Genomic DNA, 57,671 nt, shown 5'->3' on the forward strand with positions numbered 1-57,671 from the left:
TCAACGGATAAAAGGTACTCCGGGGATAACAGGCTGATACCGCCCAAGAGTTCATATCGACGGCGGTGTTTGGCACCTCGATGTCGGCTCATCACATCCTGGGGCTGAAGCCGGTCCCAAGGGTATGGCTGTTCGCCATTTAAAGTGGTACGCGAGCTGGGTTTAGAACGTCGTGAGACAGTTCGGTCCCTATCTGCCGTGGACGTTTGAGATTTGAGAGGGGCTGCTCCTAGTACGAGAGGACCGGAGTGGACGAACCTCTGGTGTTCCGGTTGTCACGCCAGTGGCATTGCCGGGTAGCTATGTTCGGAATAGATAACCGCTGAAAGCATCTAAGCGGGAAACTAGCCTCAAGATGAGATCTCACTGGAACCTTGAGTTCCCTGAAGGGCCGTCGAAGACTACGACGTTGATAGGTTGGGTGTGTAAGCGCTGTGAGGCGTTGAGCTAACCAATACTAATTGCCCGTGAGGCTTGACCATATAACACCCAAGCAATTTGCTTGCTTCGAGCTGAAAGGCAAAAGAGCACCAGATTGCGGTGTGTGAAGACGAAATGAACCGAAAGTTCGACGTTCACAAAACACCGAAAGCTATCACATACCCAATTTGCTGAAGCGAGGCCACATGGTCACGACTCAGTACCCGAATTTCTTGACGACCATAGAGCATTGGAACCACCTGATCCCATCCCGAACTCAGCAGTGAAACGATGCATCGCCGATGGTAGTGTGGGGTTTCCCCATGTGAGAGTAGGTCATCGTCAAGATTAAATTCCAGAACCCCTGTTTGCTAACGCAGACAGGGGTTTTGTTTATGTAGAAGTCCATGAATTTCATCGGCACGTTGCTTCATGACGGGCTGATATACAGAATTTCTTGACGACCATAGAGCATTGGAACCACCTGATCCCATCCCGAACTCAGCAGTGAAACGATGCATCGCCGATGGTAGTGTGGGGTTTCCCCATGTGAGAGTAGGTCATCGTCAAGATTGAATTCCGAAACCCCTGTCTGCTAGCGCAGACAGGGGTTTTGTCGTTTATGGGAAGATGGAAATCTCTGTGGTTCGAACGCCTGGGCATCCGAGAGACGCAATCCAAAGGGCAACCCATATTGCAGACACAAAAAAGCCAGTGCCTGCTATCAGGCACTGGCTGGGGTTGAACGCTATCGGATTAGAACTGGTAACTCAGTGTTGCGCTGACGTTGCGTTCTTCCCCCAGATAGCAGAAGTTCAGGCTGGCACAGGAGGCTACATACGTCTCGTTGGTCAGGTTATTGGCATTCAGCCGCACATCCACACCCCTCAAGCCGACCTTGCCTAGGTCGTAACCCAGCGAAGCATCAAACAAGGTGTAGGACGGTACCTTCATGGTGTTCTCCGCATCTGCCCAGCTGTACCCGACATAGCGCACACCGCCCCCAAGCCGCACTCCGTCCAAGGCGCCACTATCAAATTTGTAGTCCGCCCACACCGAGGCCATATGACGTGGTGCCTGTGTCGGCGAGTTACCCTTGTTCTCAATCACGTTGTCCGTGGTACTCAAGGTACTCACCATCGACTTGGAATACTCGATGTCGGTGAAGGTGTAGCTACCCAAGACCTTCAGGTTATCGGTTAGCTGCATATGAGCCTCCAACTCCAACCCCTGAGAGCGCACAGCGCCTACGGCACGATAGAAGTTCTCCTGTGGCAACTTGGTCGCGAGGTTCTCCTGGTCGATGCGGAACCATGAGGCCGTAAACAGGTTGTCAGTGCCCGGCGGTTGATACTTCAGCCCCACCTCCCACTGCGTCCCGTCCGTAGGAGCGAGAGGGTTGCCCGAGCTGTCTGAATAAGAGTTCGGATTGAAGGACTCGGAGTAGCTGACATACGGCGCCAGGCCGCTATCAAACAAGTACAGCGCGCCCGCGCGGCCGGTGAGCTTGGTTCGCTTGTCACTGATCTCAGTTCCGAGTGGTCGCCCCGCCTCAGCGATACGATTTTCATCGGACGTTTCTACCCAGTCCTGGCGCATTCCCAGGGAAAAACGCCACTTATCCATTTCGATCAGGTCCTGCAAATAAACGCCGGTCTGTTCCAGGCGTCGCAGATAACTGGTCGGGCTGTAGTAGCTGATAGCCGAGTTGCCATAGACCGGGTTGAACGCATTGATCGGTTGCAGTGACCCGCTCGTCCAGTCCACCACCGTTTTACGTCGTTGATAATCTGCGCCCATCAGCACGGTGTGCTTGGTGGCCCCCGTAAAGAATTCGGCTTGCAGCATGTTATCGATGATGAACGCATGCAGCTTCTCATCACCGCCCGAGTAGTAGCGATTCAGTTCATTGCTGGTCGGTGTGGTCCAGCCGTAGGCGTATACCTGATCCAACTTCACCTTGGAGTCCAGGTAACGAAAGTTCTGGCGCGCGGTGAAGACATCATTGAAGCGATGCTCAAACTGATAGCCAAACGACTGCTGATCGCGCTTATAGCCATCAACCCCCGGCTCACCCTCAAAGAAGTGGCTGGAGATCCGCTGACCATTGCGCTGATGCAATGCCCCATCTGCCGGCATCCCGCCGTGGTAGCCGCCGTCGGGATCGTGCTGCAGATACGCTTGCAGCGTCAGCGAAGTGTCATCGGTAAAATCGATGCTCAGCGTCGGCGCCAAAGCGAAGCGCTTTTCCTTGGCGTGATCAAACTGTGTGTCGGACTTATCCGTTAGCCCCGTGAGTCGATAGGCAATGCGCTTGTCATCATCCACAGGCCCACTGAAGTCAAAGCCCATGCCGCGCTGCCCGTTGCTGCCGACGGTTGCCTGCACCTGGTGATAAGGCTCGAACAATGGCTTCTTGCTGGTCAGCGCCACCAGGCCGCCGGGCGAACTGCGTCCATACAGCACTGAAGAGGGGCCCTTGAGAATGTCCACGCGTTCCAGAAAGTACGGATCCACCTGCATCGTGCTGTACGTACCGCTGTCCCCCATGGACTTCAGCCCATCGAGGTAAATGTTATCCACAGAACCATCGTTGAAGCCGCGCATTGCCACATAGTCATATCGATGAGTGGCGCCATATGGGTTGGTCAACACCCCAGGGGTGTAACGCATGGCTTGAGCAACCGTCTGTGAGCCCTGGTCGTCCATCTGCTCGCGCGTGACGACCGAAACCGTTTGCGAGGTTTCCAGCAATGCGGTGCTGGTCTTGGTCGCGATCTGGCTGTGAGTCGCGTTGTAGCCTTCCATGCTTCCCAGTGCGTTACCCAAGGCAAATCCCTTGATATCAGTGGTCGGTAACGTGAGCGCAGTACTTTGCGGCGTCGCCTGCAGCACGAAACTGACACCGTCTTCGGAAATAGCCTGCAAGCCGGAGCCGTTGAGCAAATGATTCAGGCCCTGTTCGGCGGAATACTCGCCCTGCAGTCCGGTCGATTGTCGGCCCTGAGTTTGCGCAGGCGTGGCGGAAAGAGTGATGCCTGCCTGCCGGGCGAACTGATTGAGCGCGTCGCTTAGCGGCCCTGCGGGAATCTCATAGTGTTGACTGACCTGTACGGCACCTGCCTCTGCGGCCATGCTGCAGGTCGATACCGCGCTGATGCCCATCGCTGTCGACAGCATTGCCGCGCGTACGGCTTTCCTCAATAACGGGTAGGAAGAGTTGGAAGAGTTGCGGGGAAAACGCACAGTCATGATCAAGGTCCGTAGAGGCCGGTGAGGGCAGATTGAAGGCTTACTGTCTAAGCCGGTCTCACGGGAAAAAGCCGCCAAAAAAAGTCAGCAGATCAGACAGACCGCTCAAGGCTTACCCACCAACGTGTGCGATAGCGCACCTGGACGGGCAGGGTCTGCGGCAAGATCGCCAGCAACTTGTCGGTGTCTTCCAGGCGGAAAACCCCCGATAGCCGCAGGTCGGCGACATCTGCCGAGCAACCCAGATAGCCATGACGATAACGTCCTACTTCCGCTAGGAAATCACCCAGGCGCATGGCACGCGTCACGATCAGCCCATCAGCCCAGGCGCTGATGTCCATATCCAGGGGGGGGACAAGGGTGGCCTGGGTCGGGCTCACGAGGTAGTTTTGGCCCGCGTGAACCTGCGTTGACAGGCCATCTGCCTGGTGCGGGGAATGAATGGCGACATTGCCGCTGACCACACTCAGCCGCGTGCATTCGCTGTCTTGGCGTACGGCGAACCGGCCATCGATGCCTTCGAGCAAGCCGTGGCGTGTTTTCACCAGCAACGGCGTGGATGCGGCCGCGCCGCAGGTCACCAGGATTTCGCCGCGCAGCAGGGTGATCAGGCGCTGCTGCGGGTTGAAGTCTAGGTCCACTGCACTGTCAGTATTGAGTTGCAGGCGGGTGCCATCCGGCAACTGGATGCTGCGCCGTTCGCCGGTGGCCGTAGCGAGGTCGGAGGTCCAGCGCTGCCAGCCGGTGAGGTCGCGACTGATCCAGGCCGCGGATCCGAGCAGCACAACACCCGACAACAGCTTCAGCGCCTGCCGTCGTCCCAGCCCCTGTGCACTGCTCTCAAGTGCCCTATGCGCCCCGGGAATCGCCGTGAGTTGGCTGCTCAATTCCTGTTGCAGCGCCTGCACCCGTTGCCAGGCCAGTTCGTGGTCGTGGTGAGCGGCGCGCCAATGCTCACATTGCGCGCGCAGGCGCACATTGGCGCGGTTGTTACGCAGGCGCAGTGCCCAGCTGATAGCTTGTTTGACCACCTGGGGATCCGGCCCGGAACGCGCGACGTTATCCATCGGCGTCATGATTCATACCGCAGCACGTAACAGTGGTAGAGCGCTTCGGCGACGTATCGCTCGACCGAGCGCAGCGACACGTCCAGCTGTTGCGCGATTTGCTTGTAAGTCAATCCATCGCACTGAGCCAATAGAAAAGCCTTACGCACCTTTGGCTTCAGTCCTTCAAGAAGCCGGGCGACCTCTTCCAACAACTCCAGCACCAATGCCCGCGCTTCGGCACTCGGGGCCAATGCTTCCGGCAAATGGGCGATGGACTCAAGGTAGGCCCGTTCGATTTCCTCGCGACGCCAGTGATCAATCACCAAGCCGCGTGCGATGGTGCGCAGAAAAGCCCGAGGTGCCCTGAGTTCAAACCGTTCGGTTTTCTGCAGCAGCCGCACAAAGGTGTCTTGAGCCAGGTCGGCAGCATCCGCAGCATTCCCCAGGCGCCCGCGCAGCCAGGTCTTCAGCCAGTGGTGATGGGTGCTGTAAAGCGTGTGCACGACATTTTCACACGCGAGGTACTCAGAAGACGGCATTCAAACTGACCTGGCCAAACGTTACAAATGATAATTAGTCGCATTGTTTGGGAGGCTGAAAAATTTTGCAACTCTGATCCTTGTACGACAACCACTTGTCGGTTTCCTACGCAAAATAAGGATCCTTCTCACAATTTCCTAAGTTTTGCCGGGGCCTGGCCGAAAGCCTGACGAGCCATGCGTGCACCGAAATAGAGCAGCCCCAGAAGCTGCCTATACCGTACATGGAATGTTCCACTCGGCACGCTCACCCCCCTTTGGCAAAAGAAGTCGATGAAATGAATCTCAAATTCAGTCATAAAATTCTGTTGGCCGCGTCAGGCGTCGTGGTTCTGGCCTTCGCGTTATTCACCCTCTACAACGACTACCTGCAACGCAGCACCATCAAGCAGAACCTGGAATCGTCTATCCAGCAATCCGGTGAACTCACTGCCAGCAGTGTGCAGAACTGGCTCAGTGGTCGAATACTGGTGCTCGAAAGCCTGACGCAAAACATTGCCCATCAGGGCAGTGGTGCCGACCTCCCAGGATTGGTCGATCAGGCGGCCTTCACCTCCAACTTCCAGTTCACCTATGTCGGGCAAATCAACGGTGTGTTTACCCAGCGTCCTGACGCGAAGATGCCCGACGGCTATGACCCTCGCCAGCGCCCCTGGTACAAGCAAGCTGTGGCCGCCGATAAGCCGATGCTCACGCCGCCGTACATGGCCGCAGTGGGTGGGCAGATCGTAACCATCGCCATGCCAGTGAAAAAGAACGGCGAATTGCTCGGTGTGGTCGGTGGCGACCTGAGCCTGCAGACCTTGGTGAAGATCATCAACTCGGTGGATTTCGGTGGTATTGGCCACGCGTTTCTGGTCAGTGGTGACGGCCAGGTCATTGTCAGTCCGGATCAGGACCAGGTGATGAAAAACCTCAAGGACATCTACCCGGGCACCCAAGTCCGTATCGAGAAAGTCAGCCAGGATGTGGTCCTCAATGGTCAGGACCGAATCTTGTCATTCACCCCTATCAGCGGGTTGCCGGGTGCAGATTGGTACATCGGCCTGTCGATCGACAAAGACAAAGCCTACGCACCGCTGGGTAAATTCCGTACTTCCGCACTGATCGCCATGCTGATCGCCGTGGTCGTCATTGCTGTGCTGCTGAGCTTGCTGATCCAGGTACTGCTGCGCCCTCTGACCACCATGGGTGTGGCCATGCAGAACATTGCCCAGGGCGAGGGCGATTTGACCCGCCGCCTGGCTGTCACCAGCAAGGATGAGTTCGGCGAAGTCGGCAGTGCGTTCAATCAGTTCGTGGAGCGCATTCACGCCTCGATTTCCGAAGTGTCTTCGGCCACTCGCCAGGTGCATGACTTGTCGCAGCGCGTGATGGCGTCTTCGAACGCCTCGATCGTCGGCTCCGACGAACAAAGCGCCCGCACCAATAGCGTGGCCGCCGCGATCAATGAGCTGGGGGCGGCCACCCAGGAAATTGCACGTAACGCCGCCGACGCTTCCCAGCATGCCAGCGGTGCCAGTGAGCAGGCCGACGATGGCCGCAAAGTGGTGGAGCAGACCATCCTGGCGATGTCTGCGCTGTCGCAGAAGATCAGCCTGTCCTGCACGCAGATCGAAACCCTGAATGCCAGCACCGACAATATTGGCCACATCCTTGATGTGATCAAAGGCATCTCCCAGCAAACCAACTTGCTCGCGCTCAACGCCGCCATCGAGGCAGCGCGCGCTGGCGAGGCCGGGCGTGGTTTTGCGGTGGTCGCCGATGAGGTCCGCAACCTGGCTCACCGTACCCAGGAGTCGGCCGAAGAGATCCACAAGATGATCACCTCGCTGCAAGTGGGCTCGCGTGAAGCGGTAACCACCATGAATGCCAGCCAGGCATCCAGCGAAGAGAGCGTAGAAGTCGCCAACCAGGCCGGTGAGCGCCTGGTCAGCGTGACGCAGCGGATCGTCGAGATCGATGGCATGAACCAATCCGTCGCCGCGGCCACCGAGGAGCAGACCGCGGTAGTGGAAACACTCAACGTCGACATCAATCAGATCAACCTGCTGAACCAGCAGGGTGTGGCCAACCTGAATGAAACCTTGAAGGACTGCGATGCGCTGTCGCAGCAGGCCAATCGGTTGAAGCAACTGGTCGACAGCTTCAAGATTTGAACCGCTGATCAACCTGGCAGGCGCGGAGCATTCTGCTCCTGCCGCTCAACCCAGCAACCGCCGCACATTCTCCAGCGCACTGTCGGCGAACCCCTGCAAGAACTGCTCGAATCCAGCCTGTGCTGCATCCATGGGCTCGGCAACGAGGGTCCAGGTCACCCTGGAACACTCCGTACCCATGGCTTCCACCTGGATGGCCGCCCACAACCTGGCCACGCCCAGCGTGTTGTAGAGGGTGGTCCAGGTCATGTGCATGGCGTGTTCGTCGCGGCTGTTGAGTTGCTCCACGACACAGTGGCCGTCGCGGAAAAACTTGCGACGTAAAGCGCCCACGCCGGTGCCGATCATTTCGATATGCGTGAGCGCGGGGATGAACACGTTGAAGCCGGCAAACTGTCCCACCATGCTCCACAGGCGGGTGGCAGGGCAGTCGACCACGACAGAGGCCACGATCGGCGGGGCGCTCGGGTTGCGGATTAATGTATCGGGTTGCAGTGGTTTCATGAGGGTGTCCTGAGGCGTTTCAAAGAAAGCCGATGGCCTTGAGGTAGTTGCAGCCTTTGCTCAACAGTGCCGCGTCTTTTTCCGGGTACTGCTCCCCCATCTGCCGGACGCCTTGCCGCGCGTTGTCATGGCGAATCATTGAGGTGTCGCCGATGTCTTCGTCCAGGCGGTCGAGGTAAAAGCCGAGCACGCCAAACAATGCGTTGTCCTGGTTGACCGTACGCAGCGCCTGCTGCCAGTGCGCGATGCTCACCCGTTCGAACCTGTGGCCCGCCTGGCTGAAGGCATCCAGGTAGTGCGCCCAACTCAAAGGCTGTGGATTGTGCAGGTTGAACACGCTTGCGCCTGCTTGAAAGCTGGCGCAGTGGAACGCAATGAACCGGGCCAGGAAGTCCACCGGCATCAGGTCGAAATTGAGTTCCAGACGCGGTAGCAGGCCCAACTGGAGCGAGCCTTTGAGCATCAGCATCAGGCGATTTTTCTGCGGCTGGCAGGCACCGTTGCGGCTGTTGAAACTGATGTTTCCGGGGCGATGGATATTCACCCAGGCACCTTGGCTTACCGCGTGCCCCAACTGCCGTTCGGCAACCCATTTGGAGAGGTTGTAGCCGTTCTTCAGATACAGCGGCAACGTGTCTGATGCCGGCGCTTCGAGCACGTGCCCCGAGGCGTCGATGCTGCTGCAGGCCGACAGCGTCGAGATAAAATTGAAGACTTTCTTGCGGCGGGTCTCGCACAGGCGCAAGCACTCGAAGATAGGCTCGACGTTGTCCCTGGCCAGCGTGGAGTATTCCATCACGTGGTTGACGCGCGCGGCGTTGTGCACCAACACGCCGTAGTCTTCGGCAAGCGCGTCATACACCTCATTGGCCAGGCCCAGCAGCGGCAGGCTGATGTCGGCCGCGAACACCCGTACTCGGCTCAGGTCGAGACCTTCCAGGTGGTATTCGCGCAACGCATGCTGGAAGCGCGCCATCGCCGTGTGCCCCGGTTCTTCCCTTACCAGGCACGCCACCTCGGTTGCGCCACCGGCCAATAGCGCTTCAACGATATGCACGCCGACGAAGCTGTTGGCGCCTGTCACGATCACTTTGTGCGCGTCGCCTGCGCGGTCCTCGGGCAGTGTGTGGATCACCCGCTGCCGTTGAGCATCCTTCACTGCCTGGCCAGACGGAGAGTCGGGTCGTTGACCATCTTCCAGCAAGGTCGCGAGCGTACGAATCGTCGGGACTTCAATGAAATGGCTCAAGGCGAAACTGCGTCCGAATAGCTCGCGAGTGCGCAGCAACAGGGTCGACAGCAAAATGGAGTGGCCGCCGAGGTCGAAGAACCCCTCATCGATAGACAACCCGCCGGCGGGTACTGCCAACAGTTCGCTCCACAGGTGGGTCAATCGCACCTGCAACGGGGTGCGTGCAGTGCGTTGGCTGGGCTGCGTCGGCCCTGGCATCGGCAGGGCCCGCAGAGCCTGGCGGTCGACCTTGCCGTTGCTGGTGGGCGGCATACAGGGCAACTCGCTCCAGCAACCGGGCTGCATGTAATCCGGTAGCTGTTGCCGCGCATGCTGTTGCAGGGCCGCGATTGTGGCGCCCGGTCGGGGTTGGGCGACGAACGCCCGGATGCTGCCGTCTCGGTCGATTACCACCGCCACCTGGCGATACAGCTGACTGTTGCGCAGGCAGTGTTCAATGTCCTGGGGCTCGACCCGAAAACCACGGATCTTCACCTGATCGTCGCGCCGCCCTCCAAACACAATGCCGTCGGCAGTCCACTTGGCCAGGTCACCGCTGCGGTAGGCCGGCAGGGTCTGGCCGCCAGGCACCGCCAGCGTCACAAAAGGGTTGGCGGCCCCTTGGGGCACGTTCACATACCCCAGGCTCACACCGGGGCCGACGATATACACCTCGCCCATCACCTGTTCATCCACCGGTTGCAGCTGGTCGTCGAGGATCAGCACCTGGCTGTTGGCGATAGGCTGGCCAAGGCTGCGATTGCTGTCGCCGGGGCGCAAGGTGCGATGGCAGACCAACACAGTGGCCTCGGTGGGGCCATAGAGGTTGTGAAACTGGCATTGTCCCGCCAACTGCTCGATCACATGGGGCTCGCAGACATCGCCTCCGGTCAGCAGGTGCGTCAGGCCCAGTGGTTGATCAAGCGGCAGAATGTTGAGAAGGGCCGGGGGTAGAAAGGCGTGAGTGACGTGTTGCCGGCGCAGCAGTTCGAGCAGTTGCGGGGGATCGCGTCGTTGCGCTTCGCTGGGGACGATCAGCTCGGCGCCTGCTATCAGCGCAGGAAAGATATCGATCAGCGACGAATCGAAGCTCAACGGCGAAAACTGCAGCACACGGCTGTGTTCTCCCACGTCCATGCAGGACCTGAACCAGGCCGTGAAATGCGCCAGGTTGCCCTGGCTGAGCAGCACGCCCTTGGGCTGGCCGGTGGTGCCCGAGGTGAAGAGCGCCATGCAAGGCGCATCGGGGCAGGGACGACGGTGCATCAGTGCCGCGTTGGTGTCGGCATCGTGCGGGCTCACCCTGCTCACATCCAAAGCACTGAAGTGCCCCCGCCAGGGGTGTTGGCCGGCGTCCAGCAACACCCGTGCTCCCGCGCTGTCGAGCATGCCCTGATGGCGGTGGGGAGGCTGTTCCAGGCCCAAGGGCAGGTACACCGCCCCACAGCCCAACACTGCAAGAATGCTGGCGTACAGCTCGATGGATTTCTCCAGGTATACGCCGACCACCGCCGGCGTCTCGACTGCTTCCAGCAGAGGGCGCAACCGGCGCTGGATCGCCAGTGTCAGGACCTGCAACTGGCGGTAGGTCACCTGGCGTCCGGCGATATTCAACGCAGGCCTGTCGGCGAACGTATGAAGGCTGGCCTGCACCCGTTCGATCACGGGGACCCGGGCCTCCTGCAGCAATGCAGGGTCTGCGGTTTGATTGAATCGGTGTATGAACGCCAGCGCCTCAAGCGCTCGCAAGTCGTGCTCCGGCCAGTCATTGGCTACCGCACTCGAACAGAAGTACCCAGGGTCGCGCGAGAAACCGCTGACGTGCAGCGCGATCCATTCAACCAGCGCACCGGTCACTTGTTGGCGCAGGCGCTGGCCGTTGCCACTGGGCTCATCGGCGATGTCCAGCACCGCCAGCAGTCGCCGCTCATGCCCGTAGGCCCGCAGTTGCAGGGCGGGCAGGCCGTGCTCGTTCAACGGCCCCATGCCGGCGCGCAGGCCTAGCATCGGGTGGTGGTCCGCGTGTGTCGGCAATGCCTGGCTACCGTCTTCAATCAACAGGTCGATAGCCTCGTCGCCCGCGATATGCCCATACCGTTCCAGCTCTTGCCGGATAGCACCAAGGGCGCTGCTGGTGCCGCTCCAGCCGATCTCCAGGCGCCTCATATCGGCCTCCCGGGCACCGGCAGATAGTCCTTCAACGCCAGCGCCACACTGGGTGTCTGCAGCAAGCCGCTGTGCTGCAGGAAGCCCATGATATTTCCCAGCAAGGGATGCTGGCGGTGGATGGGGAACGCCAGCGCGGCGACTTCATCGCGCAGTGCATTGCGCAAGCTGTGGCTGATGTCGAGGTGGTCAATCAGGTGGAGGTCGAAGTTTTTCTGCAAGTCATTGGTCAGGTAATGGGCGAGGAACGTCGGCAGTACCTGAGCGATGCTGTCGCGGTCGGCCGCGCTCGCGGATTGCCAATACAGACGCACCAGCCGCGTCCAGAATTGCGCATGACGACCTTCGTCAAACAGGTGGTCGGCCATCAATCCACGGACAGAGGCCTTGACGCTGCTGTCCTTGGAGAACGCCGCCACCTCCTGGGTGACGGTATTTTCGGCGATGGCCACCCCGATCAGCTCCACGGCATCGCGAAGGTGAGCGGGTACCTGCGCCTGTGCCGCCGGCAGGGCGTGGCTCAATTCGATCTGGCCTGGCAGGTCCAGCGGTTGGATGCCGGTCATGGCCACGGTTTGTTGCAGGAAATCCAGCGCGACCAGCGCGTGATAATCCTCGTCGACCACGACCGTCATCGCGTCTACGCGGCAGGCCAGCGGGAAGGGCAGCGAGAAGCGATTCTTGGCAATGCTGCGCGCGGTCTTGTCGACGATCTCGGTTTCGAAAATCACCACGTCGTTGATGAATTTGTAGAAGCTCTGCACCAGCACGAAGTCGCGCCAATGCACACAGTGTTCGAGAAAGGTCGCGCTGAGTACCAGGGGTTGGCGGCTCAGGGGATAGATCAATTTGTCATCGTTTTCGAGCCAGCGACGGGGGCGGGTGCGAATGGTTGCGCGGCGCTCCCAGTCGTCGGCAATGGAGGGGTAGTCGGTGCTGTTCATGGGCGCACCCTGTGCAGCGAGGCCCGCACCTCATCCCAGAAGGCAAGGCGGCTCTGCACCGCCGCAAGGGCTGTATCGCAGGCTTGTCGCGGGTAATCCGGATCCGCGCTGACCAGGCGCTCCAGCAACCGCTCGGCCGCCGGCCCGTGCTCCTGGGAGTCCACTTCGATATGGCGCTTGAGATAGCCCTGCAAGGTAGGCGCCGGGTCATGAATGAGTTCATCGGCTTGCAGGAGGTGCTCGAACATCGTCGGGATGACCCGTTCACGGCCGTGAAGAAACGCCGCCGCGACACAATGAGTCGGCGCGTTCAATGCAATGTGCAGCGTGGCACTGACAAAGCGCGCAACACCGGCAGGCACATCGACCGCCTGCAACGCCGAGTCGGCCTCCAGGCCCTGGCGCAGCAGCGCGATAAAATGCTCGATCGCCGAAGTGCTGGCGCCGACCTCGGCCATGGCCTCCAGGTACAGTTCGAAGTGGCTGCAATAGCCTTGTCGGGGATGCGAGTCCGATTCTTCGCCCAATACGATTTCATTGATCAGGCGCGCAGCGTGTGGGTCGGCAGGTGGCAGCCAGGGCAAGCGAGTACCGGCCAGGTCCTGTTGCAGACGTTTGGTGAGGGTCATGAAATCCCACACCGCAAATACATGACTTTCCATAAAAAGTTGTAACTTGTGGCGCGAAGTTATTTCTGCAAATAACGGGTGATTGCATAACTGCAGTTTGGTCTGTTCAAGTAACGGTTGATACATGGTTGATGCCTATAAGTTGTTGCGTCTGCTGTAGGAACAGCGAGGGGCTATTGTGATCGGCAATAAAGAAAAGCGGATGTAAACCAGGCGTGATGCGCACGGCCGCCCACAGGCGGTGTGGCGCTGTTGAAGAGGGCGGCTGGTTTAGTGATAAAAGATAATAAGCGGGTTAAACAGTTTGGCGAGCATATAAATGTGTTAGAAGTTTTTCTAAATAATATGTGCTGTCAGTAAGTTACTCTATTGCAAGTAGGAGATATCTTTAGTGCTACGCCCCTGTCCGACGGTGGGGCGTAGCGCTTGAGGGGCGATAGGGGTAAACAGAGGTGCGCGGCTTAGTTGCCGCCTTTGTCCAGGCCATTGAGGTAGGTCGTAATCACCTCCATGCCACGCATCAGGTGATTGCGCAGGGTCAGGATGCTTTCATCGATTTTCTTCTGGGCCACCAGTTGCAGCAGCTCACGGTGGTCTTCCTGGGAGGTTTCGCCCAATCCCATCGCTTCCAGGTTGAAACGCAAGAAGCGTTCCTCCTCATTCAACCCGTGCTCCACCAACTTGAGCAACCGCTGGTTGGGTGCCTTGCCATAAAGTGCCATGTGGAACAGGCGGTTGAGGCGGCCAATCTCGGCGTAGTCTTTTTCTTGCTCCAGCGCGCAGATCAAGGCGTCGGCTTCGGCGATATCGGCCTCGGTGAGCAAGGGGATCGACAAGCGCAGGGCTTCAGACTCCAGCAACATTCGCAGTGCATAGGTTTCCGCCGAGTTATCTTCGATCAACGGTGCGACCACGGCGCCCTTGTGTGTCACCACATGCAGCAGTGACTGGGCTTCGAGCTGGCGCAGGGCTTCACGCACGGGCATGCGGCTGACCCCGAACAGGCTGGCCAGCTCCTGTTGGCGCATGGCAGTACCGCAAGGCAATCGCCCATCCAGGATGGCATTGCGCAAGGTTTCTTCAATCACGGAGCGAGCGAGATGGGCGGGAATAGGACCGCTGATCTTGATGCTGTTCAATGGGTTCGGCTTCTGCGTCACGGTTACGCTATCCTCCTTATTAGAATAGGGGTGGCTAATTGGATCCAATGCACACTAGAGACTGCTTATAGGCTTGTCAAACGGGCACGGTTTCGGCTTGTAAGCGGTTCAACACAGCGCTCCCGGCGCCCACATCCAGCCTTTATGGCGTCTTACGCGCCCCGGTTTCAGGAGCCGCCCGCCGAGTCGGCAATCGCCGCAGGTTTTGCCCTGGACTCAACGTTCTTCTACCCCGCTGTTTATTGCGTCGATAGCGCGCCGGACGGGGTTGCGCCGCTACATTCCCGCATATCGATATTCACTAACGGTATTTAAACTGCTGTTCTTATATCTATAAAGTCACTCTCCTGTCTGACCGGGAGTGACCTCATGTCCGCCACCTCTACTGTTCCAACAGCGACCACCGCCCAAACATTCGAGATTCATCCACTGCCCGGCAGCGTTGGCGCCGAGATCATCGGCCTGGACTTGTCCCGCCCGGTCAGCGACGAGGAGTTCGCGCGCATTCACCGCGCCCACCTGGACCATCACGTGGTGGTCTTCCGCGACCAGCGCATCACCCCCGAGCAGCAGATCGCCTTCAGTCGCCGCTTCGGTGTGCTGCAGATCCACGTGCTCAAGCAGTTCCTGCTGGCCAATCACCCGGAAATCCTCATCGTTTCCAACATCATCGAAAATGGCCAATCCATCGGCCTGGGGGATGCGGGCAAGTTCTGGCATTCGGACCTGTCTTATAAAGAGCTGCCGAGCCTGGGCTCGATGCTTCACGCCCAGGAGCTGCCCTCCGAAGGCGGCGACACGTTGTTCGCCGACATGCACAAGGCCTGGGACCAATTGCCCGAGCACCTGCGCAAAGCCGTTGAAGGCCGCAGCGCCGCGCACTCTTATACCGCGCGCTACAGCGAAACCAAATTCGAAGGTAACTGGCGCCCGACGCTGACCCCCGAGCAGCTCGCCCAGGTGGCCGAGGTCGTGCACCCCATCGTGCGCACCCACCCGGAAAACGGGCGCAAGGCGCTGTTTGTCAGTGAAGGCTTCACCACCCGCATTGTTGGCCTGCCGGAAGACGAAAGCTGTGACCTGCTCGCCCAGCTCTACGCCCACAGCGTGTTGCCACACAACATCTACCGCCATCAATGGCAGCCCCATGACCTGGTGTTCTGGGATAACCGCTCGTTGATCCACCTGGCCGCCGGTTGCCCGAGCAATCTGCGCCGCAAGCTCTATCGCACCACCATCCAGGGCGACGCGCCTTTCTGATTCGGAGCATGACCATGTCCAGGAAAATCCCATTTGCACGATTGGCCGCGACGGTTGGCCTGGGTGTCAGCCTGTTGGCCGGCAGCCTGGTAGCTCCGGCGGCTGCGCACGCCGAAGGTGAGATCCGCATTGCCGAGCAGTTCGGCATCGTCTACCTGTTGCTCAACGTCGTACGCGACCAGAACCTGATCGAGAAATACGGCAAGCAGGAAGGCATCGACATCAAGGTCGACTGGACCCAGCTGTCCGGTGGCGCGGCGGTCAACGACGCGTTGCTCTCCGGTTCCATCGACATTGCCGGGGCCGGTGTCGGCCCGCTGCTGACCATCTGGGATCGCACCCACGGCAAGCAGAACGTCAAGGCCGTGGCGTCCCTGGGTAACTTCCCGTACTACCTGGTGAGCAACAATCCGAAGGTCAAGACCATCGCCGATTTCACTGAAAAGGACCGCATCGCGGTGCCGGCCGTGGGTGTTTCGGTGCAGTCGCGCTTCCTGCAATACGCCGCCGCCAAGCAGTGGGGCGACAAGGAATTCAATCGCCTCGACAAGTACACCGTTGCCGTCCCGCACCCGGATGCCACGGCGGCACTGATCGCCGGCGGTACCGAACTGACCGGGCACTTCTCAAACCCGCCATTCCAGGAGCAGGCCCTCACCAACCCTAACGTGCATGTGGTGCTGAACACCTACGACCTGCTCGGCCCGAACTCGCCGACGGTACTGTTCGCCACCGAAAAATTCCGCAACGACAACCCGAAGACCTACAAGGCATTCGTGGAAGCGTTGACCGAAGCGGCGCAGTTTGCCCAGAACGACAAAGGCGCCGCCGCCGACACTTACATCCGCGTGACCAAGGCCAAGATCGACCGCGCCGAGCTGCTGAAAATCATCGAGAACCCGCAGTTCGAGTTCAGCGTCACGCCGAAAAACACCTACCCGCTGGCGGAATTCCTCTACCGCGTCGGCGCCATCAAGAACAAGCCGGAATCGTGGAAGGACTACTTCTTCCAGGACGCCAAGCCCCTGCAAGGAAGTTGAGATGAACGCGCCCTTGCAAGGCCACACGGCCAGCAACCTGCACACCACCGCCCCGCTGCTGGCGGTGGATAAAGTCAGCCTGGAATACCGCACCCCCGAGCGCGTGGTGCGGGCCACGCACCAGGTCAGTTTCGAAATCGATCCGGCCGATCGCTACGTGTTGCTGGGCCCGTCGGGCTGCGGCAAATCCACCTTGCTCAAATCCATCGCCGGGTTTATCAGACCCTGCGAAGGCGAGATCCGCCTGCTGGGGCAAAAGGTCGAACACCCGGGCCCGGACCGCATCGTGGTGTTCCAGGAATTCGACCAACTGCCACCCTGGAAAACCGTCAAGCAAAACGTGATGTTTCCGTTGCTGGCGTCGAAAACCCTCAAGCGTGCTGAGGCCGAAGAGCGCGCGTTGCATTACCTCGACAAGGTCGGCCTCAGCGCCTTTGCCGACGCTTACCCGCACACCCTTTCCGGCGGCATGAAAGCCCGCGTGGCGATCGCCCGCGCCTTGGCGATGCAGCCGAAAATACTGCTGATGGACGAACCCTTCGCCGCCCTCGACGCCTTGACCCGGCGCAAGATGCAGGAAGAGCTGCTGCTGCTTTGGGAGGAGGTGCGCTTCACCCTGTTGTTTGTCACTCACTCCATCGAAGAAGCGCTGGTGGTGGGCAATCGCATCCTGTTGCTGTCGCCGCATCCGGGGCGGGTGCGTGCGGAAATCCACAGCCATCAATACGACCTGCACAGCCTCGGCGGCGTGGAGTTCCAGGCGTCGGCGCGACGCATTCATCGCCTGTTGTTCGATGAAGCGCCCGAGGCCGAACGTGAGTTGGGTTTCGCCGATATCCGCATCGCTTACTGAAGGGACAACCCATGCGCCAGGAATACGAAATTACTCTCGAGCCGCTGCTCAGCGTTCCCGTGGAACGCGAGCTGCCCCTGCGCCAACGCCTGTGGCAACAGGGCTGGCTGCGCAAAGGCCTGATCCTGATCGTGCTCGCGATCCTCTGGGAAGCGGTCGCGCGTTATCAGAACAACGACCTGTTGCTGCCCAGTTTCCTGCAGACCGCTCACGCGCTGTATGACGGCTTGCTCAGCGGTGAATTGCTGAGCAAGGTGAGCATTTCACTGGTGGTGCTGATCAAGGGCTACCTGATTGGTATCGTGCTGGCGTTCGCGCTGACCACCCTGGCGGTGTCGACGCAACTGGGCCGCGACCTGCTGAGCACCCTGACCTCGATGTTCAACCCGTTGCCGGCCATCGCCTTGCTGCCGCTGGCGCTGCTGTGGTTTGGCCTGGGGCAGAACAGCCTGATCTTCGTGCTGGTGCATTCGGTGCTGTGGGCGCTGGCGCTCAACACCTATTCCGGATTTCTCGGCGTGTCCGAAACCCTGCGCATGGCCGGCCGCAACTATGGGCTCAAGGGCATGCGTTTTGTGCTGTTCATCCTGATCCCGGCGGCGCTGCCGTCGATCCTCGCCGGCCTCAAGATCGGCTGGGCCTTTGCCTGGCGTACGCTGATCGCCGCCGAGTTGGTGTTCGGGGCTACCAGCGGCAAGGGCGGCCTGGGTTGGTACATCTTCCAGAACCGCAACGAGCTTTACACCGACAAGGTGTTTGCCGGGCTCGCGGTGGTGATCCTGATCGGCCTGCTCGTGGAAAACCTGGTGTTCGACACCTTCGAGCGTCTGACGGTAAAGCGCTGGGGCATGCAGCGCTGATTCGCCCGTCCTGCTAGGATTGCATTCCGCTCACTCCCCACTGCTCACGAGTGCTTGGCATGCAACTACCGGACATGAACCTGCTGGTCGCCCTCGACGCATTACTCGACGAGGGCAGCGTGGTCGGTGCCGCGCGACGGATGAACCTCAGCCCGGCGGCCATGAGCCGCACCCTTACGCGTATTCGCGAAGCGGTAGGCGACCCGATCCTGGTGCGCGCCGGTCGCGGCCTGGTGCCGACGCCCAAGGCCCTGCAGTTGCAAGGCCAGGTGCGCAACGTGGTGGAGCAGGCTGCATTGCTGTTTCGTTCGGCGGACCAGGTCGACCTGAGCACCTTGCGCCGGCGCTTCAGCGTGCGCGCCAACGACTTTTTTATCGGCGTGTATGGCGGTCGTCTGTTCGACACCATGGAGCGCATGGCGCCGCTGTGCGAGCTGTGCTTCGTGCCCGAAGGGGACACCGACGACGAGGCGCTGCGTGAAGGGCGCCTGGATTTGCGCGTGAGCAATACCATGCCGGTCAGTCCCGAAGTGAAAGTACAGAACCTGTTTTCCACCACTTTCGTCGGCCTGGCGCGGGAAGATCACCCGTTGTTCGACGAAGAGATCACCGCAGCGCGCTTCGCCAGCTATTCCCACATCAGCATCTCGCGGCGTGGCATCGCCCGCGGCCCGATCGACACCGCACTGAACGCCCAGGGCCTGGAGCGCCGCGTGGCGATGATCGCCCCGGGCTTTCACGGCGCGATGTTCATGCTGCCCGATTCCGACCTGCTGCTGCCGGTGCCCAAGGAAGCGCTGCTCAGCGCCAATCGCCTGAAGCTGCCACTGCGCGCGTTTGCCTTGCCGATCTCGCTGCCGACGCTGGTATTGGCCCAATCCTGGCACCCGCGTTTCGACAAAGACCCGGCCCACAAATGGCTGCGCGAAACCATGCGCGAGAGTTGCCACGCCACCTGGCTCGAAGCGCAACCCACCTGACACCCCATAGCCCCTGTAGGAGCCGGCTTGCCGGCGATAGCGCAGGCTCGGCGAATACCTCGACGTGATCCAGGCCGCAATCGCCCCAAGCACGAGTTCATAGTGAGTTAAGGATTGCGTCTGGTGCAGTTATAACCTGCCGACAAGTAACTTTTTGTCATGTGTACGCCTGATTAAACTGCTCGGGTATTTACCATTCCGAGTTGCCTGTTCATGACTTCCCTCGCTGCTCCCGCACTCCAGGCCGCAGCCAAGCCCACCGCTATCACCCCGCCTGTATTCGGCCCGCGCATCATCATCGGCCTGGTTGGCGTGTTGCTGGCGGTGCTGGTCTCCGGTCTCAACGAGATGGTCACCAAGGTGGCCCTCGCGGATATTCGCGGCGCGCTCTACATCGGTTTCGACGAAGGCACCTGGCTGGTTGCCGCCTACACCGCCACCTCGGTGTCGGCCATGGCCTTTGCGCCCTGGTGTTCGGTGACCTTCTCCCTGCGCCGCTTCACCCTGTGCGCCATTGGCCTGTTCACTGTGCTCGGCATCCTGTGCCCGTTTGCGCCGAACTACGAAAGCCTGCTGGTGCTGCGCACCGTGCAAGGCCTGGCCGGCGGGGCGTTGCCGCCGATGCTGATGACCGTGGCGCTGCGTTTCCTGCCCGCCAACGTCAAGCTGTATGGCCTGGCCGGTTATGCGCTCACTGCCACCTTCGGCCCGAGCCTCGGCACGCCGCTGGCGGCGCTGTGGACCGAATATGTCGGCTGGCAGTGGGCGTTCTGGCAGATCGTCGGCCCCTGCCTTGTGGCGATGGCCGCCGTGGCCTACGGCTTGCCGCAGGACCCCGTGCGTCTGGAGCGATTCAAGCAGTTCAACTGGCGCGGCCTGCTGTTGGGGTTTCCGGCGATTTGCATGCTGGTGATCGGCATCCTGCAGGGCAACCGCCTGGACTGGTTCGAGTCGGGCCTGATCACCTTCCTGCTGAGCGGCGGCACCGTGTTACTGGTGCTGTTCATGCTCAACGAATGGTCGCACCCGATGCCATTTTTCAAGCTGCAGATGCTCGGCCTGCGCAACCTGTCGTTTGCCTTGATCGTGCTGGCCGGCGTGCTGATGGTGCTGACCTCGGTGATCATCATCCCGTCGAGTTTCCTTGCCCAGGTCCAGGGTTATCGCCCGCTGCAAACCGCGCCGGTGATGTTGTTGATGGCGCTGCCGCAATTGATCGCGCTGCCGCTGGTAGCCGCCTTGTGCAACCTGCGCTGGATCGATTGCCGCTGGGTACTGGGGACCGGGCTGGGCATGCTGGTGCTGTGCTGCGTCGGCAGCGCACACCTCACGTCGGAGTGGATTCGCGATGATTTCTACGGCTTGTACCTGCTGCAGATTTTCGGGCAACCCATGGCCGTGCTGCCGCTGCTGATGCTTTCCACCGGCAGTATCCAGCCGGCAGACGGGCCGTTCGCCTCGGCCTGGTTCAACACCGTCAAAGGCCTGGCCGCCGTGATCGCCACCGGCGTGCTGGATGCGCTGACGACCCAGCGCCTGCATTTTCACTCGACCATGCTGGTCGACGGCCTGGGCAACTCCCCGCTGGCCGAGGGTGATGCGCCGGGCCTTGCCCACCGCCTGCACGAGCAGGCCGTGGTGCTCACTTCTTCGGATCTCTACTACGTCATGGCCGCCGTCGCGGTGGCGTTGATCCTGCTGATTTTCTGGATGCCCACGCGGATTTTCCCGCCTCGCGCACCGACCTAGCCACAAGGAATTTTCATGAAACGCAAAGACAAAATTGCCGTCTCCGTTATCGCCGTGTTCGCCGTCGGCGTGCTGGTGTACCTGGTGGCGCCCGGTGTGTTGGGCAGCAAGCGCCAGACCACCAACGATGCCTTCGTCGCCGCCGACTTCACCCTGGTCGCGCCGCGCGTGGCCGGTTTTATCAAGGAAGTGCTGGTGGAAGACAACCAACGCGTCAAGGCCGGCCAACTGCTGGCGCTGATCGACGACCGTGATTTTCGCGCCGCCGCCCAAGCGGCCGATGCCGACACCCTGGTCGCCCAGGCCCAGCTGAAAAACGCCAGCGCGACCCTGGAGCGCCAAAGCTCGGTGATCGCCCAGGCCCAGGCCACCGTGGCGGCAGACCGCGCTGAAGTGGCCTTCGCCGAGCACGAACTGAATCGCTACAACCATCTGGCCGGCGTCGGCGCAGGCACCGTGCAAAACGCCCAACAAGCCAAGACCCGTATCGACCAGGCCACCGCACGCCTGGCCAATGCCACGGCGGTGCTGGCGGCCGAGCGCAAGCAGGTGGAAATCCTCACGGCTCAGCGCGATGCCGCCGAAGGTGGGCTCAAGCGCGCCCAGGCGGCGCTGGAAATGGCCAGTTATCAGCTGTCCTACACGCGCATCGTCGCGCCAGTGGATGGCATGGTCGGTGAGCGTGCGGTGCGGGTCGGCGCCTATGTGACGCCGGGCAGCAAGATCCTCGCGGTGGTGCCGCTGGCCGAGGCCTACGTGGTGGCCAACTTCCAGGAAACCCAGCTCTCGCATATGCACGCCGGCCAGGCCGTGCAGGTGCGCGTCGACAGCCTCGACGGCGAGTTGCTCAACGGCCACCTGGAAAGCCTTGCGCCGGCGACCGGGGTGACCTTCGCTTCGGTCAAGCCGGACAACGCCACCGGCAACTTCACCAAGGTGGTGCAGCGCATTCCGGTGAAGATCGTGCTTGAGCCCAACCAGGCCCACACCGAGCGCCTGCGCGTGGGGATGTCGGTGGAAGCCAGTGTCGACACCCGGCCTGTCGCACAGCAGCGTGAGGTGGCCCAGCAATGAGACACCTTGCCTGGCTCACCGTGAGCCTGATCAGCCTGAGCGCGTGCACCGTCGGCCCGGATTTCCAGCGGCCCCAGAGCCCGCAGGTGACGCAATGGGCCGAGCCGCAGGGCCGTCAGGCCGCCAGTCGCGCGGTCAGCGACCCACTGCAGGAGCGCTGGTGGGATGTGTTCCACGATGCGCAACTGTCGGCGCTCACACGCCGTGCGCTGACCGATAACCTCGACTTGAAGCTCGCCAGCAGCCGCCTGCAACAAAGCCGCGCGGTGCGCCAGGTGACCACCGCCGAGCGCTATCCCAACGTCAACGCCACCGGCGATTACCTGCGCCAGCGCAACAGCGGCAGAGGCTTGAGCGACCCGTCCGGCGAAAATGGCCGGTCGGCCTTCAACCAGTGGGACATGGGGTTCACCGCGTCTTGGGAGTTGGATTTCTGGGGCCGCGTCAAACGCGAAACCGAAGCCGCCGACGCCACCCTGCAAGTGGCCGAAAACGACCGCCGCGCCGTGCTGTTGTCGGTGCTTGCCGAGACCGCCCAGGACTACATCCAACTGCGCGGCGTGCAGAACACCCGCGCCGTCACCGAGCAAAACCTCGACGTCGCGCGCCACAGCCTCAAGCTGTCGCAACTGCGCCTGGCCGACGGCGTGGCCACCGACCTGGACGTGGCCGAAGCCGCCGCCCAGGTCGCCGCCATCGAAGCGCGCCTGCCGGATCTGCAGCAACGCCAGGACCAATTGATCAACGCCCTGAGCCTGTTGATGGGCGAACCGCCCCAGGCCTTGCACGCGCAACTTTCCAAGGACGCTGGCGTGCCGCAGACCCAGCGCCAGGTCGCCATCGGCCTGCCGTCGGAGCTGGCCGAGCGTCGTCCGGATATCCGCCAGGCCGAGGCGCGCCTGCACGCCGCCACCGCCAGTATTGGCGTGGCCAAGGGCGATTTTTACCCGCGCATCACCTTGTCCGGCAGCCTCGGCTCGCAGGCCATGCAGCTGTCGGATTTTGGCTCGTGGGGCTCGCGCGCGTTTGCCTTCGGCCCGCAATTGAGCCTGCCGTTGTTCAACGGCGGGCGCCTGCAAGGCATGCTGGACCTGCGCGAAGCCCAGCAGCAGGAAGCGGCCCTCGCGTACCAGCAGACGGTGCTGCGCGCGTGGCATGAAATCGACGACCAACTGACCCGCTACAACGCCAGCCAACTGCGCCGCGACAGCCTTGCCGAAGCGGTGCGCCAGAACCAGATCGCCCTGAGCACGGCACAACAGCAGTACGTCGAAGGCGTGGTGGATTTCGTCAACGTACTCACCGTCCAGAGCGCGCTGCTGGCGACTCAGGAGCAGTGGGTGGAGAGTTCTACCGGGGTGTCGCTGGCCATGGTCGGCTTGTACAAAGCGTTGGGCGGCGGCTGGGAATCGGTGTATCCGCTGCAAACTGCCGGGCGCTGAACCGCAAAGAGTTTTTGCCAGCCGTGAAACAAGGTGTAATGATAATTGCTCTCAATCGTGTATCTGAGCTTTTCATGGACACCGCGACCAACGGCCAGCAACAGCTTCACCTCCTGTACCGCGATCATCACGGCTGGCTGCAAGGCTGGCTGCGCAAGCGCCTGGGCGATCGTGAACATGCCGCTGACGTGGCGCAGGACACCTTCCTGCGCCTGCTGGTCTCCGGGCGCTTCCCCGGTGACAAGGAAAGCCGCAGCTACCTGGCACAGATCGCGCGCAACCTGGTGATCGACCAATGGCGTCGCCTGCGCATCGAGCGCGCCTACCTGGAAAGCATTGCGCACTTGCCTGAGCCTGAGTCGCCGTCGTTGGAGACCCGCGCGCTGATCCTCGAAACGCTGATGCAGATCGACGCCATGCTCGACCGCATGCCCGATAATGTGCGCCGTGCATTCCTGTTGTCGCAGTTCGAAGGCTTGAGTTATGCGCAGATCGCCGAGCGCCTGGGCGTGACCGTCAGTTCGGTGCAAAAGTACATGACCCGCGCCATCGTCGCCTGCTACCAGGTGGCGTACGCAGAATGAGGCATGACGCGCCCATCGCCCCGGCCATTGTCGAGCAGGCCAGCGAATGGCTGATGCTGCAGTGGGGCGGTGAGCTGCAGGGCCAGCAGCACGAAGCGTTTGCCCAGTGGCAGGCCGCCGATCCGGAGCATCGCCGCGCCTGGCAACGCTTGCAGCACCTGCAGCAAACCCTCGGCGGCGTGCCGGTCGACAGCGCCCGCGCGGTGTTGCGCGACACCCCGGACACCCAGCGCCGCGCCGCGCTCAAGCTGCTCGGCCTGCTGCTGGTGGCCGGCGGCAGCGGCTACCTGGTGCAACGCAGCGAACCCTGGCAGGCCACCTTCGCCGACTACCGCACCCCCACCGGCGAGATTCGCCACGTCACCCTCAGCGACGGCACGCGCCTGGACCTAAACAGCGACAGCGCGGTGGACCTGCGTTTCAGCGCCAGCGAGCGGCGCATTCGCTTGATCCGTGGCGAGGTCCTGCTGACCAGCGGCCACGACCCGGTGCGCCCGCTGATCGTCGAAACGCCTGCCGGTGATGTGCAGGCGCTGGGCACTCGTTTCGCCGTGCGTGAACTGCCCGAGGGGAGCCGCGTCGACCTGTACGAAGGCCGCGTGCGAGTGACCCCGCGACATGGCCCGGCAGTGCAGATGAATGCCGGCGACAGCCTGTGGTTCGATGCGCGGCACAGTTCGGCGCTGCCGCCAGTGAGCGCCGCAGCCAGCAGTTGGACCGAGCATCGGCTGATCGCCGAGCGCCAGCCGTTGGGCGAGTTCGTCGCGCAACTGAGCCGTTACCGCCCCGGCCTGTTGCGTTGTGACCAAGCGGTGTCGAGCCTGCTGCTCACCGGTGTCTTCCCCCTGAACGATACCGACGCAATCCTCGCGGCCCTGGAGCGTTCGCTGCCGGTGCAGGTACAGTCGGTGACGCGCTACTGGGTGACCATCAAGGCGCGGGCCTGAATATTTTTTCTTCAGGTCTTGTCGGTTTGCGCGATCCGTTCGGGATACCTCTTGAAAGCCAATCAAGAAGCGTTCTCACGGGGAGTCCTGCAATGCCGCACCACCCAATCCAACCCTTGGCCCGCGCCCTGCGCCGTGGCTTGTTTGTCAGCCTGCTGGCGACGGTGCCGATGCTGCCGATCCAGGTTCACGCCGAAGACACCACTGAGGCAATGCGCGCCTACAACATCCCGGCGGGCAGTCTCGATCAGGCCTTGAACCATTTCGCGAGTGCCTCGGGCATTTTGTTATCGGTCGACGCCACATTGACCGAGGGCAAACGCAGTGGCGGCCTGCAGGGGCGTTACGGTGTCGGGTCGGGTCTGGAGCGGTTGCTCGCGGGCAGCGGCCTGGTGGCGGTGCAGGCCCAGGGCGGGTGGTCGTTGCAGGCGATTTCCGGTGGCGGGCCGTTGCAGCTCGGTGCCACCCAGATCAGCGGCCAGCAGGCCCAGGAAAGCGCCTGGGGACCGGTGGACGGTATCGTCGCCACGCGCAGCGCGTCCGGCAGCAAGACTGATTCGGCACTGGTGGAAATTCCCCAGACCATCAACGTGATCACCGCCGCCGAGATCAAGGCGCGCGGTGCTCAGAGTGTCACCCAGGCGTTGCTCTACACCCCAGGCATGACCGCCGGCGGCTTTGCTGACCGGGTCAAGTTGTTCGACGAGCCGACCTCGCGCGGCTTCACGCCAACGCCCTTGTACCTCGACGGTTTGCACCTGCCCTACGGCGGCGGCAGCACGGGTGGCGCGTTGCAGATCGAGCCCTACTCCCTGGAGCGCATCGAAGTGCTCAAGGGCCCGGCCTCGGTGCTGTATGGGCAGAACCAGCCTGGCGGTATCGTTAACATGGTCAGCAAGCGCCCCAGCGAAACCCCGGTGCACCAGGTGGTGCTGCAAGCCGGCACCTATGAGCACAAGAGCGCGGCCATCGACCTCAGCGGCCCGCTGGATGAGCAGGGGCAATTCCTCTACCGCCTCACCGGCCTGGCCAACGACGCGCAGGACGAGATCAATTACGTCGAAAACAAGCGCCAGTTCATCGCGCCCAGCCTCACCTGGCAGCCCAGCGACGACACCCGCGTGACGCTGTTCGCCCAGTATCAGAAAGACAAAGGCGTGCCCGAAGCCCAAGGCCTGCCGGCGTCCGGCACCTTGTGGGCGAACCCCAATGGCAAGATCAAGCGCGACCTGTTCCTCGGCGAGCCGGGCGTCAACCAGTACAACCGCGAGCAGTACGCGCTGGGCTACGAGATTTCCCATCGGCTCAACGAGACCTGGACCCTCAAGCAAAACGCGCGCTACGCCGAGGTGGATGACCGCTACACCGCACCGTTGCACGGCTACCGTTTCGTCGCCAACCCGGCCACCGGCGTGCAGGACCAACGCTACCTGCAACGCTTCGGCGTGGACTGGGCGCAGAACAACAAAGTGTTTGGCGTGGATAGCATTGCCCAGGCCGAATTCGACACGGGCGCATTGGCCCACACCCTGATCATCGGCCTGGATTACTACCACTCCGGTTCCCTGTTCCATGGCCGGTATGACCGCAATCCGCCGGTGATCGACCTGTTCAAGCCGGTCTACGGCCAACGCCTGGATTTCGGCCAGCCGTATCGTTGGGACCGCACCCTGAGCCAGACCGGGCTGTACGTGCAGGACCAGATCAAACTGGATAAGTGGGCCGTGGTGCTCGGTGGTCGCTATGACTGGGCCAGCGTGGTGAACAAGGAACCGCTGCAAGGCACACGTTTTGCCAGCAAGGACGAAGCCTTCACCGGCCGCGCGGGCCTGGTGTATCTGTTCGATAACGGCTTGGCGCCTTTTGTCAGCTACTCGGAGTCGTTCCTGCCGCTGACTGGTACCGACGCCCAGCGCAAACCGTTCGACCCCTCCACCGGCAAGCAATATGAAGTCGGCATGAAGTACCAGCCGCCGGGCCAGAAGAGTTTTGTGCAGGTGTCGGTGTATCAGCTGGACCAGGAAAACGTGATCACCACCAACCCCACCGAGACCTTCAGCACCCAGAGCGGCGCCATGCGCTCGCGCGGTGTGGAGCTGGAAGCCAAGGCGGCCCTCAGCGATGCCTGGGAGGTCATCGCCTCGGCCTCGCGCAACGACATCAAGTACACCAAGGATGAAGAAGGCCGTGAAGGCCGCCATCCTGCCGGGATCTCGCCGCTCACTGCCTCGATGTGGGTCAACTACACCGTGCTGGGCGATACGCCGCTGGCCGGCGTCGGCGCCGGACTGGGCGTTCGCTATGCGCGCCAAAGCCTGGGCGACTACTTCGAAGGCGCGTTCAGCGTGCCGTCGTACAGTGTCTACGACGCGAGCCTGAGTTACGACCTGGGCGCCTCACCGCTCAAGCTCAAGGGCGTGAAACTGGCGATGAACGTGCAGAACCTCACCAACAAGACGTATGTGTCGCAGTGCACCAGCGACCTGGATTGCTACTACGGAGCAGGGCGCACGGTGGTCTCAAGCCTGACGTATGACTGGTGACGGTGTTTCTACGTCCGCAATAACATGAACGTGACGTCATCTTCGGTTGCGACTCCGCCAAGGGTCTGCTTTGCGATGGCCTTGAGTTGGTTCTGGACCGAGAGCTCGGCCCAGAATCCATCGGTTGCCAAGATCCATGTTGTATCTGGGGCGATACGCAGGGATTGAATGTGAGGCTCATGGGCCCGTCGGTGGCTCATGCAATTGAGCAGCGTTTTGCGCGCGGGGCTGTTGGCGATGAATGAATGGCTAAGATCACCTTTCCAATTGGGGCCGCAATGAGGAGGGCTCAGCCAGTTCATGCGTTGATCTGTCTCCAGGTAACCCAGGCAGCAGTCACCGGCGTGAATGGAGATGGCCGTTTGGCCAACCACCAGCAATACGAGGTAGCTGGTGGAGGCAAATGGAAAATCTGGGCATACATTTGAGTGCACTTCGTCCAGTGAAGTAAGTACCCGTTTCAGCGCTTGATCGGGACAAGACACCACACAAGGCTGCGCGCCGCCAAAGCCCTCAAGCAGATGGTTGCTCAAGGCTCTCGCCAATTGCCCGCTGCCTGGTTTCGAGGTGCCGTCGGCAATCACGTAGAGGTATGCGCCTGAGTTCTGTGTGGAACCGCTGGCATCGCGATTTTCTGTTCTATGCGTTCCTTTGCGACTGAGGCTCGCCTGCAGGATCAAGCGGGCACTCCCAGTTTAATCAGTGCCTTCAGGCGTTCGTGAATCAACGCCTCACGGTCTTGATTTTGAGCGGTGCTTTGGATTACGTCGTGAAACGCGCATAACGACAGTAATGCGGTGAATTGTCCGCTGACGAACTGCCGCAGGTCGATGGGTGCACGCTTCACCTCTTCAATGAGTTCTTCCCAACCTCTTCAAGCATTTGCAGCATCATCGTTCTATTGGACGTCACAGGATCCACTCCCGCAGCATGGCATCGGCCACTTTGGCTTCGCGAGGGCCGCCGATGCGGATGGCGTCAACGAGGGCCAGGAAGTGATAAAGAAGCTCATCTTTCTTCACGGCGCCCGGAACGGTTTTATACAAAGGTTTGATTTCCTGACCTTTGTTTTTTCCGTATGCATCCGGCCAGACGGGGATGAGGTCACCGCCGCTCATCACTTTTCCCGCCAAGACCGGAGCGGCGAAGGCTGTGGGAATACCGCGAACGATAGGGCCTGGCTTAACCGGGAAAATATAGCGGATGCTGTACGTGACTAAATCAAGCAGTGCCTTGCTTCTTACCAGAGGAATTCCATCGGTGTGGCTCGTATAGATCAAGCCAATTTCCTTGCAACGATTCAGGGATGAGGAAACCTCTGTTTTGCTTAGGCCCAATGCGCAAGCCAGCGCTCTCACAGAGTAGGTTTGTGAGTTGCTTGCTTCAAAGTCGTCGTCGACTGCATCCCAGCCCCGCCAGTCATCAATTGGCGAAAGCTCGACAGTTTCGAAGTTTTGCACGTAATCCGGAAGGTTCTGAAACCCAAGGCTCGCGCTCTCTTTTTCGACAGAGAACACCCGTTTTTTTACGCGCTCCCCTTTGGCCTGTAGTTCCAGGCTGATCAGTTTGAACAGGACGACGATGTCTTGACTTTTCATGGGGCTCCAAAAGCGAGTGTCCTCTGTCCGCGGACAGAGGACACTTTCTTGCACAGTGTTGACACTCATGTCAACGGTTTTGCAAAAACACCACGTACCCCCGAAACCACTCACTCCCCTGCAAATACCCAGGCTCATCCCACTCCCCACCCTGGATCAGCCCGATCTTGAACGGCAGCCCCAGCCGATTCATGCGGGGCAGGTATGCCGCGTAGTCCGGGATGCTCTGGCGTCCTTGATAGGTCTGCACCACCACCTCGTCCACCACGCCCTTGAGCTGGGCGATGGCGGCGGGGTCGGCGTTGCTGCTCCAGTCCATCAGGCCGGTGATGCTCAGGCGCAGGTCGGCCGGCAGGCGTTGGCGCAGGTCGCGCAGGAAGTCGGCGTATTCGTGCAGGTATTGGGTGCGGGCGTCGAAGTCGATCTGGATGCCGACCACCGGGTTGCCCGCGTCGCGCCAACGTTGCACCTGGCCCAGCAGTTGGGTGTAGACGCGCTCCGGCCAGTGCAAGGTGTGGGCGCGATACACCACCCAGACTTCACCGCGGCTCAGGCGCGGCACGCTGATGCCCTGGGCGATCAGTTGCACACCGCGCTGCGGGGCGCGGCGTGTAGCGTTGATCTGGCCCTGGAGGATGTACAGGGTCTTGGCCTGCTTGAGCACCGGCTGCGGTGCGACGCCGCTCCACAGCCAGAAGGCGTCATAGTCACCCGCGTCGACGGCGCCGAAGGCCGGGCTTGCCAGCAACAGCAAGCCGAGCCACAGGTGCTTCACCAGTAGTACTGCAGCGACTTGCCCCACTGGGTGTCGGCAAACCCGCTCTTGAGCTGGCGGAACCAGGCCTTGCGCACGGCCGGCTCGACGTCCTGGCCGCCGCAGCTGTTGTAGCCGGCGGGCGCGTAGCAGTTGATGGCGCGGAACAGTGCATAGGCCTTGTCATTCTTCGGCGCCTTGGGATTGCCGATGACGAGCTTGTAACCGTCCAGCCGCGAGAAGGTTTCACCCTTGAAGTCCGATGCAGTGCTGCCCAGGCTACCGGCGGCGCGCGCTTGCTCAAGCGGCATGCCGTCGAGGCCGTTACGCAGGATGAACTCACCGAAGCAGTTCAGGCCCTGTGGGTTTTTCGCATCGGCTTGAAGCATCCCGGCGGTGTGCAAAATGCTCGGGCAGGCATAGCCGGATTCGGCTTTGTCCCCGTTCCATTGGAACAGTTTCAAGCTCTGGCTGGCGCTGTAGACGTAGCCCAGGCTGGTGCCCAGTTTGTCTTCCGGCGCCTGGGCGGGCAGTTGTTTGAGGTCCTCGGCGAAGGTCGCGAACTGGCCGTGCAGCAGGTCTTTGTAGAGCAGCACGAATTGCGCGGTCTGGCGCTCCAGCGGGTCGCTGGCCTGGGCAATTTGCTGGCGCAGCAACTCAGGCCCGGCGACATTGCGCAGCAGGATGTAGCGCACCTGCTTGGCGCTGATCGGCGAGTCGGCCGCAAACACCTTGGCCAACTGGCCGCTGCGCTCGTAGTTCATGGCCAGGGCCAGTTCCAGCTGATCGCGTTGCAGTGGTTGCTTGGCCAGCGGCAGCAGTTGCAGCCAGAGCGCCTCGGCGCCTTTCCAGTCTTGCCCGGCTTCCAGCGCCAGGGCGCGCAGGGTCTGCTGGCTGAAGGCAAAGTAATCCAGGTTTGACGGCACGTCCCGGGGCAGGTGCTTCAAGGCATTTTCGGGTTGATGTTCCACGTACAAGGCGTACACCGCCTGCAGGTAGTCGAACAGGGCCGGCTCGTTGGCAAATGTGGCTTTCTGCTTGTCGAGGTCTTCGCGGCTCAAGCGCGGCGGGTTTTGGGTGCGCATCAGCATCAGGTCCCTGACCGCCTGCAGCATCGGGTCGCCGAGGCGACTGCTGCCTATCAGCAACTTGAGGTCGGCTTCCTCCACCAGTTCGTCCACCGTCACATTGCGCTGGGCGTCGCTGGCGTCGGTGAGTTGCCAGGCAAAGTCGGCGGCGAGCTTGTCGTCATCGTTCGCCAGCCAATGCACCCGGCGCAGCAGGCCATGGGCAGAGGCCACATAAGCGCCCTGTGGATAAGTTTTCAGGTAGCCGAGGAAGCCCGCTTCGGCATCGCCCAGCGCGGACTTATCCACATGGTCGAGCTGCGGCATGTCGTATTGGTCGAACGCCTCGGCCTGCGCCTGATTGAGCGACGCGCGCGCGGTCATGTACAGCGCGGTTTCCTTGAGCCATGGCAGCTCGCTGCTGCTGGCGGCGGCAAAGCCCCGTTCGGCATCGCTGAAGCGTCCGCTGTAGAAGTCGGCGGCGGCCTGCAGGTAAGTGCGCAGCAGTTGTGCATTGGGTGACGAGGTTTGCTGCGCGTCGAGCACCTGGCCCTCCCAGGTGCAGGTGCCGAGCAACTGCAGGCGCGCCTTGATCAGCAGGTCGCGCTCGGCCGGCGGCATGTCGGCCTTGATCACCTGGCTGATAAACGCGGTGGCGCTGTCCTCGTTGTTGCTGCGGCAACGGCTGCCTTCGCCGTTGAGGAAGGCGTCACCGGCGGGCGTGACGTCGCCGCGCGGGATGCCCAGGGGTTGCAGCAACGTCTCGAGTTCGGCTGTACGCGAGTTGCCCGGCGGGTTGTCGGACGCTTCGTTCGCAGCGGGAATCGGTACGAGGCGGTATGCCGGGAACGGCACCGGGCCGAATCCTTGGGACAGGTCGTCCTCGCTCAAGGCATTCGGCGCCAGGGGCGCGGCCTTTTTGTCGGCCAGCAGTAAACGCAGGTTCACGCGACTGTCGTTGCCGGGGCTGAGAAAGGGCTGGTTGCTGCACGCATCGAGGCTGTCATGCGAGACCCGCCAGTCGGGGTAGCACGAGTCGTCGGAGCTGGCGAGTGCCGGCTGGGAAATACCGGCGAGCAGTGCCAGTGCCAGGGGTGACAGAAAACCGATGCGCATGACGTGTCCTTGATCCTGAGTCCTTGGAGGGCGCCAATAATAGCCTGTTCCTGTGGGTGCTTCGGTGAAGCCCTACACAAATTGCTGATTTGTCCGATTCCAGAAGCGAACCGGGGGCTTTTGTCCTAGAGTGGCGGTGTTCGCACTGAGGCAATCAGGGCAGTAGTAGGGAAATCGAGGTGCGTCGGTCTGTGGTAGAGCAAAACGAAAAGGTCGGGACGTTGCCCGCATTCAATCGACTCACGTGGGAAGGTGCCGGTTGGCTCAGCCGATTGTGGTGGGTGCCGATCCTGGCCCTGGCCATGGGCCTGCGTTTTTATGGCCTGACCTCGGCGGCGATCTGGGGCGATGAAGGTTCCAGCCTGCTGCTCAGCGAGTACGCGGCGGCCGACCTGTGGTTTCACGCGGCCCACGATGTGCACCCGCCGCTGTACTTTTTCCTGCTGCGCGGCTGGATCGAACTGTTTGGTGACAGCATCCTGTCGATTCGCGGCATGAGTGCGATCCCCGGCGTGATCGCCGTGGGCCTGGGGATCTGGCTGACGCGGCAACTGTCCACCCGGCGTGCCGCGGTGCTGGCGGGGATCCTGCTGGCGCTGCTGCCCACGGCAGTGCGCTACAGCCAGGAAGTGCGCATGTATTCGTTGCTGGGTGTGTGGCTGCTGGCTGCCACGCTGGCGCTGGTGTACTGGGTGCGCCAACCCGAGCGCACGCGTTACCTGGCGGTGTATGTGCTGTTGATGACTGCCGGCTTCTACACCCATTACTTCACTGCACTGTGCGTGTTGGTGCATTGGGCCTACCTCGGTGTGCTGTGGCGCACGCAACCGCGCGGCCAGCGCCTGCTCGCGCGCCCGGCATGGTGGGTGACCAACGCCGTGATTGTGTTGCTGTACCTGCCGTGGTTGCCGAACCTGTGGGATTTGGTCCAGCACGTCGACCAGCTCAAAGTCGGCGGTGATATTGGCTGGGAAGACCCGGTCAATCTGTTCTCCCTGCCGTCGATGATCTGGCAGTTCGTGCTGCAGGATGAAGGCGGCGGTTTCTGGCCCCTGCTGTTCTGGCTGTACCCGCTGCTGCTGGTTGCCGTGGTTGTGATCACCGCCGTGCATGACCGTGAACGCTACCGCCCGGCCTGCCTGCTGGCGCTGTTTGTGCTGCTGCCGCTGTTGCTGGTGTATGGGGTGTCGTTCATCTCCCCGGTGTTTATCGAGCGCTATCTCACCGCCTATGCCCTGGCCTTGCCGATGCTCGTGGCGTTGGCCATCGACCGCCTGCCCGCGCGTTTTTCACTGCTGGGGGCGGCGCTGTTCGTGCTGTTTGTCGGCGTGGAATTGGTGGGTCTCAAAAACAACTTCACGGTGGATGAGCACGACCAATTCAACGTGCCGGTGGAGTTCGTCAACCGCAACTACCAGGAAGGTGACCGCATCGTCCTCAGCGACATGATGTGGTACCTCAGCTACGTGTATTACGACCAGACCGACGCGCAATTGCAGCTCTACACCCCGCCCAAGCCCGACGGTACGCCCACCCGGCCGAACGCCTACGGCTTCGGCACCCTGGTGGACCAGGACGGCGGGCGCATCTACCTCGACCGTCTATCGGCGCTGCCTGTCGAAAGCCGTCGCGTGTGGCTGATCAGCAGCAACGAGGCGCCGGATGACTTCGCCCCGCTGCCCGAGGGTTGGCGCGAGCTGAGTCGTCAGGACGGCGGCGGCGCGAGGGCGCGTCTGTTTGTGTTGTGCAACGTGCCGACGGTGCAACCCGAGGGCTGCCGCTAGACTCGGTTAAACCACTTCCAGCAGGAGCCCATCATGGAATCGCCCGTGCACAGCTTGCCGTCACTGTTCAAACAACTGGGGTTGCCGGATGACCCGGTGAGTATCGAGCAGTTTGTGGCGGTGCATTCGCCGCTCAAGCCGGATTTGAGCCTGGCGGAGGCGTTTTTCTGGTCAGAGAGTCAGCGCGCGTTTCTGCGCGAGGAGATTCTGGAGGATGCGGATTGGGCTGAAGTGGTGGATGAGTTGAACCTGATGTTGCGCGGTGGGCGAGGGGGCTAGGCGGCCTGTGCCTCACTCGCTTTGAATCCATCACTGATCTGCACGTGGGAGCAAGCCCTCTCCCACAGAGGTGCTGCCAAGTAGCCTTCCCCGCTGAAAATCCAGCGCCCGCGCCGAATCCCGCTTTACTTACCCCAGCGTGTCCACCACCCATCCGGCAAATTGTTTCAAAACTTGACGGCTCTGGATCCATCCACCATATTGATAGTTAGCAAACTAACTGTATGCGAATTATTCAGTGTCCCAGACCCTCGAACAACTCCAGATGAACCTCAGCAGCAGCATGGTGGTGGGCGCCCGCAACTGGCGCAAAATCTGCCAGACCACGCTGGTGAGCTATGGCATTTCCGAAGCCTGCGCCGTGCCGTTGTTGATGATCGGCCGCTTGGGCGACGGTGTGCATCAGGTCAAGGTGGCCCAGGCCTCCGGCATGGAAAGCCCGTCGCTGGTGCGCCTGCTCGACCAGTTGTGCAGCGGCGGCTACGTGTGCCGCACCGAAGATGTCCACGACCGCCGGGCCAAGGCCTTGAGCCTCACCGAGCGTGGGCGCGAGCTGGTGCAAGCGGTTGAAGAACAACTGGTGCGCCTGCGCAAGGACGTGCTGGCGGACATCGCTGCGAACGACCTGGAAGCGGCCCTGCGGGTATTGCGTGCCTTTGAGGCGGCGACACTTTGAACGGATTTTTTACCGGTTTTCCACCGGCCCGCGACTGGTTCTACGGCGTGCGCACCTTTGCGGCGTCGATGATCGCCCTGTATATCGCCATGCTCATGCAGATGCCGCGCCCGTATTGGGCGATGGCCACGGTGTATATCGTCTCCAGCCCGTTTGTCGGGCCCACCAGCTCCAAGGCCCTGTACCGCGCCATCGGCACGTTCATGGGCGCGGCGGCGGCGGTGGTTTTTGTGCCGATGTTCGTGCAGTCGCCCTACGTGCTGGTGGTGGTGATCGCGCTGTGGACCGGGATTCTGCTGTTCCTCTCCATGCACTTGCGCACCGCCAACAACTACGCCTTGATGCTGGCTGGCTACACCTTGCCGCTGATCGCCCTGCCGGTGGTGGACAACCCGCTGGCCGTGTGGGATGTGGCCGAGGCGCGTACGGAAGAAATCTTCCTGGGCATCGCGGTCGCGGCAGTGGTCGGTGCGATGTTCTGGCCGCGTCGCCTGATGCCGGTGTTCGACGGCTCGGTGGCCAAGTGGTTTGCCGATGCGCAGGTCTACAGCCTGCGTTTCCTCAGCCGCAATGTGCAGCCGGAAGAGGTCAGCACCTTGCGTGGCGGCATGGTCGCCACCTTCAACACCCTGGAATTGATGATCGGCCAGTTGCCTCACGAAGGCGCGCGGCCGCAGACGGTGCGCAACACCAAGGAATTGCGCGGGCGCATGATCCATCTGTTGCCGGTGGTGGACGCCCTCGACGATGCCCTGTATGCCCTGGAGCATCGCGCGCCGGAGTTTCTCGAGCGCATCACGCCGATACTGGAAGCCTCCCGGCAATGGCTGGAAAGCACCACGCACGCTGCGCCGCTCGAAGCCTGGCGTGCCCTGCGTGACCAACTCGACGCCCTGCAACCCGAAAGCGACGCCCTGGACGACCGCCACACGCTGCTGTTTTCCAATGCGCTGTATCGCCTTGGCGAATGGATCGACCTGTGGCAGGACTGCCGCAGCCTGCAAGCCGCCATCCAGTGCGAAAGCCAGGACACCTGGCGCGCGGTCTACCGCCACTGGAGACTGGGCCGGCTCACGCCGTTTCTCGACCGTGGCCTGATGTTCTACTCGGCGTTTTCCACAGTCACCGCGATCATCGTCGCCTCGGTGCTGTGGATCCTGCTCGGCTGGACCGACGGCGGCAGTGCAGTGATCCTGGCCGCGGTGGCCTGCAGCTTTTTCGCCTCGATGGACGACCCGGCGCCGCAGATCTACCGGTTCTTTTTCTGGACTGCCATGTCGGTGCTGTTCGCCAGCCTGTACCTGTTCCTGGTGCTGCCCAACCTGCATGATTTCCCGATGCTGGTACTGGCGTTCGCGGTGCCGTTTATCTGCATCGGCACGCTCACGGTGCAGCCGCGTTTCTACCTCGGCATGCTGCTGACGCTGGTCAATACCTCGTCGTTCATCAGCATCCAGGGCGCCTACGACGCGGACTTCCTGAATTTCGCCAACGTCAACCTGGCCGGGCCCGTGGGCCTGCTGTTCGCGTTTGTGTGGACGCTGATCGCGCGGCCCTTCGGTGCCGAGCTGGCGGCCAAGCGCCTGACCCGTTTCAGCTGGCGCGACATCGTCAGCCTCACCGAGCCTGCGACCCTGGCCGAACACCGGCACATGGCCGTGCAGATGCTCGACCGCCTGATGCAGCACCTGCCGCGCCTGGCCCTGATCAACCAGGACACCGGCACCGCCCTGCGCGATTTGCGCGTGGCGCTCAACCTGCTCGATCTGCTGGCGTACTCGCCGCGCATCTACGGTGTGCCGCGCGTGCTGCTCAACCAGGTTGTGGAAGGCGTGGGCGGTTACTTCAAGGCCTGCCTCAAGGCGGGTGAACGCTTGCCCGCGCCCAGCGGTCTGCTGATGACCCTCGACCGCACCCGGCGCGCGCTCAACGGCCAGGGCCTGCAAGACGAAGACGACACCCGCCTGCACCTGCTGCATGCGCTGGCCGGCCTGCGCCTGTCGCTGCTGCCGGGGGTGGAATTTATTGGTGGCACGGAGATGGAAGCGCCGCTGCCTGATGGAGCGCCTTTATGATCGGTGATCTGGATATCAGCGGTGTGTTCCTGCCCACGCTGCTGGTGCTGATGGGCATTACGTACGTGTTGTTCCTGGTGGTGCACGGGCTGTTGACCCGCGTCCACTTCTATCGCCTGGTCTGGCACCGGGCATTGTTCAATGTGGGGCTCTACGCGCTGTTGCTGGGCGCGGTGGACTCACTCAGTCGATACCTGATGACATGAAAAAACCTTTTTTGACCATCGGCCGTGTAGTCCTCACGTTGTTGATCGTGACGTTTGCGGTTGTCGTTGTGTGGCGCATGGTCATGTACTACATGTTTGCACCCTGGACCCGTGACGGGCACATCCGTGCCGACATCGTGCAGATCGCCCCGGACGTCTCCGGGCTGATCCAGCAGGTAGAGGTGCGCGACAACCAACTGGTGACCAAGGGCCAGGTGCTGTTCGCCGTCGACCAGGACCGCTTCAAGCTGGCCCTGCGCCAAGCCCAGGCCGCCGTGGCCGACCGCCAGGAAACCCTGGCCCAGGCCCAGCGCGAGTACAAGCGTAACCGTGGCCTCGGCAACCTGGTGCCCAGCGAGCAACTGGAAGAAAGCCAATCGCGCGTGGCCCGCGCCCAATCGGCCCTGGCCGAAGCCCAGGTGACGGTGGATTCCGCCCAGCTCAACCTCGACCGCTCGGTGATCCGCAGCCCGGTGGACGGCTACGTCAACGACCGCGCGCCGCGTGCCCAGGAGTTCGTGACGGCCGGGCGCCCGGTGCTGTCGGTGGTGGACAGCAACTCGTTCCATATCGACGGCTACTTCGAGGAGACCAAGCTCGACGGCATCCACGTCGGCATGAGCGTGGACATCCGCGTGATCGGCGACAACGCGCGTCTGCGCGGCCATGTGCAAAGCATCGTCGCCGGTATCGAAGACCGTGACCGCACCAGCGGCTCCAACCTGCTGCCCAACGTCAACCCGGCGTTCAGCTGGGTGCGCCTGGCCCAGCGGATCCCGGTGCGCATTGCCTTTGACGATGTGCCGGCGGACTTTCGCATGATCGCCGGGCGTACGGCGACGGTGTCGATCATCGGTGACAAGGTCAAAGATGGAGACAAACCATGAAGCAGCTCCTGGCAACCGCTGCGTTGGGGTTGTTGCTGTCGGCCTGCCAGGTGGTAGGGCCGGATTACAAGCTGCCGGAAAAGTCCGCCGTCAACCGTGGCGACCTGCAAGGGCAGCTGGCGGGCGAGGGCAACAATGTGGTGTCGGCGCCGGTGCCGGCCGACTGGTGGAAGCTCTACAAGGACCCACGCCTGGATGAGTTGGTGCGCCAGGCCATGGCCTCCAACACTGACCTGCGCGTGGCCGCCGCCAACCTGCAACGCGCGCGTTTCCAGACTCAGGAAGCTGAATCCGCCGGCGGTTGGAGTGCCGGTGCCAAGGCCGAGGCGCAGCGCCTGCAGGAGTCGGGTGAGGCCTATTTGCTGACGGAAAAAGTCCCGGTGGCCAACATCGGCAGCGCCAGCATCAGCACCTCGTACCAGTTCGATCTGTTCGGCACCCTGCAACGCGGCATCGAAAGCGCCCAGGCCAGCGCCGATGCCGCGCAAGCCGCCGCCGATATCGCCCGCATCACCCTGGTGGCCGATGTGGTGCGCTCCTATACCCAGGTCTGCGCGGCCAATGAAGAGCTGGCGATTGCCAACGAATCCCTCGACCTGCAAGGCCAGAGCACTAAGCTGACCCAGCGCCTGCGCGACGCCGGGCGTGGGGATGAAACCCAGGTAACCCGCTCGCAGACCCAATACAAATCCCTGCGTGCCGACATGCCGCGCTACGAAGCCGCGCGCCAGGCCGGGCTGTTCCGCCTGTCGATGCTGCTGGCCAAGCCGCTGGACCAACTGCCGGCCGGCACCGCCACCTGCGCCGAGCTGCCGCACATCGCCCAGTTGTTACCGGTGGGTGACGGCGCGGCCCTGCTCAAGCGTCGTCCCGACGTGCGCCAGGCCGAGCGTCAACTCGCCGCTGCCACCGCGCGTATCGGCGTGGCGACCGGTGCGCTGTACCCGGATATCAGCATCGGCGCCACGGTGGGCACCGTCGGTATCCTCGACGACCTGGGTACCGCTCCCACCAACCGCTGGGGCTTTGGCCCGCTGATCAGCTGGTCGTTACCCACCAATGGCGCGCGTGCGCGCATCCACGAAGCCGAAGCCGCGACCCAGGGTGCCCTGGCCCACTTCGATGGCGTGGTGCTGAATGCCATCCGCGAGACCCAGACCGGCCTCGCGCAATACACCGCGCAGCTGCAACGGCGCGACGCGCTGGCCGAGGCCGGCGAGTCCGCGCGGGAAGCCGCCGACCAGACCCACCGCTTCTTCCAGGCCGGCCGCGCGTCGTTCCTGGCCGACCTGCAGGCCACCCGCACCTACACCGACGTCCGCGCGCAACTGGCCGCGGCCAACACCCAGGTTGCCATGAGCCAGATCGATCTGTTCCTGGCCCTGGGCGGTGGTTGGGAAAGCGGACGAACGCAAGCGTCACAGGGCAGCAAACCCTGAGCAGGTAGCTATGCTTTGTCAGGTGGATCGCCGTGACGATCCGCCTGACACTGCTCGCGTTTGCTCATGGGGATTCCAATAATGAAAAACCCTTATGCTCCCGCTTTCTGGTGCGTGTGCTTCGCACTGGTGTTGTTATCGGCTGCCTATTTCTACGGCGTCATGCTTGCCCATCAGATCGACAAGGCCATGGTGTTTCTCGACAGCGCGTGCCTGGTGATTGGCACGCTGTCCATCGGCGTCGTGGCGTGGGCCTCCTACCAAAATCAACGCGTGAAGAAAAAGCTCCTCGAACAAGGCAAGACCCGCGTGGCCATCTGGGACACCAAGGTTGCCCTGCGCCGGGTCGAAACCGTGTTCGACCGCTATTTCTGGGGCAGCTACTGGCAGCCTGGGCGCACCTTCCAGGAAGTCATGGGCGACCTCACTGGCACGCCCCTGGAAAAAAGCCTCGAAGTCCTGAAAAAACAATGCGTGGCCCTCGATCAGCAGGTCGCCGAAGGTAGGCATTGGCTGAATAACGCGCGGGAATTGTCCGATGTCGCCACGCAGATGGCCCGCGAGCGCTACCAACTGGACTTCTGCGACCCCAAGACCGACACCCCGGGCAATGCCGTCATACACCGCGAGTTTGAGGTGCTGGTGTACACCTGGACCGCGCGCCTGAAGAGTTTTGACCACCAGCTCGACGAGATCGAATTGGAGTACTCGTGAACCAACTGCACGCCTGACCCCTCTGAAAAGCTGGGCCGTCCGCGGCCGCCAGTGCTAATCTTCCCCCGCTTTCGGCGGGCTTGAGCCAACCCCTTTGGGGTTCAAGGAAGACAGCCCACTTCTCACAGGATTTGATCAGGTCACTTCATGAATAAGCCAGCAGTTGTTCTTTTGGGTTTCGTTGTCGCCGTTGGCGTCGTCAGTGCAGGCGGCGCCTGGTACACCGGTAAGCAGCTGGAGCCCGTGCTGCAAACGGCGGTGCAGGACGCCAACAAGGAACTGCAACGGTCCATGGCCGGCGTCGATGGCAGCGTCGCCCTGGAACTGGTCTCCCTGGACCGTGGCTTGTTCAGCAGCACCGCGCACTACCGCCTCAAGGCGCAAGGCTCGTTCTTCGGCGAGCAGAACCCCAATCCCGAACTGCTGTTTGTCGACCATATCGAACACGGCCCGCTGCCGTTCTCGCGGCTGGTGTCGCTGAAATGGCTGCCGGTCATGGCCACCAGTCACTACGAACTGGAAAAGAACGCCACCACCGAAAAATGGTTCGCCGCCGCCAAGGACGTGTCGCCGCTCAAGGGCGTGGCCAATATCGGCTACAACCGTTCGGTCAGCGGCAACCTCGAACTGCTGCCCCTGGAGTACAAGGACGAAACGTCCTCGGCAAGCTTCTCCGGCGCCAACCTGGACTTCGACAGCACCGCCGAAGGCAAGAAGGTCAAGGCCGATGGCTACATGAACAGCCTCAAGATCGCCGTGATCGATGCCAATGGCACGCCGTTCGACGCCGAGTTTGCCGGCCTGACCGTGGCCAGCAACCTGGAGAAATCCACCTTCGGCTTCTACACCGGGCAGAACACCGTTGAGTTGACCGACAGCAAGCTGACCTTCGGTCCGCATAAAGCCGTGCTGACCCTCAAGGGCTTCGAGCAGAAAGACACCAGCGAAATCAAAGACAACAGCATGGATGGCCGCGTTGACTACAAGATCGACGAGATCGGCTACCAGGGCAAACCGGTTGGCTCCGCTGCCATGGCCGTGAGCCTGAAGAACATCGACGTGCCGTCGGGCCTGGTGCTGACCAAGCTGTACCAGGACAAGATGCAGCCGGTGCAAGCCGCCGCCGCTGCCGGTCAACCGGTGCCGGAGCTGCAACTGACCGAAGCCGAGCAGACCCTGGCCGAAGCCAACGTCAACCAGTTGCTGGCCGCCAAGCCGCACCTGGCGCTGGAAAACCTGTCGTTGAAAACCACCCACGGCGAAAGCAAGCTCAGCCTGGTCGTGGACTTGGCCAAGCCGGCCTCCATGGAACTGCCGCCGATCGAGCTGGGCAAGCAGATGGTGTCCCTGCTGGACGCCAACCTGACCCTGTCCAAGCCAATGATCGCCGACGTGGCCGCCCTGCAGGCGCAGGTAGGTGGTGTAACCGATCCTAAAGCCATCGAGCAGCAATCCCAGATGGCCAGCGAGATGGTCAGCGGCATGGCGGTCGGTACGCAACTGGCGACCCTGGTCGGCAGTGACGTGGTGTCCAAGCTGCACTACGCCAACAATGAAGTGACCTTCAACGGCCAGAAGATGACCGTTGAGCAGTTCATTGGCTTCGTGATGTCCAAAGTCGGTGCGGTGAGCGGCGCGCAGTAAGAATTTCGCCATCACCCCGAAATAAATAATGGGGGAGCGGGTTGCCTGCGATAAGGGTCAAACGGTCGGCGCGTAGCCTTGCCGTCACCCCCTTATCGCACGCAACCCCGCTCCCCCATTCGCTTTTCAGAATCTGCGGCAATTCTGAACAATTGTTCTGAAATGTCCATTTCGATACAAGCGTCGGGGATAGTTCCTACAGGAAAGCTAGGTCGGGTCACGAGACGCCGACACCCTGAGGCAAATTGCTCAGGACCACCTATCGTTACAGCTTTCCGTGTGTAAGGAAGCTCACGATATGTTGCGAAACCTACCACTCAGTGCCACAGGACGGTTGCGACTGCTCATCGGGGTCGCCTTGTGCAGCCAATTGCTGGTCCCCACCTTCGCCATGGCCGATGCGGCCTATGACGCCCTGATCATTCAGGCGCGCAACGGCAACTTCACTCCCGCCCTCACGCAACTGCGCCAATGGCCCGCCGAGCGCCAGACGCCAGGCCAGATCAGTGACCATCTGGTGATCGCCGGCTGGGCCGGGCAAGACGCTGAAGTGCTGAAGGTGTACGAGGCCCAGGGCGCGAACCGCAACCTGACTTCCCAGGCGCTGGCCACCGTTGCGCGCACCTATCGCAACCAGAAGCAGTGGGCGCAGGCCGAGGCAGTCTATCGCCGCGCGCTGCTGCGTGAACCGAACAATGTCGACCTGCAACTGGGCCTTGCGCTCACCCAGGCCGACGGCGGCCAGGCCACCGAAGCCGTGCAGCGCACCCGCGCGCTGGTGGCGGCCAAGCCGGACGATCCCAACCGCCGCATGGCGCTGGGCTACGCGCTGACCCGTGCCGGTCTCAATTACGACGCGCTGTTTGAATTCGACCAGGCGTTTATCCGCACCGGCGACAAGCCTGAAGTCGCTCGCGAGTACATCGTCGCGCTGCAAAAGGCGCGCTTGCCGGAAGCCGCGCTGCGCCTGTCGGCCAAGCGTCCGGGCCTGCTGGATGACGTCACTCAGCGCCGCCTGGAAGGCGACGTGGCGGCCGAGCGTGTGCGCATGGCCGAGTTCGCCACGCGCACCGAGCAGGAACGCTATGTCATCGCCGACCGGGCGCTGCAGGACTACGACAAGCTGCTCGCGCGCTGGACCCCGGACCCCACTGCGCATGACGACGTCGTGCGCTGGCGCATCGACCGCCTCGGTGCACTCAAGGCCCGTGCGCGCATGGCGCAGGTCATTCGCGAGTACGAAACCCTCAAGAGCGAAGGCGTGCAGTTGCCGACGTATGCCGTGCGCTGGGTCGCCGCCGCCTACCTCGACCAACGCGAGCCGGAAAAGGCCGAGCCACTCTATCGCCAGGCCATCACGGCGCCGGATGCCGACCCGGCGGACCATGTCGAAGACAGCACCGCGCTGTTCTATGCCTTGCTCGAGAGCGACAAGGTGATGGAAGCGCGCGAGGTCGCCAGCAACCTGGCCGACAGCCAGAACCCACGGGTGGAACTCAAGGGTCTGCCGATCGGCAACCCCAACGACAGCTGGATGGATGCGCAACAACTGTCGGCCCAGGCCGGCACTTACGGCGGCGACCTGCCAGGCAGTGAAGCCGGCCTCGAAGCGCTGGTGGCCAAGGCCCCGGGCAACGTCGGCTTGCGCCTGGCCCAGGCCGATATGTACCGCGCCCGTGAATGGCCGCGCCGGGCCGAGGGCAGCCTCAAGGAAACCGAAGCCCAGGCGCCGCGCGACATCGGCCTGGAAGTGAGCCAGGCCTACACCGCGATGGATCTGCAGGAATGGCGGCAAATGGACGCGCTGACCGATGACGTGCTCGCGCGCAACCCGGACAACCGCCAGGTGCAGCGCCTCAGCCGCCTGCGCGATGTACACGACATGGCCGAGCTGCGTGTCGAGGCCTACACCGGTAAAAGCTACGGCGGTGGCGGCAATGACGACGTGGGCGCGGTCGCGGGCAGCCGCGACTGGGGCATCGAAAGCGTGCTCTACAGCCCGCCCATCAATGAAGATTGGCGCGTGTTCGCCGGCGCCGGTTACGCCAACGCCGACTTCACCGAAGGCACCGGCCAGCACCGTTTCCAGCGGGTTGGCGTGGAGCAGCGCACCCGCGACATGACCCTGGAGGCTGAAGTCTCCAACCATTCCTACGGCTACGGCTCCAAGCAAGGCGCCGCGGTGTCGATCACCCGCGACATCAACGACAACTGGCAATACGGCGGCAGCCTCGGCTACCTGCTGGCCACCACGCCGTTGCGGGCGTTGAACGCCGACGTCACCGCCAACGGCGGCAGCGGCTTTATCCGCTGGCGCGCGAATGAAAGCCGCGAGTGGAAACTGTCCCTGAGCCCGTCCCACTTCAGCGACGGCAACAATCGGCTCGAAGCCTTGCTCACTGGCCGCGAGGGCATCTACAGCTCGCCCCATGTGCAAGTCGACCTGGGCCTGGAGGTCGGCGCCAGCCGCAACACCAAGGACGACACGGTGTACTTCAACCCCAAGTCGGACCTCAGCGTGTTGCCCAGCGTCACCGTCAATCATGTGCTCTATCACCGCTACGAGACCCAGTGGAGTCAGCAGTTCCAGGTCGGTGCGGGTACCTATAGCCAGCGCGACTACTCCACCGGCGGGGTCGGCCTGATCGGCTACGGCCAACGCATTCGCTGGAATGACGTGCTGGAAGCCGGCGCCAACCTGAGCTTGATCAGCCGACCTTATGACGGCGATCGCGAACGCGATCTGCGCCTGCTCGTCGACCTCACTTACCGTTTCTAGAAGAGCCTGACCATGACCGTCCTCAGCCGTTGCTTGTTGGTCCTGGGTGTATTGCTGGCCAGTGCCTGCGCCCAGCAACCCGCGCCTTACACCCCACCCGCCGAGCGGCCGACGCCGCCCAATGAGGCGCCGTGGCCGAAGAACCATTTCCTCGGCATCGCCTACCACGATGTCGAGGATCGCGACCCGGACCAGGCGGTGGTGGCGGTGCGCACCGAGCGGTTGATCGACCAATTGGCCTGGCTGCGCGAGAACGGCTACCAGCCGGTCAGCGTCGACCAGATCCTGGCTGCACGCAGCGGTGGGCGCGAGCTACCGCCCAAGGCCATCCTGCTCAGCTTCGACGACGGTTATTCGAGTTTCTACACCCGCGTGATGCCGATCCTGCGGGCCTATCATTGGCCGGCGATCCTGGCCCCGGTGGGCTATTGGATCGACACGCCGCTGAACAAACCGGTGGACTTCGCCGGCACGCCGCGCGCGCGCTCGGATTTCCTCACCTGGCAGCAGGTGAAGGAGATTTCCCAGTCGGGCCTGGTCGAAATCGCCGCGCATACCGACGCCAGCCACACCGGCATCCTGGCCAACCCCCAGGGCAACCTGGAGCCCGCCGCCGCCACACGGCGCTACGATGCCGCTACCGGCAAGTACGAAACCGACGCGCAGTTCCAGGCGCGGATGCGTGCCGACGTGACGGCCATCTCCAACAAGCTGCGCGCCGTCACCGGCAAGGCGCCGCGTGTGTGGGTGTGGCCATATGGCGCCGCCGATGGCACGTCCCTGGCCGTTGTGGGCGAGCAGGGCTACCAGATGGCCCTGACCCTGGACGACGGCCTCGACGACCTCGCCAACCTCAAGAGCAGCCCGCGCTTTCTGGTGGCGTCCGACCCGGACGGCGAGCACTACGCCAACGCGATTGTCGGCACCGAGACCAAGGCCTCGATGCGCGTGCTGCATGTCGACCTCGACAACGTCTACGACCCTGACCCGGCCCAGGAGGCGCGCAACCTCGACCAGTTGGTGCAGCGCGTGGTGGACATGGGCGTGAGCACCGTGTTCCTGCAAGCCTTCGCCGACCCCAAGGGCGACGGCCTGGTGCATTCGCTGTACTTCCCCAACCGCCACCTGCCGGTGCGCCGCGACCTGTTCAACCGCGTGACCTGGCAACTGCGTACCCGTGGTCATGTGGCGATCTTCGCGTGGATGCCGGTGCTCAGTTTTGCCCTCGACCCGGCGTTGCCGCGCGTCACCCGTTGGGACCCGAAGACCGGCCAGCTCGGCCTTGATCCGGACCAGTACAAGCGCCTGTCGCCGTTCGATCCGAAAGTGCGCCAGCAGATCGGCGAGATCTACGAAGACCTGGCGCGCAACACCGCTGTCGACGGCGTGCTGTTCCACGACGATGCGATCCTCTCGGACTTCGAAGACGCCAGCCCTGCAGCGCTCAAGGCCTACGCCGCCAACGGCCTGCCCGACACCATCGCCGCCCTGCGCGCCGACCCGGCCGTGATGCAACGCTGGACACGCTTCAAGAGTCGCTACCTGATCGACTTCACCCAGGAGCTGACTGCCAAGGTCCGCGCCATCCGTGGGCCGCAGGTGCAGACCGCGCGCAATATCTTCGCCGAGCCGATGCTCAACCCCGGCAGCGAAGCGTGGTTCGCGCAGAACCTCGATGACTTCCTCCAGACCTACGACTGGACCGCGCCCATGGCCATGCCGCTGATGGAAGGCGAAACGCTGAAGAACTCCAATGCCTGGTTGGAAAAATTGGTCGCCACGGTCAAGGCGCGCCCCGGTGCGCTGCAACGGACCGTATTCGAACTGCAAGCCAAGGATTGGCGCACCCAGGCCGCGCCCGATATCGACGGGGCGCAGATGGCACAGTGGATGGGTGTACTCAAACGCCAGGGGGTCACGAGTTTTGGTTATTACCCGGACAACTTCCTGGAAAACTCGCCGGATCTGAAGACAGTGCGTCCGGCCCTTTCCAACCAATGGAACCCTTGACCATGTTCGACAGAATCCTGGCGTTATTCGTGCTGGCACTGGTGTTGGGTGTGCCCCTGGGCCTGATCTTCCTGGTCACCGGGCAGTTCCTGATGGACTTCGTGTTTTTCTACCCGCTGTTCATGTCGGCGCTGTGGATCGCCGGCGGGCTGTATTTCTGGTTGCACTGGGAGCGCCACTGGCCGTGGGAAGAAGACACCCCGGCGCCGGTGCTGGCCGGCAACCCGCTGATCTCGATCATCATCCCTTGCTACAACGAGGGCGAAAACGTCGCCGACACCATGGAGGCCGCGCTGGCCCAGGTGTACCCGAATATCGAGGTGATTGCGGTCAACGACGGATCCTCCGACAACACCGCCGCAGTACTGGATGCCCTGGCCTTGCAGCAGCCACGCCTGCGCGTATTGCACCTGGCGCAGAACCAGGGCAAGGCGGTGGCGTTGCGCATGGGCGCGGTGGCCGCGCGCAGCGAATACCTGGTGTGCATCGATGGCGACGCGTTGCTGGATAAGAATGCGGCGGCCTACATGGTTGCGCCGATGCTCGACAACCCGCGCCTGGGCGCCGTCACCGGCAACCCACGGATTCGCACGCGCTCGACGCTGATCGGGCGGGTGCAGGTGGGCGAGTTCTCGTCGATCATCGGCTTGATCAAGCGCACCCAGCGGGTGTTCGGGCGGATCTTCACGGTGTCGGGTGTGGTGGTGGCGTTTCGCAAGAAAGCGCTGGACCGCATCGACTACTGGAGCACCGACATGATCACCGAGGACATCGACGTCAGTTGGAAGCTGCAGCTCGATCACTGGAGCATCTTCTACGAGCCGCGTGCACTGTGCTGGATCCTCATGCCGGAAACCGTCGGCGGCCTGTGGAAGCAGCGCCTGCGCTGGGCCCAGGGCGGCGCCGAGGTGCTGTTCAAGAATATCCGTGGCATCTGGCAGTGGCGCCATCGCTACCTGTGGCCGTTGCTGTTCGAGTACTGCCTGTCCACCGGATGGGCCTTCACCTTCCTGCTGTCGGTGATCTTCTGGGGCGTGGGTAAATTCATCCCGCTGCCACAGGCAATTACCGTGGACTCCCTGGTGCCGCCGGCGTTTACCGGGCTGGTGCTGGCGATGGTGTGCCTGGTGCAGTTTGCGGTGAGCATCCTGATTGACCGGCGCTACGAGAAAGACCTGTGGAAAACCCTGTTCTGGACCGTGTGGTACCCGATGGTGTTCTGGCTGGTCAGCCTGTTCACCACCTTGGTCAGTTTCCCCAAGGTGCTGTTCAACCAGCACCAGAAGCGCGCCCGCTGGGTCAGCCCGGATCGCGGTATCAAACCCCTTGAAGAGGAGGCGTGAGCATGAAACTGGTCAGAACCCGCCAACGCTCCGTGATGTGGATCATCGATGTGCTGTTGACCCTGATGGCCTGGGCCGGTTTGATCTGGCTACTGGCTCGCGGGATTACCTCGATGCTCGACACCCACGGCGGTCCACGTATCGAGGCGCCGATTTTTGCGGCGCTCAACACCCTGCAGGTTTACCTGTGGATTGCCTTGTTCAACGCCGTGATCCTGATCAGCTGGGCGCGCTACCAGCAACGCCGGGGCCGCAAGTTCGCCCAGCGTCGCGCCGAGGCCAAGGCCCTCACCGACCAGAACCTGAGCGACAGCTTCAGCCTCGGCGAGGGTGACCTGGAGCAACTGCGCCGGCCTGGCGTGCTGGTGATCCACAATGACGACGACGGCGGTGTGGCGGAGGTCAAATCCCATGTCTCGCGGGATGTGGAAAAGCCGGGGCTGACCCTGGTGCCTGGCCAGGATCGCAACAAGGACGCCAGCTAGGATTTACGCTGGAGAGTGTTCCCGCGCAATGTGGGAACACTCTTGGGTAATACCGATAAGTGGGATCCAATTCACAAAAACGCCGCGAACTTTTCTGCCTTTTCCGGTACTAACTTATCTCGGCAAGAACTTGATGGCCAACTAATGGCAACTTTCAAGTTCTCCGACGAATCGCCATCAAAACTATTGCCGCTTGTCGGAATAATACCGCCAGTCACAGGCTGTATTTCTTTTTGATGATTTTTAGTTGTTATTAATCAATAGGTTAAGTGAGTAACTAGTACGGCTGTGCAACTAATCCCGCTTCTTGGGTTGGCGCAAGTTCGATGTTAGTTTGCCGCCCCTTGATTTTCGACGGATCGAACATGTTTTTGTTATCGCCACGGACTCGGTATTTGCTGTGCACTTTCCTGCTCGCTTATTTGAGTATGAACAGTGCCATGGCCGCCCCTACGCCAGGGGATCAGGACCTGATTCGCGACCGCCAGAACCGCCTTCTCGAAGAGCAGCGCCGGCGCCTGGAAGAACTTCAGGACCTGCCCGGCAAAGACACCAAGGCCCAGGCGCCGGCCACGCCCGTCGATACCCGCTGCTTCCCGATCCAGGACATCGAACTCAAGGGCGCCGACAGCCTGTCCGCCGCCGACCGCACGCGCCTGCTCAAGCCCTATATCGGCCAGTGCCTGGGCGTGGCACAGCTTAATGAACTGCTCAAGGTCATCACCGACTATTACATCGCCAAGGGCCGGGTCACCAGCCGCGCCTACCTGCCGCAACAAGACCTCTCCAGCGGTCACCTCCAGGTGCTGGTGGTGGAAGGCAAGCTCGAAGGCCTGAAGGGTGCCGAGGGCAGCAGCGTGACCGATCGCGAACTGGCCATGGCGTTTCCCGGCAAGGTCGGCGAGGCGCTCAACCTGCGCGAAGTCGAGCAACTGGTGGACCAGCTCAGCCGCTTGCCGTCCAAGCAGGCGCAGATGGAATTGACCCCCGGCAGCCAGGTCGGCGGCAGCGAAGTGGTGGTGAAAAACCAGCCGCAAAAGCCCTGGCGCGCCAGCCTGTCGCGCAACAATGACGGGCAGAAAAGCACCGGCGAACAGCAATTGGGCGCGGGCCTGGAGTGGGACAGCCCGCTGGGCCTGGCTGACCAGTTGATAGTGCGCGGCGGCCACGACGCGATCAGCGACCACCAGAAAACCTCGAAAAGCAGCATGCTCTACTACAACCTGCCGTGGGGCTGGTGGAACTTCAGCTACAGCTACAGTGAAAGCGACTACCGCACGCCAGGTGACCTCCAGGGCTACAAATACAAGCAGACGGGCGACAGCCAGAACCACCAGCTGCGCGCCGAGCGCGTGGTGCATCGCGATGACGTGAGCAAGACTTCGGTCAACGTCGGCCTCACTCATTTGCGCACCAACAACTACATCAACGACGAGCGCCTGGGCGTCAGCAGCAACCGCCTCAGTGAGTTCCAGGTCGGCCTCAGCCACGGGCGGCGGATCGCCAGTGCCTTCGTCAACCTGGACGTTGGCATGCAAAACGGCATCGGCGCCTTCGATGCCCAGCGAGACGAACAGCGTCGCGACGGCTTCGGCAACCTCACGCCCACCCCTCGCTACCGTAAATACACAGCCACCGCCAGCTACCTGCAGCCGTTCACGCTGTGGGGCGAGTCGTTCAGTTTCACCAGCCTGGCCACCGGGCAGCGCAGTGAAGATGTGTTGTATCCGTCGCAACGCATGAGCCTGGGCGGCTCCTACTCGGTGCGCGGGTTCAAGGACCAGCAACTGAACGGTGACAGCGGCGGCTACTGGCGCAACGACCTGCGCTGGACCCGTCCGGTCACGGTCGGCTGGCTGCGCCCGGCCTTGCTCGAATACGGTGCCGGTGTCGGTTACGACCAGGGCGTGATTCGCAATGACCGTTACAACGACACCCAGCATGGCCGGGTGTCGAGCAACTCCGTTGAGTTGTTCGCGCGGGGCAAATACGTCAGCACCAGTGTGACGTTTGCCCATTCCCTGGAGCGACCTGGCGTGGTGACCGAGCGCGAAGCGCCGATCTACTTCCGCCTGGATTTCTTCCTGTAATTCAACGCCGCTGCCGTGAGATTCTGAATATGGACGTTCGCCCTGTTGTTGCCCTGAAAACCCTGTCCCAGCGTGGCCTGGCCCTGATCCTGGCCAATGCACTGTTCTGGCAGCCGCTGCTGGCCCAGGCCGACGGCATCGTGGTCAGCGGTCCGGGCACGACCGTCGGCCAGGCGGGCAACGGCGTGCCGGTGGTGAACATCGCCACGCCCAATGGCAGCGGCCTGTCCCATAACCAGTTCCAGGACTACAACGTCGGCCCCAATGGCGTGATCCTCAACAACGCCACGGGCATGGTCCAGAACACGCAGCTGGGCGGGATCATTGTCGGCAACCCGAACCTCAAGGGCGGCGCTGCGAATGTCATCCTCAACGAAGTCAACGGCGGCAGCCCCAGCCAGTTGCGCGGCTACACCGAAGTGGCGGGCCAGTCGGCCAAAGTGATCGTCGCCAACCCGTATGGCATCAGCTGCAACGGCTGCGGGTTTATCAACACCCCGAATGTCACCCTGACCACCGGCAAGCCAGTCATCGACAAAGTCGGCCGCCTGGACCATTACCAGGTGGATGGCGGTGCGGTGACCATCGACGGCAAGGGCTTGAACGCGAGCAACGTCGACCATTTCGAGATCATCACCCGTTCGGCCAAGATCAACGCGCAGATCAATGCACGCGAGCTTACGGTGATCGCCGGTCGCAATGACGTCGATGCCAAAAGCCTGAAAACCACCGCGCGCGCCGACGACGGCAGCGCCAAGCCGGAGCTGGCGATCGACTCGTCGGCACTGGGCGGCATGTACGCCGGCGCCATCAAGCTGGTGGGCACCGAGGCCGGCGTCGGCGTGAAGCTCGACGGCACATTGGCCGCCAGCGGCGGCGATATCCAACTCGATGTCAACGGCCACCTGAGCATGGCCCAGGCCGCCTCCAGCGGTGCGGTGGACATCAAGGCGGCAAGCCTGGATGCCCAGGGGCCTGTCTACGCTGGCACTACCCTGAAGGCCAAGACCAAGGGCGAGCTGAAAAACCGCAAGAGCCTCGCCGCTCGTGACAGCATCACCCTCGCGAGCAACGGCAAGCTGACCAACAACGGCATCATCGAAGCCGGGGTCAACGCCGACAACACCCGCAATGCCGGGGGCGACGTCACGCTCGACAGCCAGCAGGTCACCAACACCGGCACCGTAATCGCCAATCGCAACCTGACCGCGACCGTCACCCAAGACCTGGATAACCAAGGCGCCAGCATGAGCGCCAAGCAAGCGCTGAACATCACCGCCGGCAGCCTCGATAACCGCAACAAGGGCCAATTGCTCAGCGACGGCACTCAAACCCTCAACGTCAGCGGCCTGCTGGACAACAGCCAGGGCGGCATCATCGACAGCACGGGCGCATTCACCCTGCACGGCAATACCCTGGACAACAGTGCCGGCAACCTCACCGGCGCCAGCACGCTTACCCTGGATTTGCTCGGTGACCTGATCAACCGCAACGGCAAGCTGGCGAGTGTCGGGCCCTTGCTGGTCCAGCGTGCCGCCCACCTCGACAACCAGGGCGGCAAGCTCGCAAGCCAAAGCTTGCTGACGGTGTTCGCCACCAGCATCGACAACCAGAACAGCGGCACCCTGGCCGCCAACGATGGCCTGAGCCTGACCGCCTCCGAAGGCGTACAGAACGGCACCAACGGCCTGATCCACAGCGAAAAGGCCGGCCTCAGCATTACCGCCGGCACCCTCGATAACAACGGCGGACGCATCGCGGCCAAAGGCGGTGATGCGCTTATCGATGCCACGGATTTCAACAACGGCAGTGGCAACCTGTTCGCCCGTGACCGCGTGCACCTGAGTGGCGTGAATGTGGATAACGGCGGGGAGATCGCCGCCAACCGGGTCGACGTCAGCCTGCGCGGCGCCCTGGTCAACCGTGGCTTGATCGAAAGCGCCACGATCCTGGATGTCGACAGCGCAAGCCTCACCAACAGCGGGCAAATGCGCGCCCTCGGTGTCGTCGGCAAGACCCGCTACGCCATCGGTGGCCTGCTGAACAACAGCGGCAGCCTGGAGACCGCCAACGACCAATTGAGCCTCGCCGCCGGCACCTTCCAGAACACCGGCGGCAAGGTGTTGCACGTCGGCACCGGCGTGCTCGACCTCAGTGGCATCAGCCTCGATGACGTCGGCGGCAGCCTGGTGACCCAGGGCGACTTGACCCTCGACAAGACCCACTGGACCAACAGCACCGCGATTCAGGCCGGGCGCCTGACGGTGAATGTCGACAACCTGCATCAGACCGCCACCGGGCAATTGCTCGGTACCCGCAGCCTGGTCGGCAGCGGCCAGGACTGGACGGTGGGCGGCTCCGTTGCCAGCCAGGGCAGCCTCGACCTGTCGGTAGGCAACCTGCTCAATGAACACGGGTTGATCTTCAGCGGCGGCGACATGAACCTGAAGGTCGACCGCCTGAAAAACCTCGGCGCCAGCATCTACGCCATGGGCAACCTGCGCGTTGACCGCGACGGCCAGGGCGGGCTGGCCACCAGCATCATCAACAGCTCGGGCACCATCGAAAGCGAGCGCAACCTGGTCCTGGCGGCCAGCACGATCGACAACATCCGTACTGTGCTGACCACCGAATCGGGCATCTACAGCGCCTCCATCACCCCTATCGCCTGTGTCGAGGGCGTGACCGGTGGCGACTGCGACGGTGGCAAGCAGAACCGACCGTTCCAGATCACCCAGCGCGATCGCTTCATCGTCAGCGACGCGACGGCGGCCTCCAGCATTACCTCGGGCGCAGACATGCTGCTGACCGGCGGCGACCTGCTCAACAGCAGCAGTAGCATCGCCTCGGGTGGCAACATGACGGTGCGGGTCAACCAATTGACCAACGTCGGTGTGGTGACCCACGACACCCAGTACGACCGCGTGTTTACCTCCGATCGCGAGCGCAAGCCAGAGGGTTGGTACCGCTACGCCGCGAACTTCACTGACCAATATTCCATTGGCGGCACTCGGTACGACGCCAACAACCTCGGCGGCCTGGAAGCGTCGCTGGCGACGTTTATCGGCGCGATGCAGATGGAGAAGCTCCCCCTGCGCAAGACCACCGAACTGGCACCGGTGGACCAGAGCTACGCGGCCGTGATCCAGGCCGGTGGCGCTGTGACTGTGCAGGCCCAGGCCGGTATCGACAACACAGTCGTGCGCGGCGGCTACACCTACGTCGGCAGCGGCGCCAACAGCCATGCGCCGGGCTACTCGACCGAGGTCAGCCTCAACCCGCAGCTGCCGCCGGACGTCGCCCAGCAACAAGTCAACCCGTTGGGCCTGCCAGGCTTCGACCTGCCCACCGGGCAGAACGGCTTGTTCCACCTCAATGATGGCAATGGCGTGAACGGTGTGCCCACCAGCCAGTTCGCGGCCAACCCGCACAAATACCTGATCGAAACCAACCCGCTGCTCACCGACATGCGCCAGTTCATGAGCTCGGACTACATGCTCAGCAAGCTCGGTTACGACCCCGACACCGCGCAACGGCGCCTCGGCGACGGTTTCTACGAACAGCGCCTGATCCAGCAGGCCGTGCTTGCGCGCACCGGCCAGCGTTTCATCGACGGCCAGACCAGCGATGCCGACCTGTTCAAGCACCTGATGGACAACGCCATCAGCAGCAAGGACGCTCTCAGCCTGTCGGTGGGCGTCAGCCTCACCGCCGAACAGGTTGCGGCCCTGACCCACGACATCGTGTGGCTGGAAAACGCTACCGTCGCAGGGCAACAAGTGCTGGTCCCGGTGCTGTACCTGGCCCAGGCCAGCAACCGCCTGGCGCCCAATGGTGCATTGATTACCGGTAGCGACGTCAGCTTGATCAGCGGCAGCCACCTTAATAACGCCGGCACTTTGCGCGCCAACGGCAGCCTGCTGGCCAATGTCGGCAGCAACCTCACCAACAGCGGCTTGATGGAAGCCGGCGGGCGTCTCGACCTGCTCAGCGGCAACAACCTGACCAACCGCGCGGGCGGTGTCATTGCCGGGCACGACGTCAACCTCGCCGCCGGCACCGACCTGCTCAACGAGCGCACGGTGACCACCCACGAAAGCGCCAGTGCCTATCGCACCGAGCGCAGCGATTTCGTCGACAGCGCCGCGCGCATCGAATCGGCCAACGCGCTGACCTTGCAGGCCGGGGCCAACCTCAACAACGTCGGTGGTTTGCTCAAGAGCGGCGCGGACACCACCGCGCAAGCCGTGGGCGACGTCAACATCAGCGCCTCGCAAACCCTCGACAGCGGCGCCATCGGCACGCGCTCCAACTACAAGACCATCGCGCAGCAAGGCTCCGTGGTGGAAGCCGGTCGCGACCTGCACGTGGCCGCCGGGCGCGACATCAGCATCGTGGCCAGCCAGGTGCAAGCCACGCGCGATATCAACCTGGTCGCCACCCGCGATTTCAACGCGGGAGCAGCGGCCAATGAGCAGCACTCGACGTTCAACTCGAAAAAGGTCAAGCGCATCGAGGACCACGTCCAGCAAGTCTCCAGCGTGATCAAGGCCGGTGGCGACGCCAGCCTGAGCGCCGGGCAGGACCTGCAACTGGTCGCGAGCCAGGTCAATGCCGGCAGCGAGGCCTACCTGGTGTCGGGTAAAAACCTCAGCCTTAAAACTGCTGAAGACCAGGACTACAGCTTCTACAGCAAGACCAAGAAAACCTCCCAGGGCAAGAAATTCCGCCTCGACGAAACCGACGCCGTGAACAATGTCGGCAGCCTCGTCAGCGCTGGCACTAACAGCACGGTCGTCGCCGGCGAAAACCTGCTATTGGCCGGCAGTGCCGTCACCGCCGAAAAAGGCGCGGCGCACTTGGTTGCCGGGCAGGACGTGAGCATCCTCGCGGTGAGCAATTCGGACAGCGCCCGCCACGAGCGCAAAGAGAGCAAAAGCAGCTGGGGCGGGCTCAAGGCGAGCAAGGTCGAGGACAAGGTCGACGAAAAACGCACCACCGCCATGGGCAGCATGGTCTCCGGCGAAACCGTCACCGTCGCGGCCAAGCGCGATGCCGTGGTCACCGGCTCCGCGCTGGTCAGCACCGGCGACCTCGCCGTGCAGGCCGGCCGCGACCTGACCATCGATGCGGCGCAGAACACCTTCGCCCGCACCGACATGCACAAGGAAAAAAACCGCGACCTCACCGGTGTGCTGACCGGCAACACGCTGGGCCTGGATGACATCACCGGCAACCAGAAACTCTACATCAACAGCTCGAAGCACAACGGCACCGCCAATGAAATGACCCTGACCGGCAGCACGATTGGCTCCAGTGCAGGCAATGTGTCGCTGACGGCAGGGCGTGAGCTGGCGGTGATTGCCAGTGATCTGGTGAGTACCAAAAACATGGCGCTCACCGGTGCGAACGTCAGCATTACGGCCGGCATGGAAACCGCCAGCCAGACCAGCAAGGACAGTTCCAAGAGCCTGGCGGTAGGCCGTGTGATCGCGGGCACCGTGGTCGATACCACTAAAAGTATCCGTGATGCCGCGGAGGCAGCGCGCAGCTCCGACGACCCGCGTCTGAAGGCAGTGAAAATCGCCCAGGCGGCGCTGTCGGTCTACAACCTCAATAACCAGGCGGGCGAGCTCAATAAGCAAAGCACCGGTTTCAAGGACAAGACCGGTGGCTCCGCCGGTAACGGTTCGCTGATCAAGATTGGGACTGAACTGGCCAACACGCGGACCAAAAGCAGCAGTGAATACACAGCCCAAACCGCTCATCAGAGCAGTCTCAATGCGGGTGAAAACCTGCTGATTGTCGCGGCGGGCGACGCGCCGCAGACCTTGGGTGACCTGCTGATCACCGGCAGTTCATTGAAAGCGGGCAACACTCTGTTGTCGGCGAAAAACAACATCCTGCTGCAAAGCGCGCAGAACACCACTGAGCGTAAAAACGATGGCTCGCGCAACCGGACTGCCATCGGCGCCAGCTTCAACATTGGCGAGCAAAACGGCTTCACTCTCGACCTCGGCGCACAAACCGCCAAGAATCTGGGGTCGGGTGGCTCGGTGACGCAAGTCAATACCACCCTGGACACCGGTTCACTGGTGCTGCGCAGCGGCCAGGACACGACCTTGGCGGGAGCGCAGGTACGGGCTGATCGCATTGATGCCGACATCGGCGGCAACCTCAACATCCTGTCGCGACAGGACACCGAGACCTCCAAGAGCAAGCAGGACAGCGCAGGCTTCGGGGCGAGCATCTGTATCCCGCCGTTCTGCTACGGCTCCACCGTGGCGGCGTCGGCGAACCTTGCGGCGTCGAAGATGAACAGCGACTACCAGGCGGTGACCGACCAGAGCGGATTCTTTGCCGGCAAGGGCGGCTACACCATCGACGTGGCCAAGAACACCACCCTGCAAGGCGCGGTGATTGCCAGCGAAGCCACGGCTGACAGGAATTTACTGCTCACCGATCGTCTGCTGGTCAGCGACATCAAGAACAAGAGCGAGATTGAAAGCAAATCGGCGGGCATGAGTGTGTCCGGTTCCTACGGTGGCGGTGTCGGTACGCTCACACCCGGGGCCCTGTATGGCATGGCGCTAAATGATTCGGACCACAGCCACACCCGCAGTGCCGTGAGTGAAGGCACGATCGTGGTGCGCAACCCGGAAGGCGCGGGCGACCTGATCGGCCTGAACCGCGACACGGCGAATGCCAACCAGCACCTCGACAAACCTGACCAGAAGGCCATGCAAGAACGTATGGACCTGATCAAAAGCTCGATGGAGTTGACCAAGGGGATCGGCGATGCCATCGCCGCTGCCAGGATCAATGCCGCCAATGACCCCAACAGCGACATCAATAAAGCCACACGGCAGAAGCTGATTGAGGACGGTATCGCTAACCCGACACCGGCGCAGATCAGCCAGCAAGCCCAGAAGGATTATGGCGTCGGCAGCAGCTTCCAGAAGGCCAGCCAGGCCGTGACGGCCGTGGTGCAGGCGGTCATGGGTGGCAGTGTTGGCGGTGCGTTGGCGGGTGCGGCGGCACCGTACCTGGCCCATGAAATCAAGCAGCAGACTGAAGGCGACCCCTACGCCAACCTGATGGCTCACGCAGTGCTGGGTGCGGTGGTGGCGCAAGCCCAGGGTAACTCGGCGTTGTCAGGGGCAGCCGGTGCTGCAACCGGCGAATTTATTGCCCGTCAGCTGTATCCGGGCACTGCGACCGCTGACTTGACCCAGGCGCAAAAGGCAACGGTTTCCGCGCTGTCGAGCTTGGCTGCAGGTGTGGGCGGAGGGCTCGCGGGCGGTGACATGTTCGGCGCTGTCGCCGGCGCTCAAGCAGGA

The 57,671-nt window shown here is 62.3% G+C and carries 39 protein-coding genes and 3 rRNA genes (2 of these 42 cut by a window edge); 30 read left to right on the forward strand and 12 right to left on the reverse strand.

Going from position 1 to position 57,671, the window contains the following annotated elements:
• The 3 genes from JFU04_RS00020 to rrf (JFU04_RS00030) all read left to right on the forward strand — a co-directional run.
• Nucleotides 1-482: ribosomal RNA gene (locus tag JFU04_RS00020) — 23S ribosomal RNA — on the forward strand; it begins 2,410 nt to the left of the window's first position.
• Nucleotides 483-652: 170 nt separating this feature from the next.
• Nucleotides 653-768: ribosomal RNA gene (rrf, locus tag JFU04_RS00025) — 5S ribosomal RNA — on the forward strand.
• Between the two features lie 108 nt (nt 769-876).
• Nucleotides 877-992, forward strand: a 5S ribosomal RNA gene (gene rrf, locus JFU04_RS00030).
• Nucleotides 993-1,176: 184 nt separating this feature from the next.
• Here the strand turns inward: rrf (JFU04_RS00030) and JFU04_RS00035 are convergent.
• From JFU04_RS00035 to JFU04_RS00045, 3 genes are all read right to left on the reverse strand, one after another.
• A complete protein-coding gene (locus tag JFU04_RS00035) occupies nt 1,177-3,672 on the reverse strand; it encodes a TonB-dependent siderophore receptor (RefSeq protein WP_201143273.1) in 2,496 nt (831 codons plus the stop codon).
• A gap of 92 nt (nt 3,673-3,764) precedes the next feature.
• Entirely contained in the window at nt 3,765-4,748 is a 984-nt protein-coding gene (locus JFU04_RS00040; protein WP_106805518.1) for a FecR domain-containing protein, read from the reverse strand.
• Nucleotides 4,745-5,260 (reverse strand): sigma-70 family RNA polymerase sigma factor, encoded by a 516-nt coding sequence (locus tag JFU04_RS00045; protein ID WP_106805517.1) that lies wholly within the window; start codon nt 5,258-5,260, stop codon nt 4,745-4,747. Before JFU04_RS00045 ends, JFU04_RS00040 begins: the two co-directional genes overlap by 4 nt.
• Nucleotides 5,261-5,538: 278 nt before the next feature.
• Between JFU04_RS00045 and JFU04_RS00050 the strand changes: the two genes are divergently transcribed.
• Nucleotides 5,539-7,419 carry a methyl-accepting chemotaxis protein gene (locus JFU04_RS00050; RefSeq protein WP_201143274.1) on the forward strand — a complete coding sequence of 627 codons (1,881 nt, stop codon included), beginning with the start codon at nt 5,539-5,541 and terminating at the stop codon, nt 7,417-7,419.
• Nucleotides 7,420-7,464: 45 nt separating this feature from the next.
• Here the strand turns inward: JFU04_RS00050 and JFU04_RS00055 are convergent, their stop codons facing one another.
• The 5 genes from JFU04_RS00055 to JFU04_RS00075 form a co-directional block, all read right to left on the reverse strand.
• A complete protein-coding gene (locus JFU04_RS00055; RefSeq protein ID WP_065899494.1) occupies nt 7,465-7,923 on the reverse strand; it encodes an SRPBCC family protein in 459 nt (152 codons plus the stop codon).
• A gap of 19 nt (nt 7,924-7,942) precedes the next feature.
• A complete protein-coding gene (locus tag JFU04_RS00060) occupies nt 7,943-11,320 on the reverse strand; it encodes an amino acid adenylation domain-containing protein (protein WP_201143275.1) in 3,378 nt (1,125 codons plus the stop codon).
• Entirely contained in the window at nt 11,317-12,264 is a 948-nt protein-coding gene (locus JFU04_RS00065; RefSeq protein WP_201143276.1) for a diiron oxygenase, read from the reverse strand. Before JFU04_RS00065 ends, JFU04_RS00060 begins: the two co-directional genes overlap by 4 nt.
• Nucleotides 12,261-13,019, reverse strand: coding sequence for a DUF3050 domain-containing protein (locus tag JFU04_RS00070; RefSeq protein ID WP_065899497.1), 759 nt, complete (start codon nt 13,017-13,019; stop codon nt 12,261-12,263). The genes JFU04_RS00065 and JFU04_RS00070 overlap by 4 nt, the downstream gene beginning before the upstream one ends.
• A gap of 335 nt (nt 13,020-13,354) precedes the next feature.
• Nucleotides 13,355-14,053 carry a GntR family transcriptional regulator gene (locus JFU04_RS00075; RefSeq protein WP_106805512.1) on the reverse strand — a complete coding sequence of 233 codons (699 nt, stop codon included), beginning with the start codon at nt 14,051-14,053 and terminating at the stop codon, nt 13,355-13,357.
• A gap of 369 nt (nt 14,054-14,422) precedes the next feature.
• Here JFU04_RS00075 and JFU04_RS00080 point away from each other — a divergent pair, with 369 nt between their 5' ends.
• The 11 genes from JFU04_RS00080 (at nt 14,423) to JFU04_RS00130 (ending at nt 27,385) form a co-directional block, all read left to right on the forward strand.
• A complete protein-coding gene (locus tag JFU04_RS00080; RefSeq protein WP_201143277.1) occupies nt 14,423-15,313 on the forward strand; it encodes a TauD/TfdA dioxygenase family protein in 891 nt (296 codons plus the stop codon).
• Between the two features lie 14 nt (nt 15,314-15,327).
• Entirely contained in the window at nt 15,328-16,353 is a 1,026-nt protein-coding gene (locus JFU04_RS00085) for an ABC transporter substrate-binding protein (protein WP_065899500.1), read from the forward strand.
• Between the two features lies 1 nt (nt 16,354).
• On the forward strand, nt 16,355-17,206 hold the full coding sequence (locus JFU04_RS00090) for an ABC transporter ATP-binding protein (protein WP_065899501.1): 852 nt from the start codon (nt 16,355-16,357) through the stop codon (nt 17,204-17,206).
• An 11-nt stretch (nt 17,207-17,217) separates the two neighbouring features.
• On the forward strand, nt 17,218-18,066 hold the full coding sequence (locus JFU04_RS00095; protein ID WP_106805510.1) for an ABC transporter permease: 849 nt from the start codon (nt 17,218-17,220) through the stop codon (nt 18,064-18,066).
• A gap of 59 nt (nt 18,067-18,125) precedes the next feature.
• Nucleotides 18,126-19,046: a LysR family transcriptional regulator gene (locus JFU04_RS00100; protein WP_065899503.1), complete on the forward strand. Its 921-nt coding sequence runs from the start codon at nt 18,126-18,128 to the stop codon at nt 19,044-19,046.
• Between the two features lie 213 nt (nt 19,047-19,259).
• Nucleotides 19,260-20,795 (forward strand): MFS transporter, encoded by a 1,536-nt coding sequence (locus JFU04_RS00105; protein WP_106805509.1) that lies wholly within the window; start codon nt 19,260-19,262, stop codon nt 20,793-20,795.
• Between the two features lie 15 nt (nt 20,796-20,810).
• Complete coding sequence (locus tag JFU04_RS00110; RefSeq protein ID WP_065899505.1) at nt 20,811-21,869, forward strand: HlyD family secretion protein; 1,059 nt, start codon at nt 20,811-20,813, stop codon at nt 21,867-21,869.
• Nucleotides 21,866-23,311, forward strand: coding sequence for an efflux transporter outer membrane subunit (locus JFU04_RS00115; protein ID WP_201143278.1), 1,446 nt, complete (start codon nt 21,866-21,868; stop codon nt 23,309-23,311). The genes JFU04_RS00110 and JFU04_RS00115 overlap by 4 nt, the downstream gene beginning before the upstream one ends.
• Nucleotides 23,312-23,385: 74 nt before the next feature.
• The gene (locus tag JFU04_RS00120; RefSeq protein ID WP_065899507.1) at nt 23,386-23,895 is read left to right on the forward strand and encodes a sigma-70 family RNA polymerase sigma factor; all 510 of its coding nucleotides are present in this window, start codon (nt 23,386-23,388) and stop codon (nt 23,893-23,895) included.
• Nucleotides 23,892-24,842 carry a FecR domain-containing protein gene (locus JFU04_RS00125; protein WP_201143279.1) on the forward strand — a complete coding sequence of 317 codons (951 nt, stop codon included), beginning with the start codon at nt 23,892-23,894 and terminating at the stop codon, nt 24,840-24,842. Before JFU04_RS00120 ends, JFU04_RS00125 begins: the two co-directional genes overlap by 4 nt.
• A gap of 92 nt (nt 24,843-24,934) precedes the next feature.
• Nucleotides 24,935-27,385 (forward strand): TonB-dependent siderophore receptor, encoded by a 2,451-nt coding sequence (locus JFU04_RS00130; RefSeq protein ID WP_201143280.1) that lies wholly within the window; start codon nt 24,935-24,937, stop codon nt 27,383-27,385.
• Nucleotides 27,386-27,393: 8 nt separating this feature from the next.
• On the opposite strand, the gene JFU04_RS00135 is transcribed toward JFU04_RS00130, so the two are convergent.
• The 4 genes from JFU04_RS00135 to JFU04_RS00150 all read right to left on the reverse strand — a co-directional run bounded on the left by JFU04_RS00135 (nt 27,394) and on the right by JFU04_RS00150 (nt 31,920).
• Nucleotides 27,394-28,065 carry a protein phosphatase 2C domain-containing protein gene (locus tag JFU04_RS00135; RefSeq protein WP_201143281.1) on the reverse strand — a complete coding sequence of 224 codons (672 nt, stop codon included), beginning with the start codon at nt 28,063-28,065 and terminating at the stop codon, nt 27,394-27,396.
• 228 nt (nt 28,066-28,293) lie between these two features.
• Nucleotides 28,294-28,983 carry a hypothetical protein gene (locus tag JFU04_RS00140; protein WP_201143282.1) on the reverse strand — a complete coding sequence of 230 codons (690 nt, stop codon included), beginning with the start codon at nt 28,981-28,983 and terminating at the stop codon, nt 28,294-28,296.
• A gap of 70 nt (nt 28,984-29,053) precedes the next feature.
• The gene (locus JFU04_RS00145) at nt 29,054-29,758 is read right to left on the reverse strand and encodes a DUF3142 domain-containing protein (RefSeq protein ID WP_201143283.1); all 705 of its coding nucleotides are present in this window, start codon (nt 29,756-29,758) and stop codon (nt 29,054-29,056) included.
• Nucleotides 29,755-31,920 (reverse strand): outer membrane assembly lipoprotein YfiO, encoded by a 2,166-nt coding sequence (locus tag JFU04_RS00150; protein WP_201143284.1) that lies wholly within the window; start codon nt 31,918-31,920, stop codon nt 29,755-29,757. Before JFU04_RS00150 ends, JFU04_RS00145 begins: the two co-directional genes overlap by 4 nt.
• A gap of 179 nt (nt 31,921-32,099) precedes the next feature.
• Here JFU04_RS00150 and JFU04_RS00155 point away from each other — a divergent pair, with 179 nt between their 5' ends.
• The 15 genes from JFU04_RS00155 to JFU04_RS00225 form a co-directional block, all read left to right on the forward strand.
• Nucleotides 32,100-33,704: a glycosyltransferase family 39 protein gene (locus JFU04_RS00155; protein ID WP_201143285.1), complete on the forward strand. Its 1,605-nt coding sequence runs from the start codon at nt 32,100-32,102 to the stop codon at nt 33,702-33,704.
• Nucleotides 33,705-33,737: 33 nt separating this feature from the next.
• The gene (locus tag JFU04_RS00160) at nt 33,738-33,983 is read left to right on the forward strand and encodes a DUF2789 domain-containing protein (protein ID WP_065899513.1); all 246 of its coding nucleotides are present in this window, start codon (nt 33,738-33,740) and stop codon (nt 33,981-33,983) included.
• Nucleotides 33,984-34,248: 265 nt separating this feature from the next.
• On the forward strand, nt 34,249-34,659 hold the full coding sequence (locus JFU04_RS00165; RefSeq protein ID WP_065899514.1) for a MarR family winged helix-turn-helix transcriptional regulator: 411 nt from the start codon (nt 34,249-34,251) through the stop codon (nt 34,657-34,659).
• Entirely contained in the window at nt 34,656-36,734 is a 2,079-nt protein-coding gene (locus tag JFU04_RS00170; RefSeq protein WP_201143286.1) for an FUSC family protein, read from the forward strand. The genes JFU04_RS00165 and JFU04_RS00170 overlap by 4 nt, the downstream gene beginning before the upstream one ends.
• Nucleotides 36,731-36,940, forward strand: coding sequence for a DUF1656 domain-containing protein (locus JFU04_RS00175; protein WP_012721577.1), 210 nt, complete (start codon nt 36,731-36,733; stop codon nt 36,938-36,940). Before JFU04_RS00170 ends, JFU04_RS00175 begins: the two co-directional genes overlap by 4 nt.
• Nucleotides 36,937-37,827: an efflux RND transporter periplasmic adaptor subunit gene (locus tag JFU04_RS00180; protein ID WP_065899516.1), complete on the forward strand. Its 891-nt coding sequence runs from the start codon at nt 36,937-36,939 to the stop codon at nt 37,825-37,827. The genes JFU04_RS00175 and JFU04_RS00180 overlap by 4 nt, the downstream gene beginning before the upstream one ends.
• Nucleotides 37,824-39,266: an efflux transporter outer membrane subunit gene (locus JFU04_RS00185; RefSeq protein WP_065899517.1), complete on the forward strand. Its 1,443-nt coding sequence runs from the start codon at nt 37,824-37,826 to the stop codon at nt 39,264-39,266. The genes JFU04_RS00180 and JFU04_RS00185 overlap by 4 nt, the downstream gene beginning before the upstream one ends.
• An 81-nt stretch (nt 39,267-39,347) precedes the next feature.
• Nucleotides 39,348-39,980 (forward strand): NADH:ubiquinone oxidoreductase subunit N, encoded by a 633-nt coding sequence (locus tag JFU04_RS00190; RefSeq protein ID WP_065899518.1) that lies wholly within the window; start codon nt 39,348-39,350, stop codon nt 39,978-39,980.
• A 147-nt stretch (nt 39,981-40,127) separates the two neighbouring features.
• On the forward strand, nt 40,128-41,624 hold the full coding sequence (locus tag JFU04_RS00195) for a YdgA family protein (RefSeq protein ID WP_201143287.1): 1,497 nt from the start codon (nt 40,128-40,130) through the stop codon (nt 41,622-41,624).
• Between the two features lie 298 nt (nt 41,625-41,922).
• Nucleotides 41,923-44,403: a poly-beta-1,6 N-acetyl-D-glucosamine export porin PgaA gene (pgaA, locus tag JFU04_RS00200; RefSeq protein ID WP_201143288.1), complete on the forward strand. Its 2,481-nt coding sequence runs from the start codon at nt 41,923-41,925 to the stop codon at nt 44,401-44,403.
• Between the two features lie 12 nt (nt 44,404-44,415).
• Nucleotides 44,416-46,413 (forward strand): poly-beta-1,6-N-acetyl-D-glucosamine N-deacetylase PgaB, encoded by a 1,998-nt coding sequence (gene pgaB, locus JFU04_RS00205; protein ID WP_201143289.1) that lies wholly within the window; start codon nt 44,416-44,418, stop codon nt 46,411-46,413.
• 2 nt (nt 46,414-46,415) lie between these two features.
• On the forward strand, nt 46,416-47,756 hold the full coding sequence (pgaC, locus tag JFU04_RS00210) for a poly-beta-1,6-N-acetyl-D-glucosamine synthase (RefSeq protein ID WP_065899522.1): 1,341 nt from the start codon (nt 46,416-46,418) through the stop codon (nt 47,754-47,756).
• 2 nt (nt 47,757-47,758) lie between these two features.
• Nucleotides 47,759-48,241 (forward strand): poly-beta-1,6-N-acetyl-D-glucosamine biosynthesis protein PgaD, encoded by a 483-nt coding sequence (gene pgaD, locus JFU04_RS00215; protein ID WP_065899523.1) that lies wholly within the window; start codon nt 47,759-47,761, stop codon nt 48,239-48,241.
• A gap of 365 nt (nt 48,242-48,606) precedes the next feature.
• Nucleotides 48,607-50,331 carry a ShlB/FhaC/HecB family hemolysin secretion/activation protein gene (locus JFU04_RS00220; protein ID WP_201143290.1) on the forward strand — a complete coding sequence of 575 codons (1,725 nt, stop codon included), beginning with the start codon at nt 48,607-48,609 and terminating at the stop codon, nt 50,329-50,331.
• A 29-nt stretch (nt 50,332-50,360) separates the two neighbouring features.
• Nucleotides 50,361-57,671, forward strand: the 5' portion of a protein-coding gene (locus JFU04_RS00225; protein ID WP_201143291.1) for a two-partner secretion domain-containing protein. It continues 909 nt past the right edge of the window; the window shows 7,311 of its 8,220 coding nt (coding positions 1-7,311); the start codon lies at nt 50,361-50,363; its stop codon lies beyond the right edge, outside the window.

Source organism: Pseudomonas sp. TH21, assembly GCF_016651025.1.
Classification (GTDB): Bacteria; Pseudomonadota; Gammaproteobacteria; order Pseudomonadales; family Pseudomonadaceae; genus Aquipseudomonas; species Aquipseudomonas aylmerensis.

Excerpts from the sequence above, each read along its gene's own strand:
- JFU04_RS00115 (WP_201143278.1), top strand. The coding sequence starts at position 21,866 with ATGAGACACCTTGCCTGGCTCACCGTGAGCCTGATCAGCCTGAGCGCG.
- pgaA (WP_201143288.1), top strand. The coding sequence starts at position 41,923 with ATGTTGCGAAACCTACCACTCAGTGCCACAGGACGGTTGCGACTGCTC.
- JFU04_RS00095 (WP_106805510.1), top strand. The coding sequence starts at position 17,218 with ATGCGCCAGGAATACGAAATTACTCTCGAGCCGCTGCTCAGCGTTCCC.
- JFU04_RS00165 (WP_065899514.1), top strand. The coding sequence starts at position 34,249 with ATGAACCTCAGCAGCAGCATGGTGGTGGGCGCCCGCAACTGGCGCAAA.
- JFU04_RS00085 (WP_065899500.1), top strand. The coding sequence starts at position 15,328 with ATGTCCAGGAAAATCCCATTTGCACGATTGGCCGCGACGGTTGGCCTG.
- JFU04_RS00055 (WP_065899494.1), bottom strand. The coding sequence starts at position 7,923 with ATGAAACCACTGCAACCCGATACATTAATCCGCAACCCGAGCGCCCCG.
- JFU04_RS00140 (WP_201143282.1), bottom strand. The coding sequence starts at position 28,983 with ATGAAAAGTCAAGACATCGTCGTCCTGTTCAAACTGATCAGCCTGGAA.
- JFU04_RS00180 (WP_065899516.1), top strand. The coding sequence starts at position 36,937 with ATGAAAAAACCTTTTTTGACCATCGGCCGTGTAGTCCTCACGTTGTTG.
- JFU04_RS00125 (WP_201143279.1), top strand. The coding sequence starts at position 23,892 with ATGAGGCATGACGCGCCCATCGCCCCGGCCATTGTCGAGCAGGCCAGC.
- JFU04_RS00105 (WP_106805509.1), top strand. The coding sequence starts at position 19,260 with ATGACTTCCCTCGCTGCTCCCGCACTCCAGGCCGCAGCCAAGCCCACC.
- JFU04_RS00065 (WP_201143276.1), bottom strand. The coding sequence starts at position 12,264 with ATGAACAGCACCGACTACCCCTCCATTGCCGACGACTGGGAGCGCCGC.
- JFU04_RS00060 (WP_201143275.1), bottom strand. The coding sequence starts at position 11,320 with ATGAGGCGCCTGGAGATCGGCTGGAGCGGCACCAGCAGCGCCCTTGGT.
- JFU04_RS00110 (WP_065899505.1), top strand. The coding sequence starts at position 20,811 with ATGAAACGCAAAGACAAAATTGCCGTCTCCGTTATCGCCGTGTTCGCC.
- JFU04_RS00190 (WP_065899518.1), top strand. The coding sequence starts at position 39,348 with ATGAAAAACCCTTATGCTCCCGCTTTCTGGTGCGTGTGCTTCGCACTG.
- JFU04_RS00100 (WP_065899503.1), top strand. The coding sequence starts at position 18,126 with ATGCAACTACCGGACATGAACCTGCTGGTCGCCCTCGACGCATTACTC.
- JFU04_RS00220 (WP_201143290.1), top strand. The coding sequence starts at position 48,607 with ATGTTTTTGTTATCGCCACGGACTCGGTATTTGCTGTGCACTTTCCTG.
- JFU04_RS00160 (WP_065899513.1), top strand. The coding sequence starts at position 33,738 with ATGGAATCGCCCGTGCACAGCTTGCCGTCACTGTTCAAACAACTGGGG.
- JFU04_RS00090 (WP_065899501.1), top strand. The coding sequence starts at position 16,355 with ATGAACGCGCCCTTGCAAGGCCACACGGCCAGCAACCTGCACACCACC.
- pgaD (WP_065899523.1), top strand. The coding sequence starts at position 47,759 with ATGAAACTGGTCAGAACCCGCCAACGCTCCGTGATGTGGATCATCGAT.
- JFU04_RS00150 (WP_201143284.1), bottom strand. The coding sequence starts at position 31,920 with ATGCGCATCGGTTTTCTGTCACCCCTGGCACTGGCACTGCTCGCCGGT.
- JFU04_RS00195 (WP_201143287.1), top strand. The coding sequence starts at position 40,128 with ATGAATAAGCCAGCAGTTGTTCTTTTGGGTTTCGTTGTCGCCGTTGGC.
- pgaC (WP_065899522.1), top strand. The coding sequence starts at position 46,416 with ATGTTCGACAGAATCCTGGCGTTATTCGTGCTGGCACTGGTGTTGGGT.
- pgaB (WP_201143289.1), top strand. The coding sequence starts at position 44,416 with ATGACCGTCCTCAGCCGTTGCTTGTTGGTCCTGGGTGTATTGCTGGCC.
- JFU04_RS00040 (WP_106805518.1), bottom strand. The coding sequence starts at position 4,748 with ATGACGCCGATGGATAACGTCGCGCGTTCCGGGCCGGATCCCCAGGTG.
- JFU04_RS00175 (WP_012721577.1), top strand. The coding sequence starts at position 36,731 with ATGATCGGTGATCTGGATATCAGCGGTGTGTTCCTGCCCACGCTGCTG.
- JFU04_RS00120 (WP_065899507.1), top strand. The coding sequence starts at position 23,386 with ATGGACACCGCGACCAACGGCCAGCAACAGCTTCACCTCCTGTACCGC.
- JFU04_RS00070 (WP_065899497.1), bottom strand. The coding sequence starts at position 13,019 with ATGTATCAACCGTTACTTGAACAGACCAAACTGCAGTTATGCAATCAC.
- JFU04_RS00130 (WP_201143280.1), top strand. The coding sequence starts at position 24,935 with ATGCCGCACCACCCAATCCAACCCTTGGCCCGCGCCCTGCGCCGTGGC.
- JFU04_RS00185 (WP_065899517.1), top strand. The coding sequence starts at position 37,824 with ATGAAGCAGCTCCTGGCAACCGCTGCGTTGGGGTTGTTGCTGTCGGCC.
- JFU04_RS00045 (WP_106805517.1), bottom strand. The coding sequence starts at position 5,260 with ATGCCGTCTTCTGAGTACCTCGCGTGTGAAAATGTCGTGCACACGCTT.
- JFU04_RS00035 (WP_201143273.1), bottom strand. The coding sequence starts at position 3,672 with ATGACTGTGCGTTTTCCCCGCAACTCTTCCAACTCTTCCTACCCGTTA.
- JFU04_RS00080 (WP_201143277.1), top strand. The coding sequence starts at position 14,423 with ATGTCCGCCACCTCTACTGTTCCAACAGCGACCACCGCCCAAACATTC.
- JFU04_RS00050 (WP_201143274.1), top strand. The coding sequence starts at position 5,539 with ATGAATCTCAAATTCAGTCATAAAATTCTGTTGGCCGCGTCAGGCGTC.